The 57,671-nt window shown below is 64.2% G+C and carries 50 protein-coding genes and 1 pseudogene (2 of these 51 running past the window's edge); 27 read left to right on the top strand and 24 right to left on the bottom strand.

The window, feature by feature from the left end:
* Positions 1 to 350 carry the end of a glycoside hydrolase family 5 protein gene (locus tag AC07NY_RS12000; RefSeq protein WP_494584028.1) on the top strand. Its footprint begins 892 nt before the window's first position, so only the last 350 of its 1,242 coding nucleotides appear in the window; the start codon falls outside the window, past its left edge; its stop codon occupies positions 348 to 350.
* Positions 351 to 357: 7 nt separating this feature from the next.
* Positions 358 to 1,443, top strand: a complete 1,086-nt coding sequence (locus tag AC07NY_RS11995; RefSeq protein WP_494584027.1) for an acyltransferase family protein — start codon at positions 358 to 360, stop codon at positions 1,441 to 1,443.
* On the opposite strand, the gene AC07NY_RS11990 is transcribed toward AC07NY_RS11995, so the two are convergent.
* Positions 1,413 to 2,993 carry a glucan biosynthesis protein G gene (locus tag AC07NY_RS11990; protein WP_494584026.1) on the bottom strand — a complete coding sequence of 527 codons (1,581 nt, stop codon included), beginning with the start codon at positions 2,991 to 2,993 and terminating at the stop codon, positions 1,413 to 1,415. The two genes, AC07NY_RS11995 and AC07NY_RS11990, sit on opposite strands and share 31 nt — an antisense overlap.
* 323 nt (positions 2,994 to 3,316) lie before the next feature.
* On the opposite strand from AC07NY_RS11990, the gene bglX reads away from it, so the two are divergent.
* The gene (gene bglX / locus AC07NY_RS11985) at positions 3,317 to 5,713 is read left to right on the top strand and encodes a beta-glucosidase BglX (RefSeq protein ID WP_494584025.1); all 2,397 of its coding nucleotides are present in this window, start codon (positions 3,317 to 3,319) and stop codon (positions 5,711 to 5,713) included.
* A 44-nt stretch (positions 5,714 to 5,757) separates the two neighbouring features.
* On the opposite strand, the gene AC07NY_RS11980 is transcribed toward bglX, so the two are convergent.
* Complete coding sequence (locus AC07NY_RS11980) at positions 5,758 to 6,204, bottom strand: VOC family protein (protein WP_494584024.1); 447 nt, start codon at positions 6,202 to 6,204, stop codon at positions 5,758 to 5,760.
* A 264-nt stretch (positions 6,205 to 6,468) separates the two neighbouring features.
* Here AC07NY_RS11980 and AC07NY_RS11975 point away from each other — a divergent pair, with 264 nt between their 5' ends.
* From AC07NY_RS11975 to AC07NY_RS11940, 8 genes are all read left to right on the top strand, one after another.
* Positions 6,469 to 8,067, top strand: a complete 1,599-nt coding sequence (locus AC07NY_RS11975; RefSeq protein WP_494584023.1) for an acyl-CoA carboxylase subunit beta — start codon at positions 6,469 to 6,471, stop codon at positions 8,065 to 8,067.
* A 5-nt stretch (positions 8,068 to 8,072) separates the two neighbouring features.
* On the top strand, positions 8,073 to 10,067 hold the full coding sequence (locus AC07NY_RS11970) for an acetyl/propionyl/methylcrotonyl-CoA carboxylase subunit alpha (protein ID WP_494584022.1): 1,995 nt from the start codon (positions 8,073 to 8,075) through the stop codon (positions 10,065 to 10,067).
* 91 nt (positions 10,068 to 10,158) lie between these two features.
* Entirely contained in the window at positions 10,159 to 11,079 is a 921-nt protein-coding gene (locus AC07NY_RS11965; RefSeq protein ID WP_494584021.1) for a GntR family transcriptional regulator, read from the top strand.
* Between the two features lie 105 nt (positions 11,080 to 11,184).
* Positions 11,185 to 12,510: an omega-aminotransferase AptA gene (aptA, locus tag AC07NY_RS11960; protein WP_494584020.1), complete on the top strand. Its 1,326-nt coding sequence runs from the start codon at positions 11,185 to 11,187 to the stop codon at positions 12,508 to 12,510.
* 40 nt (positions 12,511 to 12,550) lie between these two features.
* Positions 12,551 to 13,390 (top strand): alpha/beta hydrolase, encoded by an 840-nt coding sequence (locus AC07NY_RS11955; protein WP_494584019.1) that lies wholly within the window; start codon positions 12,551 to 12,553, stop codon positions 13,388 to 13,390.
* Positions 13,391 to 13,460: 70 nt separating this feature from the next.
* A complete protein-coding gene (locus AC07NY_RS11950) occupies positions 13,461 to 15,014 on the top strand; it encodes an ABC transporter substrate-binding protein (RefSeq protein ID WP_494584018.1) in 1,554 nt (517 codons plus the stop codon).
* Positions 15,015 to 15,206: 192 nt separating this feature from the next.
* Positions 15,207 to 16,418, top strand: coding sequence for an MFS transporter (locus AC07NY_RS11945; protein ID WP_494584017.1), 1,212 nt, complete (start codon positions 15,207 to 15,209; stop codon positions 16,416 to 16,418).
* 147 nt (positions 16,419 to 16,565) lie between these two features.
* Positions 16,566 to 17,513: an N-carbamoyl-D-amino-acid hydrolase gene (locus AC07NY_RS11940; protein ID WP_494584016.1), complete on the top strand. Its 948-nt coding sequence runs from the start codon at positions 16,566 to 16,568 to the stop codon at positions 17,511 to 17,513.
* A 19-nt stretch (positions 17,514 to 17,532) separates the two neighbouring features.
* Here AC07NY_RS11940 and AC07NY_RS11935 read toward each other — a convergent pair whose 3' ends face one another.
* The 5 genes from AC07NY_RS11935 to AC07NY_RS11915 all read right to left on the bottom strand — a co-directional run bounded on the left by AC07NY_RS11935 (position 17,533) and on the right by AC07NY_RS11915 (position 21,598).
* On the bottom strand, positions 17,533 to 18,207 hold the full coding sequence (locus AC07NY_RS11935) for an amino acid ABC transporter permease (RefSeq protein WP_492284648.1): 675 nt from the start codon (positions 18,205 to 18,207) through the stop codon (positions 17,533 to 17,535).
* Positions 18,207 to 18,881, bottom strand: a complete 675-nt coding sequence (locus AC07NY_RS11930) for an amino acid ABC transporter permease (protein WP_494584015.1) — start codon at positions 18,879 to 18,881, stop codon at positions 18,207 to 18,209. Before AC07NY_RS11930 ends, AC07NY_RS11935 begins: the two co-directional genes overlap by 1 nt.
* Before the next feature lie 8 nt (positions 18,882 to 18,889).
* Positions 18,890 to 19,657 (bottom strand): amino acid ABC transporter ATP-binding protein, encoded by a 768-nt coding sequence (locus AC07NY_RS11925; RefSeq protein WP_494584014.1) that lies wholly within the window; start codon positions 19,655 to 19,657, stop codon positions 18,890 to 18,892.
* A complete protein-coding gene (locus AC07NY_RS11920; RefSeq protein ID WP_494584013.1) occupies positions 19,654 to 20,529 on the bottom strand; it encodes a substrate-binding periplasmic protein in 876 nt (291 codons plus the stop codon). The genes AC07NY_RS11925 and AC07NY_RS11920 overlap by 4 nt, the downstream gene beginning before the upstream one ends.
* Positions 20,530 to 20,671: 142 nt before the next feature.
* On the bottom strand, positions 20,672 to 21,598 hold the full coding sequence (locus AC07NY_RS11915) for a LysR family transcriptional regulator (RefSeq protein ID WP_494584012.1): 927 nt from the start codon (positions 21,596 to 21,598) through the stop codon (positions 20,672 to 20,674).
* Between the two features lie 114 nt (positions 21,599 to 21,712).
* Here AC07NY_RS11915 and ertC point away from each other — a divergent pair, with 114 nt between their 5' ends.
* From ertC to AC07NY_RS11880, 7 genes are all read left to right on the top strand, one after another.
* Positions 21,713 to 22,810, top strand: coding sequence for a thiohydantoin desulfurase (gene ertC, locus AC07NY_RS11910; RefSeq protein ID WP_494584011.1), 1,098 nt, complete (start codon positions 21,713 to 21,715; stop codon positions 22,808 to 22,810).
* Positions 22,811 to 22,854: 44 nt separating this feature from the next.
* Positions 22,855 to 24,204, top strand: a complete 1,350-nt coding sequence (gene ertD, locus AC07NY_RS11905; protein WP_494584010.1) for a hydantoin-5-propionate amidohydrolase — start codon at positions 22,855 to 22,857, stop codon at positions 24,202 to 24,204.
* Between the two features lie 5 nt (positions 24,205 to 24,209).
* Positions 24,210 to 25,454 (top strand): N-carbamyl-l-glutamate amidohydrolase ErtE, encoded by a 1,245-nt coding sequence (gene ertE / locus AC07NY_RS11900; RefSeq protein ID WP_494584009.1) that lies wholly within the window; start codon positions 24,210 to 24,212, stop codon positions 25,452 to 25,454.
* Between the two features lie 4 nt (positions 25,455 to 25,458).
* Positions 25,459 to 26,121, top strand: coding sequence for a flavin reductase family protein (locus tag AC07NY_RS11895; protein WP_494584008.1), 663 nt, complete (start codon positions 25,459 to 25,461; stop codon positions 26,119 to 26,121).
* The gene (locus AC07NY_RS11890; RefSeq protein ID WP_494584007.1) at positions 26,118 to 26,801 is read left to right on the top strand and encodes an aspartate/glutamate racemase family protein; all 684 of its coding nucleotides are present in this window, start codon (positions 26,118 to 26,120) and stop codon (positions 26,799 to 26,801) included. Before AC07NY_RS11895 ends, AC07NY_RS11890 begins: the two co-directional genes overlap by 4 nt.
* Before the next feature lie 31 nt (positions 26,802 to 26,832).
* Entirely contained in the window at positions 26,833 to 27,162 is a 330-nt protein-coding gene (locus tag AC07NY_RS11885) for an SDR family oxidoreductase (protein ID WP_494584006.1), read from the top strand.
* Between the two features lie 542 nt (positions 27,163 to 27,704).
* Complete coding sequence (locus AC07NY_RS11880; RefSeq protein ID WP_494584005.1) at positions 27,705 to 30,188, top strand: hypothetical protein; 2,484 nt, start codon at positions 27,705 to 27,707, stop codon at positions 30,186 to 30,188.
* A gap of 46 nt (positions 30,189 to 30,234) precedes the next feature.
* On the opposite strand, the gene AC07NY_RS11875 is transcribed toward AC07NY_RS11880, so the two are convergent.
* The 3 genes from AC07NY_RS11875 to AC07NY_RS11865 form a co-directional block, all read right to left on the bottom strand.
* Positions 30,235 to 30,801 (bottom strand): transglutaminase-like cysteine peptidase, encoded by a 567-nt coding sequence (locus tag AC07NY_RS11875; protein WP_494584004.1) that lies wholly within the window; start codon positions 30,799 to 30,801, stop codon positions 30,235 to 30,237.
* A 96-nt stretch (positions 30,802 to 30,897) separates the two neighbouring features.
* Entirely contained in the window at positions 30,898 to 31,125 is a 228-nt protein-coding gene (locus AC07NY_RS11870) for a hypothetical protein (protein WP_494584003.1), read from the bottom strand.
* Positions 31,126 to 31,404: 279 nt separating this feature from the next.
* Positions 31,405 to 32,040, bottom strand: a complete 636-nt coding sequence (locus AC07NY_RS11865) for a thermonuclease family protein (RefSeq protein WP_494584002.1) — start codon at positions 32,038 to 32,040, stop codon at positions 31,405 to 31,407.
* A gap of 165 nt (positions 32,041 to 32,205) precedes the next feature.
* On the opposite strand from AC07NY_RS11865, the gene AC07NY_RS11860 reads away from it, so the two are divergent.
* The 5 genes and pseudogenes from AC07NY_RS11860 to AC07NY_RS11840 all read left to right on the top strand — a co-directional run bounded on the left by AC07NY_RS11860 (position 32,206) and on the right by AC07NY_RS11840 (position 37,349).
* On the top strand, positions 32,206 to 32,562 hold the full coding sequence (locus AC07NY_RS11860) for a hypothetical protein (RefSeq protein ID WP_494584001.1): 357 nt from the start codon (positions 32,206 to 32,208) through the stop codon (positions 32,560 to 32,562).
* Between the two features lie 12 nt (positions 32,563 to 32,574).
* Positions 32,575 to 32,823: pseudogene (locus tag AC07NY_RS11855) on the top strand (Ig-like domain-containing protein); the annotation flags it as partial.
* 63 nt (positions 32,824 to 32,886) lie between these two features.
* Entirely contained in the window at positions 32,887 to 35,004 is a 2,118-nt protein-coding gene (locus AC07NY_RS11850) for a hypothetical protein (RefSeq protein WP_494584696.1), read from the top strand.
* Between the two features lie 156 nt (positions 35,005 to 35,160).
* Positions 35,161 to 35,529, top strand: coding sequence for a hypothetical protein (locus AC07NY_RS11845; RefSeq protein ID WP_494584000.1), 369 nt, complete (start codon positions 35,161 to 35,163; stop codon positions 35,527 to 35,529).
* A 71-nt stretch (positions 35,530 to 35,600) separates the two neighbouring features.
* A complete protein-coding gene (locus tag AC07NY_RS11840; protein WP_494583999.1) occupies positions 35,601 to 37,349 on the top strand; it encodes a type I secretion system permease/ATPase in 1,749 nt (582 codons plus the stop codon).
* Positions 37,350 to 37,380: 31 nt separating this feature from the next.
* Here AC07NY_RS11840 and AC07NY_RS11835 read toward each other — a convergent pair whose 3' ends face one another.
* From AC07NY_RS11835 to AC07NY_RS11825, 3 genes are all read right to left on the bottom strand, one after another.
* The gene (locus tag AC07NY_RS11835; RefSeq protein ID WP_494583998.1) at positions 37,381 to 38,364 is read right to left on the bottom strand and encodes an acyltransferase family protein; all 984 of its coding nucleotides are present in this window, start codon (positions 38,362 to 38,364) and stop codon (positions 37,381 to 37,383) included.
* 152 nt (positions 38,365 to 38,516) lie between these two features.
* A complete protein-coding gene (locus AC07NY_RS11830; RefSeq protein ID WP_494583997.1) occupies positions 38,517 to 39,647 on the bottom strand; it encodes a calcium-binding protein in 1,131 nt (376 codons plus the stop codon).
* A gap of 86 nt (positions 39,648 to 39,733) precedes the next feature.
* Positions 39,734 to 41,122, bottom strand: coding sequence for an O-antigen ligase family protein (locus tag AC07NY_RS11825; RefSeq protein WP_494583996.1), 1,389 nt, complete (start codon positions 41,120 to 41,122; stop codon positions 39,734 to 39,736).
* Positions 41,123 to 41,363: 241 nt separating this feature from the next.
* Between AC07NY_RS11825 and AC07NY_RS11820 the strand changes: the two genes are divergently transcribed.
* Positions 41,364 to 42,065: a metallophosphoesterase gene (locus AC07NY_RS11820; RefSeq protein WP_494583995.1), complete on the top strand. Its 702-nt coding sequence runs from the start codon at positions 41,364 to 41,366 to the stop codon at positions 42,063 to 42,065.
* Here the strand turns inward: AC07NY_RS11820 and AC07NY_RS11815 are convergent.
* The 7 genes from AC07NY_RS11815 to AC07NY_RS11785 all read right to left on the bottom strand — a co-directional run bounded on the left by AC07NY_RS11815 (position 41,972) and on the right by AC07NY_RS11785 (position 49,327).
* Positions 41,972 to 43,315, bottom strand: a complete 1,344-nt coding sequence (locus AC07NY_RS11815) for a hypothetical protein (RefSeq protein WP_494583994.1) — start codon at positions 43,313 to 43,315, stop codon at positions 41,972 to 41,974. The genes AC07NY_RS11820 and AC07NY_RS11815 overlap by 94 nt on opposite strands.
* 122 nt (positions 43,316 to 43,437) lie before the next feature.
* Positions 43,438 to 44,913 carry a hypothetical protein gene (locus AC07NY_RS11810; protein WP_494583993.1) on the bottom strand — a complete coding sequence of 492 codons (1,476 nt, stop codon included), beginning with the start codon at positions 44,911 to 44,913 and terminating at the stop codon, positions 43,438 to 43,440.
* A gap of 214 nt (positions 44,914 to 45,127) precedes the next feature.
* Positions 45,128 to 45,337: a hypothetical protein gene (locus AC07NY_RS11805; protein WP_492284672.1), complete on the bottom strand. Its 210-nt coding sequence runs from the start codon at positions 45,335 to 45,337 to the stop codon at positions 45,128 to 45,130.
* 173 nt (positions 45,338 to 45,510) lie between these two features.
* On the bottom strand, positions 45,511 to 46,281 hold the full coding sequence (locus AC07NY_RS11800) for a class I SAM-dependent methyltransferase (RefSeq protein ID WP_494583992.1): 771 nt from the start codon (positions 46,279 to 46,281) through the stop codon (positions 45,511 to 45,513).
* A gap of 281 nt (positions 46,282 to 46,562) precedes the next feature.
* Positions 46,563 to 47,915: an HlyD family type I secretion periplasmic adaptor subunit gene (locus tag AC07NY_RS11795; RefSeq protein ID WP_494583991.1), complete on the bottom strand. Its 1,353-nt coding sequence runs from the start codon at positions 47,913 to 47,915 to the stop codon at positions 46,563 to 46,565.
* Positions 47,916 to 48,021: 106 nt separating this feature from the next.
* A complete protein-coding gene (locus AC07NY_RS11790; RefSeq protein ID WP_494583990.1) occupies positions 48,022 to 48,693 on the bottom strand; it encodes an acyltransferase in 672 nt (223 codons plus the stop codon).
* Positions 48,694 to 48,793: 100 nt separating this feature from the next.
* On the bottom strand, positions 48,794 to 49,327 hold the full coding sequence (locus AC07NY_RS11785) for a serine O-acetyltransferase (protein ID WP_492284676.1): 534 nt from the start codon (positions 49,325 to 49,327) through the stop codon (positions 48,794 to 48,796).
* A 177-nt stretch (positions 49,328 to 49,504) separates the two neighbouring features.
* Here AC07NY_RS11785 and AC07NY_RS11780 point away from each other — a divergent pair, with 177 nt between their 5' ends.
* The 3 genes from AC07NY_RS11780 to AC07NY_RS11770 all read left to right on the top strand — a co-directional run bounded on the left by AC07NY_RS11780 (position 49,505) and on the right by AC07NY_RS11770 (position 53,111).
* Complete coding sequence (locus tag AC07NY_RS11780; protein ID WP_494583989.1) at positions 49,505 to 50,554, top strand: glycosyltransferase family 4 protein; 1,050 nt, start codon at positions 49,505 to 49,507, stop codon at positions 50,552 to 50,554.
* Between the two features lie 47 nt (positions 50,555 to 50,601).
* Positions 50,602 to 51,855, top strand: coding sequence for a lipopolysaccharide biosynthesis protein (locus AC07NY_RS11775; RefSeq protein WP_494583988.1), 1,254 nt, complete (start codon positions 50,602 to 50,604; stop codon positions 51,853 to 51,855).
* An 86-nt stretch (positions 51,856 to 51,941) separates the two neighbouring features.
* A complete protein-coding gene (locus tag AC07NY_RS11770) occupies positions 51,942 to 53,111 on the top strand; it encodes a glycosyltransferase (RefSeq protein ID WP_492284679.1) in 1,170 nt (389 codons plus the stop codon).
* A gap of 190 nt (positions 53,112 to 53,301) precedes the next feature.
* On the opposite strand, the gene AC07NY_RS11765 is transcribed toward AC07NY_RS11770, so the two are convergent.
* The 4 genes from AC07NY_RS11765 to AC07NY_RS11750 all read right to left on the bottom strand — a co-directional run.
* Positions 53,302 to 54,045, bottom strand: a complete 744-nt coding sequence (locus tag AC07NY_RS11765) for a transglutaminase-like cysteine peptidase (RefSeq protein WP_494583987.1) — start codon at positions 54,043 to 54,045, stop codon at positions 53,302 to 53,304.
* Between the two features lie 208 nt (positions 54,046 to 54,253).
* A complete protein-coding gene (locus tag AC07NY_RS11760; protein ID WP_494583986.1) occupies positions 54,254 to 55,015 on the bottom strand; it encodes a hypothetical protein in 762 nt (253 codons plus the stop codon).
* A gap of 16 nt (positions 55,016 to 55,031) precedes the next feature.
* The gene (locus tag AC07NY_RS11755) at positions 55,032 to 57,242 is read right to left on the bottom strand and encodes a polysaccharide biosynthesis tyrosine autokinase (RefSeq protein ID WP_494583985.1); all 2,211 of its coding nucleotides are present in this window, start codon (positions 57,240 to 57,242) and stop codon (positions 55,032 to 55,034) included.
* Between the two features lie 47 nt (positions 57,243 to 57,289).
* A protein-coding gene (locus AC07NY_RS11750; RefSeq protein ID WP_494583984.1) for a hypothetical protein crosses the window boundary here: on the bottom strand, positions 57,290 to 57,671 show its final stretch. 437 nt of this gene lie beyond the right edge of the window; 382 of the gene's 819 nt are visible here — the last part of the coding sequence; its start codon lies beyond the right edge, outside the window; it ends in the stop codon at positions 57,290 to 57,292.

The following is a 57,671-nucleotide window of genomic DNA, read 5'->3' as shown; positions in this document are numbered from 1 at the left end:
TGGCCGAGGCCCGGAAAGCGAAGCGAACCCTCGCGCGCTACGCCGGGTTCGATCGCTTCGCCCTCGAACGGACCTTCCGGGAGGTGAGTGCCTGGCGCATCGCTCAGCGCCTGCCGGCTCACGCCGTCCTGCTCGGCGAATTTGGTGTGCACACGACGCCCTATCTGAGGACGCCAGAGGGAAACGCCTCTCGCGAAACCTGGCTGCGCGACATGCGCCAGCTCGCCGAGGCCCATGGCTTCGCCTGGGCCGCCTGGACCTATGCGGGAACCGGCGGCTTCGCGCTTGCCGAGAACGAGACCGGACCGGGCTTCGATGCGGCGACGCTCCACGCGCTCGGCCTGCGATGAGGCCGGCATGACGCACCAACGCTATGCCCATCTCGACGGATTGCGAGCGATCGCGGCGCTCGGCGTGATGGTCGAGCACCTGTTCGGCGACCTGATCCGGCAGGCGCCCGCCGCGGCGGGACCGATGAGTGTTGTCGCTCGATCGGTCTCCGAGAGTCTGAGCCTCGGCCGGTTCGGCGTGGCGCTGTTCTTCCTGATCAGCGGTTTCGTCGTGCCTTTCAGCATCTCCGGCGAGACACCGCTCCGGCATTTCGCGATCTCGCGGCTGTTCCGGCTCTATCCCGCGTTCTGGCTGGCGCTCGTCCTGCTTATGCTGACCGGTGGATTGCCCCCCGCGGCGACCGTGCTGGCCAATCTGACCATGGCGCCACCGCTCTTCGGCCAACCCTGGCTCTCGCCGATCTACTGGACCCTGTTCGTCGAACTCGCCTTCTACGCCCTCGCAGCCTTGCTGTTCGCGACGGGACTCCTGCGCCGTATCAGTGCCCTGCTTGGCTTGAGCCTTTGCCTGATCGCCGCCACCGCCCTGCCCATTCAGCTGCGCGTGCAGGGCGTCGTCGAGCTGCCGGTCCAGTATCTCGGCATGCACCTGTCCTTCCTGTTCCTGGGGCTTCTGCTGCGGCTCTGGCTGGTCGAACGGAGGCCAGGCGCAGGCCTTGCGGCACTGGTACTCGGACTTGCGCAGCTGGCGGCCTTGCTGGCGGTGGCGTCATTCTCGCTGGCGCGCGGCGACAATTTCGTCATGGAGGGGCTGACGCCCGTGCTGGGCGCCTACATCGCGGCCCTCGCGGTCTTCCTTGCCGCCATCCGGCTGGAACGGCCGCGCTCCGGCCTGCTCGCCCGTATCGGGCTGATCAGCTACTCGCTGTACCTGTTCCACGGGATCGTGAACGCCGCCGTCTATTGCGCCCTGACCCTGACCGGGGGGATCGGCGATATCGGCACGATGCTGATCTGCGTCGGGCTGACGCTCGCGCTGTCCTGGCTCGTCTATCGATGCGTCGAGCGCCCGATGATCAGGTTCGGGCGCTCGCTATCGGCGCGGCGCGAAGGCCCCGCTGCCTATTCCATCGCCTTGAAGCGGTTGAGATAGGTTTCCTTGTTCGTCGCCGCCTGCGAGGCCGGCAGCCTGAACTTCCAGGTCTCGGTCAGCGTCCGGTCGCCGAGCTTCAGCACCGCCGTGAGATCGGACGAGACCGCCGGGTTCTTGATCTTGATCCGGTAGCTCAGGCGCCAGCCCTGGATGGCGGGGTTGGGCTGCAACTCGGTGCCGACGATCTCGACATTGTCGTTGGCGCCGACCACGGCCGTCGGCCGGGCGTCCTTCGGCAGCTTGCGCAGCGAGGGACCCTTGAAATCGATCAGGAAGGCGAGCGTGCCGTCGCCGGCGCGGATCAGGTTGGACTGGTAGAACTCTCCGCTCGAACGCATCGTCTGCCAGACATGCGAGATGTCGCCCTTCATCAGGGCCGGCTCGTCCATGGTCCAGTGCATCCGGTAATCGAAGCGCATCGGCTCGCCGAAGGGCGGCCTCACATCCGGCACCCAGAGCGTGACGATGTTGTCGTTGGTCTCGTCGGCGGTCGGAATCTCAACGAGGCGGACATTGCCCTTGCCCCAGTCGTTGGTCGGCTCGATCCAGGCGCTCGGGCGCAGGTCGTAGCGGTCCTTCAGGTCCTCGTAGCGCGAGAAGTCACGCCCGCGCTGGAGCAGGCCGAAGCCCTTCGGGTTTTCCGCCGCGATGTCGCTGATCGTGACCATCGACGGGTTGACCAGCGGGCGCCAGATCCATTCGCCATCGCCACGCCGAACGGCAAGCCCGTTGGAATCGTGGATCGCGGGGCGGAAATTCGGCGTCGGCGAGGGCTGCTGCGGGCCGAAGAGGAACATGCTGGTCAGCGGCGCGATGCCGATCGTCGTCGGCGAGGCGTCCCGCCGCAGGAAAATCCGCGACTTGACGCTGAGAACGGCGTCGGCACCCGGCGTCAGCGTGAACTCGTAGGCGCCGGAGGCGCGCACCGAATCCATCAGCGCGTAGAAGGTCAGGTGCTTGTCCTTCGGCTTGGGACGACGCAGCCAGAACTCGCGGAAGGCGGGAAACTCCTCGGCGATCGGCAGCCCGGTATCGATCGCCAGCCCGCGCCCGGACAGGCCGTAGATCTGGTTCTTGCCGATGACGCGGAAATAGCTCGCGCCGAGCACGCTCATGATCTCGTCGAGCTTGCCGGCCTTGTTGATCGGGTAGACCACCCGGAAGCCGGCCCAGCCGAGCTTGCTCGTGGCGTCGCGGTCGAAATGCAGGTCGGCGAAGTCGAAGCGCCCGGAATCGTAGGGGATTTCGTGAGCGGCACCGTCGACGATCTCGCTGATCCTCACCGGCGTGTTGAACTGCATGCCCTGGTGATAGAAGGCGAGCTTGAACGGGGTCTTGTGCTCCATCCAGGCGAAGCGATCGCGCTTCGGCTGCATCTTCTGGTAGTCGGCGAACTGCATCTTGCTGAAGACGTCGGGCAGATTGCTGACCGGCGCGACATAGGGCGCCTCCGCCAGCGCCCTGGCCTTGGCGACCACGTCGTCGAGCCCGAATGTCGGGCGCTGCTGCGCGAAGGCCGACGGGCCGGCGACAGCCGCAGCGGCGAGCATGCCGAGCGCCAGACCGAGACGCGCGAGACCGGACCCGCTCCGGGTCTGTCCGCACCGGTTCAGCAGCCGCATCAGCATGGGTCGGGCTGAAGAGGAAGACCGGGCCATGAGCGGGGCCCCGTCGGCGGAACGGGTCGACAAGTTCACACTAGCTCCTTAAAGGTGGGCGTCGGCGGGACGGAGCGCTCGTCCTCTGTTGACGGCGGCGCGACCCAAGCACAAATGCCCATCATCGCGACGAGGGTCAAGGAATGAGCGCCGTTCTTCCCGAACCGCTCCCGCGCTCCCCGTCACCCCCGACAACCTGAGTGAACGAAATCAGCATGGATCATCAGAAGGCTGCGCCGGTCGTCGAAGGACTGGAGACGGTGTCCCCTGAGGAGGCCGCTGCCGGCCTCTCCCGCCGGCAGGCGCTCGGTGCCATGGCCTCGGCCGCCTTCGTGGCCGGAATGGCGGCGCTTCCCGCCGCAGCCAGGCCGAAACAGGCCCGCACCGCCGATCCGGCTGCCAAGAAGAAGGCCTTCGTCGACAAGCTGATCGCGCAGATGACGGTGGACGAGAAGGTCGGCCAGTTGCGCCTGATCAGCATCGGCCCCGAGATGCCGCATGCGCAGCTCATGGACGAGGTCGCGGCCGGGCGCATCGCCGGCTCGTTCAACACCGTGGTCCGGCGCGACAATCGGCCGCTCCAGGAAGCCGCCGTCAAGCGCTCGCGCCTGAAGATCCCGCTCTTCTTCGCCTATGACGTGGTCCACGGCCATCGCACCACCTTCCCGATCCCGCTCGGCCTGGCGTCGAGCTTCGACATGGCCGTCATCGAGCGGATGGCCCGCGTCTCGGCGGTCGAAGCCTGCAATGACGGCGTCGACATGACCTTCGCGCCGATGGTCGACATCAGCCACGATCCGCGCTGGGGCCGCACCTCCGAGGGCTTCGGCGAGGACCCATTCCTCGTCAGCGAATGCGCGCGGGCGAGCGTCCGCGGCTTCCAGGGCACCTCGCCCGACCAGCCCGACACCATCATGGCCGCGGTCAAGCATTTCGCGCTTTACGGCGCGGTCGAAGGCGGGCGCGACTACAACACTGTCGACATGAGCCTGCTGCGCATGCACCAGGTCTACCTGCCGCCCTATCGCGCGGCGATCGATGCCGGGGCCGGCGGCGTCATGGTCGCGCTCAACTCGATCAACGGCGTGCCGGCGACCTCCAATATCTGGCTGCTGCAGGACCTCCTGCGCAAGCAATGGGGCTTCAAGGGCGTCACCGTCAGCGACCATGGCGCGATCACGGAACTGACGCGCCACGGCGTCGCCCGCGACAACCGCGAGGCTGCCAAGCTCGCCATCCGCGCCGGCATCGACCTCAGCATGGCCGACCAGGTCTATCTCGCGGAAGTGCCCGGCCTGATCGCCTCCGGCGAGATCAAGATGGCCGAGCTCGACGCCTGCGTGCGCGAGGTGCTCGGCGCCAAATACGACATGGGCCTCTTCGCCAACCCGTTCCTGCGCATGGGCAAGCAGGAGGACGATCCGGTCGATGTGCGCTCGAACGACCGCCTGCATCGCGAGCCGGCCCGCGAGATCGCGCGCGAGTCCATCGTGCTGCTGGAGAACCGCAACCAGACCCTGCCGCTGAAGAAGCAGGGCACGATCGCGCTCGTCGGACCGCTGGCCGATTCAGGGCTCGACATTCTCGGCAGCTGGTCGGCGCAGGGCGTCGCGGAGCAGGCCGTCACGGTCAAGGCCGGCATCGAGAAGGCGATCGGCGACAAGGCGAAGCTCTTGATCGCGCGCGGCGCCAACGTGCTCGACGACCAGAAGATCGTCGACTACCTGAACTATCTCAACTGGGACAAGCCCGAGGTCATCCAGGACCCGCGCCCACTCGACGTAATGATCGAGGAGGCCGTCGCGGTCGCCAACCAGTCCGACGTGGTGATCGCCGTCGTCGGCGAGGTGCGCGGCATGTCGCATGAATCGTCGAGCCGCGTCACGATCGAGATGCCGGGCTCGCAGCGCAAGCTGCTGCAGGCACTGAAGGCGACCGGCAAGCCGCTGGTCGTCGTGCTGATGAACGGCCGCCCGCTCGCGATCGGCTGGGAAAAGGACAATGCCGACGCGCTGCTGGAGACCTGGTATGCCGGCACCGAGGGTGGCAACGCCATCGCCGACATCCTGTTCGGCGACCACAACCCCGCCGCCAAGCTGCCGATCAGCTTCCCGCGCTCGGCCGGCCAGATCCCGACTTATTACAACGCGCTGCGGATCGGGCGCCCCTTCACCCCGGGCAAGCCCGGCAACTACACCTCGCAATATTTCGAGGAGGAGCAGGGCGGGCTCTATCCGTTCGGTTTCGGCCTGAGCTTCAGCAGCTTCACCCTGACCGACCTCAAGCTCTCGGCCGCCCGCATCAAGCGCGGCGAGAAGCTGACCGCCGAAGCGACGCTGACCAATACCGGCAGCTTCGCGGGCGCCAACGTCGTGCAGCTCTATATCGCCGACCCCTATGCCTCGATCGCGCGGCCGATCAAGGAGCTGAAGGGCTTCCAGAAGGTGACGCTGAAGCCCGGCGAGAGCCGCGTGGTGCGCTTCGAGATCGGCCCGGACCAGCTGAAGTTCATCAACGGGGACCTGAAGGAGGTGCTCGAGAGCGGTCAGTTCGACGTGCAGCTCGGCCTCGATTCCCGCGACGTGCTGCAGCAGTCCTTCCATCTCGTGTGACCAAGCCGCCCCGCGGGTTCCGCGGGGCGCGCCTGACAGCCTGATCAGCCCTGCGACGGCTTCCAGTCCGCCGCGGGGATGGTGTTGATCATCCAGGGAATGCCGAACTTGTCGGTGAGCGAGCCGAAGCCGGGCGACCAGAAGGTCTCGCCGAACGGCATGCCGGCCCGCCCGCCCTCGGAGAGCTGATCGTACCAGCGCTGGCCTTCAGCCTTGTCATTGGTGTGCAAGGTGACGTCGAAGCCGTTCTTGGGCTTGTCGACATTCGGAGCCCAGGCCGTGTCCATGTCGGCGCCCATCAGGGCCTGGTCGCCAATCTCCAGCCAGCAATGCATCAGCCAGGTCTTGTACTTCTCGTCGGTGATCGGCATGTCGGGCGGCGCGTCGCCATAAGGCATGGCCGCGGTGATCTTGCCGCCGAGGACCTTGGCGTAGAACTCGAACGCTGCCCGGCATTCACCCCGGAAACTCAAGCTGGTCACGATCTTCATGGTCGTCTCCATTGTGACGGGAGCTTCGGCGCCCCTCGAATGGCTTGATATCAATGTATCGACACGCCTGTGTCAGTATGACGAATGCCGGCCACCGCCGAACGTTCCATGCCTCCGTGCACCCTCATCTGAATCCTGCCTGCCGTCACGCCCATCGCGCCACCGCCATCAACACCCCTTGCCTAACTGCCTACCGGCAGGTAGGTAAATGACATTGCTCTACCGGCGGGCCAGCCGCCGGGAGGCCGAGGAGGCGCAGCACGCATGCCGGTCATCGAAAGCAGGGTCGGCTCCGGGGCCGAGCAGCAGCAGAAACGGGCCGCCTACGGGGCGCTGATCCAGACCTTGCGTGTGCGCCATGCGCGCGTGCTGGCCGGCGGCGGCGAGAAGCTCAGGGCGCGCCATCGCGAGCGCGGCAAGATCCCGGTCCGCGAGCGCATCGACCTGCTGGTCGACCCGCTATCGCCCTTCCTCGAACTCTCGCCGCTCGCGGCCTGGGCACTCTATGGCAACGAGGTGCCGGGCGCCGGCATCGTCACCGGCATCGGCGTGGTCGCGGGCACGCCCTGCATGATCATCGCCAATGATGCGACGGTGAAGGGCGGCTCCTTCTTCCACGAGACGGTCAAGAAGCATCTGCGTGCGCAGGAGATTGCCTTCGAGAACCGCTTGCCTTGCGTCTATCTCGTCGATTGCGGCGGCGCCTTCCTGCCTGAGCAGGACCGCGTCTTCCCCGACCGCGACCATTTCGGCGGCGCCTTCCTGCAGCAATGTCGGATGTCGGCGGCCGGTCTGCCGCAGATATCGGCGGTGTTCGGCGGCTGCACGGCGGGCGGGGCCTATATCCCGGCGCTCTCCGACGAGGTCGTGATGGTGCGCGGCACCGGCCGCATCCATCTCGGCGGGCCGCCGATCGTGAAGGCCGCGATCAACGAGATCGTCGATGGCGAGACGCTGGGCGGCGCCGAGATGCATACGCAGGTCTCGGGCGTCAGCGACTATCTCGCCGAAGACGAGTTCGAGGCGATCGCCAAGCTCCGTGACATCGTCGGCGCGCTGAACTGGCCGGCGCCGCCGCGTGTCTCGGCGCGTGCCGTCACGCCGCCGCTCTACGACCCCGCCGAGATCGAAGCCATCGTCGGCACCGACCTGAAGCAGCCTTTCGATGTGCGCGAGGTCATCGCCCGCATGGTCGACGGCAGCGTCTTCGACGCCTTCAAGCCGGATTTCGGCGCGACGCTGGTCACCGGTTTCGCCCATATCCACGGCCAGCCTGTCGGCATCATCGCCAATAACGGCGTGCTGTTCTCCGACAGCGCGCTCAAGGGCGCGCATTTCATCGAGCTCTGCGACCAGCGCCGCATCCCGCTGCTGTTCCTGCAGAACATCACCGGCTTCATGGTCGGGACAGATGCGGAGCGCAACGGCATCGCCAAGCACTCGGCCAAGCTGGTCTATGCCGTCTCGAATGCGCGCGTGCCGCGCTACACCGTCATCATCGGCGGCTCCTACGGCGCCGGGAATTACGGCATGTGCGGGCGGGGCTTCCAGCCGCGCTTCCTCTTCGCATGGCCCAACGCACGCATCGCGACGATGTCGCCGGAGGTGGCCGCGACCGTGGTGACCGAACTCAGGCGCTCCAGCCTGACGCGCGGCAGCGCGAACGAGGCCGATATCGAAAAACTCGATCGCGAGACGCGCCGCCAGTTCGAGGAGCAGAGCACGCCCTATTACGCGACGGCGCGGCTCTGGGACGACGGCATCATCGAGCCGGCCCAGACCCGCGACGTGCTGGGCCTGTGCCTCTCGCTCGCCGCGCGCGAGATCGACCTGCCCGGGCATCGCCCCGTCTACCGGATGTGATCCTGATGATCGGCTCCCTTCTCATCGCCAATCGCGGCGAAATTGCCGTGCGGATCATGCGGACCTGCCGACGCCTCGGCATCCGCACCGTCGCCGTCTTCTCCGATGCCGATCGCGATGCACAGCATGTTGCCTTCGCCGACGAGGCCGTCCGCATCGGCCCCGCCGCCGCGCGCGACAGCTATCTGCGGGCGGAGGCGATCATGGAAGCCGCCGCGCGCAGCGGCACTGATGCCATCCATCCGGGCTACGGCTTCCTCTCCGAGAAGCCCGACCTGCCGCTGCTCTGCCGGCAGGCGGGGCGCATCTTCGTCGGCCCCTCCGCCGAATGCATCACCGCGATGGGCCCGAAGATCGGCTCGAAGCTGATCGCGGAGAAAGCCGGTGTGCCGAGCGTGCCCGGCTATGCCGGCGGCGACCAGTCGAACGCCGCGCTGGCGGATGCGGCGGCGCGGATCGGCTACCCCGTGATGATCAAGGCCTCGGCCGGCGGCGGCGGCAAGGGCATGCGCCGCGTCTTCGCGGCAGAGGAACTGGTGCCGGCGCTGGAGATGGCGCGTGCCGAGGCGCAGGCCGCCTTCGGCGATCCGGCGCTATTGATCGAGAAGCTGGTGATGCGGCCGCGCCATCTTGAGGTGCAGGTGGCCGGCGACAAGCACGGCAATGTCGTGCATCTGTTCGAGCGCGACTGCTCGGTCCAGCGCAACAACCAGAAGGTTCTGGAAGAAGCGCCCGCCCCCAATCTCACGCCAGCGATCCGAACCAAGCTGCTGGAGCGCGGCGTCGCGCTGGCAAAGGCCATCGGCTACGACAATCTCGGCACCGTCGAGTTCATCCTGGAAGATGGCTTCGACGAGCCCTGGTTCCTCGAAATGAACACGCGTTTGCAGGTCGAGCATCCCGTCACCGAGGCGATCACCGGCTACGACCTCGTCGAATGGCAGATCCGGATCGCCGCCGGTGAGCGACTTCCGGCCTTGCAGCCCGATATCCGCGAGAGCGGGCACGCGATCGAAGCCCGCATCACCGCCGAACGCGCTGATCAGGGGTTCCGGCCGGATACCGGACGGATCGAGGGCTATGCCGAGCCGGCTTCGATCCGCGTCGACAGCGGCGTGCGGGCGGGCTCCGAGGTCACGCTGTTCTATGACTCGCTGCTCGCCAAGGCGATCGCGGCCGGGCCGGATCGCGCCACGGCCTGCGCGCGGCTGGTGGCTGGCTTGCGCGACTTCGCCATTCTCGGCCCCGCCACCACCCTGCCCTTCCTGATCGACGCGGTCGAGCATCCGATCTTCGCCGCGGGCAAGGCGACGACGCGCTTCATCGAGGACGCCTTCCCCGATGGCTGGACGGCCACGCGGCCAAGGCAACGGCTGGCGCGCGCCGTCGCCGCCCTGCTCTGGCTGGAGAAGCAGAAAGCGGCGCGTCCAAGCGTCGATGCCTGGAACAGCCTCGCAGGTTTCCGCCTGCTGGCACCGGCCGGCGGCATGGCGACGAGCCGCCTGATCGCCGAGGAAGAGGACGGGACGACGAAGCTGGAGGTTCGATTGCTGCCGGATGGCCGGCGCATCGTTCTCGACTCGGACTGCGAGATCGAACTGGCCCTGCGCGTCGGCGCCGACAGCTTCGAGCTTACGTTCGAGGAAAGACTCCTACGCGGCAGCCACGCCACGACGGACGGGCGCGTCCGTCTGACGCTCGATGGCGAGAGCTTCGCTATCGGGATCGGCAGCGAAGCGCGCCCGGTTGTGGCAGCCGGTGGCGGTGGAGCAGGTTCGGGAGCGATACTTGCTCCGATGCCGGGCGTGGTCGCCGAAGTCCGCGTTGCGCCGGGCGACAGGGTCGAGGCCGGGCAGGTCGTCGTCGTGCTGGAATCGATGAAGCTCTTCACCTCGCTTTTGGCCGGCATCGACGGCGTGGTGGCCGACATCGCTTGCGGGCCCGGCGAGACGGTGCAGGCCGGCAAGAGGCTCGTGCTCATCGAACCGCCCTCCGCCTGACAACCCGCGGAATTGCCCTCGGCTCGCGGCATGGTAAGAAAGGTGTCTTTTTTCACCCCTTAGGACCATCCGCCGTGAGCCTGTTGCCGAGATGACGGACGCCTCCCGTTCCGAAAGGGCTGGCGCCAAGCCCAGCGGGCTGCATCTGTCGCTGGCGCGGCGCATCGCGGCACTCGCCGCCGAGCGGCGCTGGCCCGCCGGCTTCCATCTGCGCGAGATGGAGATCGCGCGAGAATTCGAGGTCTCGCGCACGCCGGTGCGCGCCGCGCTCGGCGTCCTTGCCGGCCAGGGCCTCGTCGAGAACCGCACCAACCAGGGCTTCTTCCTGTCGCGCGACGGCGCCGAACTCGAAACGGCGGAGCGCTCGCTGCCGGCTGCCCTGGAGGAGGACGTGCTGCAGGCGATCCTGCGCGACCGCGAGGCCGGCCGGCTCCCCGAGCAACTGATCGAGACCGACCTGCTCGAAACCTATGGCATCGGCCGCAGCGGCCTGCGCAAGGTCCTGCTCCGGCTCGCCGAAGACGGGCTGGTCAAGCGCCGGCGCGGCCATGGCTGGAGCTTCGTACCCTCGCTCGCCTCGAACCAGGCGCGCGAGGAGAGCTACCGCTTTCGCCTGATCATCGAATGCATGGGCTTGCAGGAACCCGGCTTCCGCGTCGACAAACATCAATTCGCCCGTAGCCGTGCGGCGCATGAAGCCTTCATCGAAGACCTCTACCGTTCGCCCTCGGTCGAGCGCTTCTTCGCGATCAATGCCGGCTTCCATGCCATGCTCGCGGCCTGCTCCGGCAACCGCTTCCTGCTCCAGGCCATGGAGGCGCAGAACGCGCTGCGACGACTGACGGAATATGCCGATTACGGCGAGCTTGATGCCGACGCCCTGCTCAAGTCCTGCCGCGAGCACCTCGCCATTCTGGATGCGCTCGAACAGGGCGACATCAACTGGGCGGTGATCCTGATGCGCCAGCACCTGACCCGGCCCGCGCGCGAAGCGGCCTCTCCCGCGGAATAATGCCCGTAGCCGCGGCGCCCTTCCCTCGGCTTCCGCACGCTCGCTTGACATTGTATTTTTTCTGCAAATAATTCATTTCATCATCACCCAGCAGCGAGACCGACCGTGCCCGCCACCGCCGCCCGCCCCAATGATCTCGATGCGCATTGGATGCCCTTCACCGCGAACCGCCGCTTCAAGAGCGCGCCGCGGCTCTTCGTCGGGGCGGAAGGCAATTACTATCTCTCGTCGGACGGGCGCCGGATCCTCGACGGCATGGCAGGCCTCTGGTGCGTCAATGCCGGCCATGGCCACCCGCGCATCCGCGAGGCGATCAAGGCGCAGGCCGACGGGCTCGACTATGTCTCCTGTTTCCAGATGGGACATCCCGACGCCTTCACGCTGGCGAACCGCATGGTCGGCATGCTGCCTGACGGCCTCGACCACGTCCTGTTCTCGAATTCCGGCTCGGAAGCCGTTGATACCGCGCTGAAGGTCGCGCTCGCCTATCATCGCCAGCGTGGCGAAGGCGGTCGCTACCGCCTGATCGGGCGGGCGCGCGGCTATCACGGCATGGGCTTCGGCGGCCTGTCGGTCGCCGGCATCAGCCGCCATCGCCGCGATTTCGGACCACTGCTGCCCGGCGCCGCGCACCTGCCGCATACGCTCGACCTCGCGCGCAACGCTTTCTCGCGCGGCGAGCCGGAGCATGGCGTCGAACTTGCCGACGATCTGGAGCGGCTCGTCCAGATCCATGACGCCTCGACCATCGCCGCCGTGATCGTCGAGCCCGTCGCCGGCTCGACCGGCGTGCTGCCGCCGCCGAAGGGCTATCTCAAGCGCCTGCGCGAAATCTGCGACAAGCACGGCATCCTCTTGATCTTCGACGAGGTGATCTCCGGCTTCGGGCGGCTCGGCGCCTCCTGCGCGTCGGAAGCCTTCGGCGTCACGCCGGACATGATCACCTGCGCCAAGGGCCTCACCAACGGTGCCGTGCCGATGGGCGCGACCGTCGTCGGCAAGCATATCTACGACGCCTTCATGACCGGGCCGGAATCCGCGATCGAGCTGTTCCACGGCTTCACCTATTCCGGCCACCCGCTGGCCTGCGCCGCCGGGCTCGCGACCTTGCAGGTCTATGAGGAGGAAGGGCTGTTCGAGCGCACCCGCAAGATCGCGGCCCATTGGGAACAGGCGGCGCATGCGCTGAAGGGCGCGCCGCATGTCATCGACATCCGCAATATCGGACTCGTTGCCGCGATCGAGTTCGCGCCGCGCCCCGGCGGCACCGGCCAGCGCAGCGCCGAATGCGCCGAGGCCTGCTACGAGGACGGCGTGCTCGTCCGGGCCGGCGCCGATCTGATCGTGCTGTCGCCGCCGCTGACGATCGAGCCCGACGAGATCGACCGGATCTTCGCCAGCATCCGAAAGGCGCTCGACACCATCGCCTGAGCCATCAGGCCGGCCAGCAGCTCATTGAAGAGAGGGCGGAATGCGCAAGGGGCACGGCGAGACCATCTCCTACTACCTGATGGGCCGCACGGCGATTTCCGCCTGCCGGGCCGACCAGCGCTTCTCCTATTGCTGCTACCTGCCCGAAAGCTACGAAGAGACCGGCACGCGGCGCTATCCGCTCGCCGTTCTCGTCCATGGCAGCCTGCGCGATGCGACGAATCTGCGCGACCAGTTCATCGATTTCGCCGAGGCGAACCAATGCGTGCTGCTGGCGCCGCTCTTCCCCTGCGGGATCGAGGAACCCGGCGACACCCATAACTACAAGCGCATTCTCTACCGCGGCATCCGCTATGACGAGATCCTGCTCTCGATGATCGACGAGGTCGCGGGGCTCTACCGGCTCGAGACCGACAAGCTGCTGATGCACGGCTTCTCGGGCGGCGGCCAGTTCGTGCACCGCTTCTTCTATCTCTACCCGGAACGGCTTTCCGCCGTGTCGATCGGCGCGCCCGGCGTGGTGACGCTGCCCGATCCGGACAAGCCGTGGTGGCGCGGCACCGGCGACATGAAAGCGATCTTCGGGCGCGAACCCGACCTTGCGGCGATGCGCGAGGTCACCGTGCAGATGGTCGTCGGCGGTGACGATATCGAGACCTGGGACGTGACCGTCTCGCCGAAATCCGCGAACTGGATGGAGGGGATCAACGACACCGGCGCGACGCGGGTCGAGCGCCTGCGCTCGCTCGAAGCCGCTTTCGAGAAGCGCGGCATCGCCGTGCGCTTCGATGTCGTGCCTGGCGTCGAGCATATCGGATACCTCGTTCATCCGCCGGTGAAGGATTTCTTCGCTGACGTGCTGCGCCGCAGGCGGGAATAGCGGCGGCGAGACCGACGATTTCTGCGGTGACACCGGAAAGCCGGGCCCGCCCCTTGGGAGGAGCAGGATCATGAAGCTTGGATGGCTTGCGGCTGTCGCCGCATTCGCTTGCCTCACGCCCGTCGCAGCGCAGGAGCCGAAACCCGGCGGCGAATTGCGGGTCGCGATTTCCGGGGACATCACCAGCAGCGAGCCCGGTGTACGCCGCAGCGGCGATGCCGACACGGTGCTGCACCATGTCGTCGAGGCACTGGTCGCCTATCGCGAGGACCTCAGCATCGCGCCGATGCTGGCCGAAAGCTACGCGATGTCGCCGGACGGACGCAGCTACACCTTCAAGCTGCGCGACGGCATCACCTTCCATAACGGCGCGCCGATGACCTCGGCCGACGTCAAATGGAGCTGGGAGCGCATGCTCGCCCCGGCGACGCGCTGGCAGTGCCGCGGCTGGTATGACGGCACGCAGGATATGAAGGTCGAGGCGATCGAGGCGCCCGATCCGAAGACCGTGGTGTTCCGGCTGGCCGCTCCGTCGGCGCTGTTCCTGCACTATGTCGCCAATATCCAGTGCATGACCGCGATCCTGCATCGCGACTCCGTCAACGCCGCGGGCGAATGGGTGAAGCCGGTCGGAACCGGCCCCTTCGCCTTCACGGAATGGCGCAAGAACAGCTTCATCCTGCTCAGTAAATTCGCCGGCTACAAATCCCGCAGCGAACCGACGAGCGGCTATGCCGGAGCGCGGAAAGTCTATGTCGATCAGGTGCGCTGGATGGTCGTGCCCGACGATGCGACGCGGCGCGCCGGATTGCAGGCGCGGCAGATCGACTGGATCATCACCGATGTCGCGGATATCGCCGAACTGCGCGCGGCGAAGGGCATCAAGGTCGCGACGGCGCAAGGGCTGAGCTGGAACGTCCTGCTGATCCAGAACCGCGATCCCCTTCTCGCCGATCCCCGTATCCGCAAGGCGTTGGCCCATGCGATCGACCTGAAGACGCTGGTCGAGAACCGGACGGACGGCTTGGGCAAGCCCAATCCCTCCGCCATCCCGACGACCAGCGGCAGCCACACCGCCGTGCACGACCAGGGCTACAAATACGATCCCGATCTCGCCCGCAAGCTGCTGAAGGAGGCCGGCTATGACGGTCGCCCGATCAAGCTCCAGACCTCGCAGAAGCTGGTCCATCTTTACGACACGGCCATCATCCTGCAAGCGATGCTCAAGCAGGCCGGCTTCAACGTCGAGCTCGACATGCTGGAATGGGCGACGCAGCTCGACCGCTACAGCAAGGGCAATTTCCAGCTCCAGTCCTTCCGCTTCACCGCCCGGTTCGAACCCTCGCTGAACTACAAGACCTTCGTCGGCTCGAAGGACGAGGATGCCGATGTCCAATGGGAGGACAAGCGGGCGGTCGAGCTGCTGCTGGCCTCGGCGACCGAGCTGGACCCCGCCAAAAGACAAGCGATGTTCGACGAGATGCACCAGCGCATGATCGATCAGGCGCCGATCATCAGTCTCTACAACACCCCGCTGGTCGAAGCCTCGACCGACCGCATCGCCGGCGTCGAGCTGACCAATTCCGGCAAGACGCGCGCCTGGGGCGTGTGGGTCGCGAAATAGGAAGGCCGACCGGCCTGCCTTCAACGGGGTTGCGCGGGGAGCGCGCATGCTCCCGACGCAGCCCCGTCAGCCCATCAATCCGTCTCGACCCCATGCGGCCCCTGCCGGATGAACGTTTCCGACGCTGCGGTTCTCACCTGCTCGGCTAGAGAAGCAGAGCAGGTGCGCGGCGACGGGATCGGGGGAACCGCCTTGAAGCTGCCTTTGTGGGGAAGCGCGCTCAGCGCCACTCTCCTCGTCCAGGTCGTGAGTTCGTTTGCCGGCGCCGCCATCCCGCTCCTCGGCCCGGTCCTGACGCTACGCTGGGGCCTCGCGCCTGAAAGCATCGGCTATGTCTCGGCGGTGGTCTCGGTCGGCATCTGCTGGTTCTTGGCCTGCGGCAATCCGATGCTGGAGCATCACGGGCCGGTCCGGGCGCTGCAGATCGGCCTTGCCTTCGTCGCGGCCGGGCTTCTGTTGCTGTCGCAGCCCTTCGCCGTAATCGGCCTTGCCGGCGCGCTGCTGGTCGGACTGGGGCTCGCGCCCAACACGCCTGCCGGCAGCCAGATCTTGATGCGCACGGCGCCGGCCGATCATCGGACGCTCGTCTTCTCGATCAAGCAGGCCGGCGTGCCCCTCGGCGGCGCCATCGCCGGGTTTGCCGTGGCACCGATGGTTCTGGGTTTCGGCTTCACCGGCGCGGTCTGGGCCGTGGTCGCGGTCGTGCTGGTCAGTGCGCTGGCCGTGCAACCATTCCGGAAAAGCCTCGATGCGGAAAAGGGCAAGCAGAACCGGGCCTGGGCGCGGATGTTCCTGTCACCCTCCTCGCTGTCGAGATCGGCGCGGGTGCTGAGCTCGCATGCCTCTTTGCCGATGCTGACGGCGCTTGGCGTCTCCTTCTCGATCACGCAGGCCTGCATCACCGCCTTCACCGCGACCTATATGGTCACGCGGCACGGCCGGACGCTGGCGGAAGCCGGCCATCTTGTCGCGACGCTGCTGGTGGCCAGCACGCTCGCGCGCATCTTCTTCGGCTGGCTGGCGGACCGCATGGGCGGCGGCCTGCACCTGCTTTGCCTGCTGGCGGTGGCAGCGGGCTCCGCCATCGCCCTGCTGATCGGCACGGCCGGGACGAGCCCCTGGCTGATCTATCTCTGCATGGCCCTGGTCGGGGCGACCTCGATGGGCTGGAACGGCGTCCATATGGCGGAGCTGGCACGGGTCTCGCCGCCAGCCCTCATCGGCGACGTGACCTCGGGTGCGAGCCTGTTCGGCTTCGTCGGCTCGATCTGCGGGCCATTGGCCTTCGCGGTGATCGCAAATCGGACGGGCTCCTTCGACTGGCCCTTCCTGATGGTCGCCTGCCAGCTTGCGGTGTCCGGCGCCTTCGCGCTCTGGTATCTCCGGCGGCGCCCGTCGCTCTGACGCCGATCCGGATAACATCAGGTTATGCCTGATCCCGAATAAAGCATGAGAACAATGGAGGCAGGGCCTCTAGAGCTTGTCGGTGGAACAGGCTCCGCTGCCGTTTCCAGAGAGAACCAGATCACAGGCCAGATCAGGACATTGCCGATGCCTCGCCTCATCACCGTCGCCGCCGCACAACTGGGCCCGATCCAGCGAGCCGACAGCCGCAAGCAGGTCGTCGCGCGGATGATCGCTCTGCTGGAGAAGGCGAAGGCGCAGGGCGCGACATTCGTGGTGTTTCCCGAGCTCGCGCTCACCACCTTCTTCCCGCGCTGGTACCATGAGGATCGCGCCGAGGCGGACCAGTGGTTCGAGCGCAGCATGCCCGGGCCGGAAACGCAGGCGCTCTTCGACAAGGCGCGCGAGCTCGGCCTCGCCATGAGCTTCGGTTATGCCGAGCTGACGCCCGAGGGCCGGCATTTCAACAGCTCGATCCTGGTCGATCGCAGCGGCCGGATCGTCGCCAAGTACCGCAAGATCCATCTGCCCGGCCATGTCGAGTTCGACAGCGAGCGGACGCACCAGCATCTTGAGAAACGCTATTTCGAGCCGGGCGATCTCGGCTTCCCGGTCTGGGAATTCGAGGGCGGGCTCTTCGGCATGGCGATCTGCAACGACCGGCGCTGGCCCGAGACCTATCGCGTCATGGGCTTGCAGGGCGTCGAGATGGTCGTGCTCGGCTACAACACGCCGTCAGCCAACTCGCAATCGCCGAACGAGACGGCGGCCGATCGCCTCTTCCACCATCGCCTCTCGGTACAGGCCGGCGCCTACCAGAACTCGACCTGGGTCGTGGCTGTCGCCAAGGCCGGCACGGAGGACGGGCACCACCTCTTCGGCGGCACGCTGATCGCGGCGCCCGATGGCAAGATCGTCGGCGAGCTCACCCATGAAGAGGACGACGTGCTGGTCCATCCCTGCGATCTCGACGAGACCCGCTTCGGCAAGGCGACGATCTTCGACTTCGCCAGGCATCGCCGCGTCGAGCATTACGGCCTGATCACCGAGCGCACCGGCGCCGGCGCGCCGCTCGGCAAGCCCGAGGGCGCCTGAGCGCGCTGGCAAAGCGTCCTCAAGCCGCGGACATGGCCGGGCGATTCTGCAGGCGCGAGACCAGCCGCACGAAGGGCCAGAACATCAGGAAGTAGACGATCGCCACCGCGATCAAGGGTGTCGGATTATAGAGCAGACCCTGGGCGAGCTGGGCCGAACGCAGCAGCTCCTGCAAGGCGACGGCCGAGGCGATCGAGGTCTGCTTCACCAGCTCGACCGTGTTGCTGATCAGGTCCGGCAGCACGTTGCGCGTGCCTTGCGGCACCACGACATGGACCATGCTCTGGTACCAGCTCAGGCCCGTCGAGCGGGCCGCCTCGCGCTGGCCCCTCGGCACGGATTCGATGCCGGCGCGGAAGATCTCGGCGAAATAGCTGGAACCGTTCAGCGTCAGCGCCAGCACGGCGGCGGTGAACTCGTTGAGCTTCAGGCCGAGGAAGGGCAGGCCGAAGAAGATGAAGATCAGCAGCACCAGCGGCGGGATGGCGCGCATCACATCGACATAGGCGATCAGCAGGAAGCGCAACAGCCGGTTCGGCACGTCCTGCGCCATGGCAATAGCCACGCCTGACAGCACCGCGAGCGGCACGGCGACCGCGGCCAGCGCCAGCGTCATCCAGAAGCCTTGCAGCAGCAGCGGCCAGACCTGCTTGAGAACGTCGAGGTTGAAGAAGGTCGTGACGAGATCGTCCATCATGACCTCGGATGCGCATAGGCGCGCTCCAGCCAGCGCGTGAAGCGCACGAAGGGCAGGAACAGCAGAAGGAAGAGCAGCGCGCCGACCGTCAGCGCCGTCGGGTTGGCGACATTGGACTGGATGCTGGAGGTTACGTTGAGCAATTCGGGCACCGCCACGACCGAGCCCAAAGTCGTGCCCTTGCTGATGCCGATCGCGCGATTGGTCAAAGGCGGGATCGAGATGCGCACGACCTGCGGCAGAATGATGTAGGCCAGCGTCTTCGTGAAGGAGAGGCCCGTCGAGCGGCCGGCCTCCCACTGCCCCTTCGGCACGGCGTTGATGCCGGCCCAGAAAATCTCCTCGGCGAAGGCCGAGAGCACGATCGCCAGCGCCAGCACCGTCGCGGTGATCGGCTCCAGCACCAGCCCGAAATAGGGCAGCGCGAAGAAGGCCAGCACGATCAGGACGAGCTGCGGGATCGCGCGGAAGAAATCGATATAGAAGATGATCAGCCAGTTCAGCGGGCGGATGCCGTAGAGCCTGAGGATCGCCAGCGCGAGGCCGAGCGGAATGCCGATCAGGACCGTCAGGATCGACATCTGCACAGTGATCAGGAAGCCGCGCAGGATGTCCGGCCAGAAGGCCGCCATCAGCGAGAAATCGAAGAAGTAGCGGACGATCTGGTCCATCGGCGCCGTCAGCCGTGCGAGCGCATCACGAAGTCGCGGATGCGCTGGTGCTGCGGGTTGACCAGGATTTCCTGCGGCGTGCCCTCGGCCAAGATCGCGCCATGGTCCATGAAGACGACGCGGTCGGCGACATCGCGGGCGAACTTCATCTCATGGGTCACCACGATCATGGTCATGCCCATCTCCTTGGTGCGGACCATGACGTTGAGCACCTCGCCGACGAGCTCGGGATCGAGCGCCGAGGTCGGCTCGTCGAAGAGCATGACCTGCGGCTCCAGCGCCATGGCCCGCGCAATGCCGACGCGCTGCTGCTGGCCGCCCGACAATTCGGCCGGATAGGCATCGGCCTTGTGGGCGAGGCCGACGACCTCGAGATGGCGGCGGGCCTTCTGCTCCGCCTCCTCCTTGCTCAGGCCCAAGACCTTGCGCAGCGCCAGCGAGACATTCCCCAGCGCGGTCTTGTGCGGGTAGAGATGGATGCCCTGGAAGACCATGCCGATGCCCCGGCGCAAGCGGTCGAGATCGACCTTGGGGCCGGTGACCACTTGCCCACCCACACGGATCGTTCCCGCCGTCGGTTCCTCCAGCCGGTTGATGCAGCGCAGGCAGGTGCTCTTGCCCGAGCCGGAGGAGCCGACGATGACGACGGCCTCGCCCTTGCCGACCTTGAGATCGATGCCGCTGAGAACCTCGACCTGGCCGAAGCTCTTGCGCAGCCCCTCGATCAACACGATCGTCTCAGGTGACGCGGCCGCCAGCGCGGGCGCCAAGCTCACTTGCAGGCGGCCTTGTGCGGCGTCGCGTCATAGCCCTCGAATTCCGGCGCGCCGATGCCGGGATAGACCTTGCTGCTGGAGGAATCGGCGGCCGGCTTCACGCCGAACCACTTCTCGTGGATCGTCGCCAGCGTGCCGTCGGTCTTGATGCATTCCAGCGCCGCCTCGACCTTGGCCCGGAAAGCCGCGTCCTCCCTGCGGAAGGCGAGGCCGAAATTGCGGCCGCCATCGAGGACAAAGGCGACTTCCGCCATCGGGGTCTGCGTCGAGACATAGCGGGTGACCGGCGTGTCGGCGACATTGGCGAAGGCGCGCCCGATCATCACCGCCTGCACGGCGTCGGCATTCTTGTTGTAGCGCTGGATCGTATAGCCGTACTTGGCCTCGTTGTCGGTCAGCCACTTGTCGGAGATCGAGCCGTTATTGACGGCGATGGCCTTGCCCTTCAGCTCCTCCAGATTGGCGATCTTGGCGCCCTTCTTGACGAGGAAGCCGAGGCCCGTCGGCATATAGGGCTCGCTGAACAGCATCTGCGCAGCGCGCTCGGTCGTGATGTTGGTCGGCGCCGGAATCATCTCGTAGCGCTTCGAGAACAAGCCGGCGAAGATCGCCGAGAAGTTGGAATCCGTGACCTCGACGCCGGGGCGGCCGAGCTGCTTCGCCAGCGCGACCGACATGTCATAGGTGAAGCCGGTGGTTTCGCCGGCCGGTGTCTTGAAGCAGAACGGCGCGAAGCCGAGATCGCAGGCGACCTTCAGGTTCTCGCCCTGCGGATGGTCGGCATCCTGCGCCATGGCCGGCATGGCGATCAGCGCCGCGAGAACGGCGCCTGCGGCAATGGCACGCGTCAGCTTGATCGAGTCGATCTTCATGATTCCCGCTCCCGTTGTCGTGGTGGTTACGCCGCGATGCCGCACCCCTCTCATGCAACAATCCGGCCATGCCCAAGGGGAGCCTAACAGGGCGGAATCATGCCCAGCCAATCATTTGTTGTCGGGTGCCCATAACCTGATGTTAAGCGCTGTCGTCGTGTTCCCCGCCCTGCCCGGCCGGCGGAGACGGCACCAGCCCCCGCAGGATCTCGACGAAGGCGTTCGCCGTGCGCGAGAGGGGTTCGAAGCGCGGCGTCAGCAGATGAGCGCGCACCCGCGTCTTCGGCGCGAGCGGGCGCGAGACCAGCTCCGGCCAGGTTCGCCCGCGCAGAACGAACTCGTCGACGACGGCGACGCCCGCCCCCGCCCGCACCATGGCGCAGGCGACCGGGGTGAAGCGCACGACCGTGCTGATCTTGAGCGGCGCCGATTTCAGCGCCAGCGCGCGCCCGACAACGTCGCCATAGGGCGTTTGCGGCCCGAAACCGATCAGCGGATAAGGCGCGAGATCGGCCGGGCGGACCACGCGCAGCCGCGCCAGCGGATGGTCACGCGGCATGATGACCATGAGCCGCCCTTCGGCGAGCACCTCCGTGTCGAGCGTCGGCTCGTCGACGGGAATGATCGAAACACCGAGATCGGCACGGCCAGCCACGACCTTGGCGACGACCTCCAGCAGGGTCAGCACCTCGAATTCGACGCGAAGGTCAGGAAAGCGCGCTCGCAACCGGGCGATGGCATCCGGCACCAGCGCCTGCCCGACGCTCGGGCTCGCGACGATCCGCACCGAGCCCGTGCCGCGCTCGCGCAATTCATCGGCGAGTTCATTGACCCTGACCACGCCCTGATGGACCTGATCGACCTCTTGGAACAGGCGGCGCGCTTCCGGCGTCGGCTGCACGCGGCCGCGCACGCGCTCGAACAGGCGCAGCGCCAACCGATCCTCGGTATAGGCGAGCAGGCGGCTGATGGCGGGCTGCGAGACCGAGAGCAGGCGCGCCGCGCCGCTGATCGAGCCCGTGATCATGATCGCCCGGAACACTTCGATCTGCCGGAGATTGAGCCGCATGGGGATAACATCCAATTATGGTCGGCTGCATAATAAGCATGATCCATTTCACGCCTAGCGCTCTAAGCTCGGCTTCGCCGGGACCGACCGGCTGACATGGGACGAGGCCGGCCGATGAGACGCTTCCTGACGATTGGGGATGTCGAGGCCGCCGTCGCCGGCGGGTCGGTCTTCGCGGCAGGCGGAGGCGGCTGGGCCGACCATGGCCGCATGCTCGGCACCGCCGCGGTCAATACCGGCAGGCCCGAGCTCGTCACGATGGACGAGATTCCCGACGACGCGATCATCGCCACCGCCGCCGCGATCGGCGCGCCCGGCGGCACGACCGAGTGGGAGATGTGGGGCATCGACTACGTCAAGGCGGTGCAATTGCTGCAGGAAGCGCTGGGCAAGCCGATCTACGGCCTGATCATCGGCCAGAACGGCATGTCGAGCACACTGAACGCCTGGCTGCCGAGCGCGATTCTCGGCGTGAAGGTCGTCGATGCGGTCGGCGATATCCGCGCCCATCCCACCGGCGACATGGGCTCGATTGGCCTCGCCAACAGCCCGGAAGCGACGATCCAGGTCGCGGTCGGCGGCAACCGCTCCAAGAACCAGTATATCGAGCTGGTGACGCGCGGCGCCACCGCCAAGGTCTCGCCGATCCTGCGCACCGCCTCGGACATGTCGGGCGGCTTCATCGCCTCCTGCCGCAACCCGGTCTCAGCCGCCTATGTCCGCAAGAACGCCGCGCTCGGCGGCATCTCCATGGCTCTGGCGCTGGGCGAGCGTATCCTCGCCGCCAAGCCGAAGGGCGGCAGCGCGGTCATCGACGCGATCTGCGACGAGACCGGCGGCTCGATCATCGCGCGCGGCACCGTCGCCAAGAAGGACGTGCGCTACACCAACGAGGCCTTCGATATCGGCACGATCCAGATCGGCACCGGGGCCGCCGCCCGCGTCATCCATGTCATGAACGAGTACATGGCGGTGACCGACCTCGACGGCGCGCGACATGCCTGCTTCCCGGACGTGATCACCACGCTCGACACTGACGGCCAGCCGGTCAGCGCCGGCCATGTCCGCGAGGGCATGGAGCTTTCCGTGCTGCGCGTGCCCAAGAGCAAGATCCCGCTGAGCTCCAGCGTGACCGACCCCAGCGTCTATCCGATCGTCGAGAAGGCGCTCGGCATGAACTTCACCGACTATGCGCTCGGCCGCGAAGGCTGAGCGCATTCCCCACCTACCCCGCAGGATAAACCGGATACCCCACCATGAGCGATTTCGATCTCGTCCTTCGCGGCAATATCGTGCTGGCCGACCGGATCATCGAGGACGGCTATGTCGCCGTCAGCGGCGGCAAGGTCGGCAAGGTCGGTCAGGGTACGCCGCCCGCGGCCCGCGAGACGCAGGATTTCCGCGGCCAGTGGATCATTCCCGGCGTGATCGACGGACAGGTCCATTCCGGCAGCCAGGCCAATCACGAGGGCATCGGCATGTGCTCGCGGGCCGCTGCGGCCGGCGGCGTCACCGTGATGGTCGACATGCCCTATGACGAGCCGGAGCCCGTCACCAGTGCCAAGCTCTTCAACGAGAAGGTCGCAGTGGTCGAGCGCGACGCCCATGTCGATGTCGCGCTCTACGCCACGATCACCGTCGAGAACGGCCTGCATGCCATTCCGGGCCTCGTCGAGGCCGGCGCCTGCGCCTTCAAGTTCTCGACCTTCGAAGCCAACCCGACGCGCTTTCCCCGCATCGGCGACGACACGCTCTATGAAGCCTTCAAGCTGATCGAGCCCACCGGCCTGCTCTGCGGCGTCCACAACCAGGATCAGGAGATGACCCGGCGCAATATCGCCCGGCTGATCGAGGCCGGCGATACCGGCCCGGACGCCTTCCTGCGCGCCCATCCTCCATTGGTCGAAAACCTCGCCACCGCCCGCATCTACGAGATCGGGGCCGAGACCGGCGCCCGGGCGCACGCCGTCCACGTCTCGACCTCGCGCGGCTTCGAGATCTGCAACATGTACAAGCAGGCCGGCTACAAGGCGACGGCCGAGAGCTGCGTGCAGTATTTCATGCTCAATGCCGAGGAGCACGGCCCGCGCTTCGGCGCCAAGATCAAGCATTACCCGCCGATCCGCCCGAAGGCCGAGAGCGACCTGCTCTGGAGCCATCTCGCCGCCGGCCATTGCGACTTCATCTCGTCGGACCACGTCTCCTGGGGGCTGGAGAAGAAGGGCGATCCGATGATCTTCAAGAACACCTCGGGCGGGCCGGGCATCGAAACCCTGCTGCCGGCGCTCTGGACCGGCTGCGAGGAGCACGGCCTGTCGCCGACCATCGTGGTGAAACAGCTCTGCGAGGGGCCCGCCAAGGCCTTCCTGCTCGCCGACAAGGGCCGGCTCGAAGCGGGCGCCGATGCCGACATCACGGTGCTGGAGCCCGGCCGCTTCATCCATGATCCCAGCAAGAGCCTGTCGGCCGTGAAGTGGAGCTCGATGGAGGGCCGCGAGTTCCGCGTCCGCGTCGCAGCGACCTATGTGCGCGGTCAGCTCGCCTGGGACGGCAAGGTGATCCGCAACAAGGCCGGCGACGGCCGCTTCCTGCGCCCGGCGGCCTGAGCACCATGTCGATCGATCAGGACCGGCTCTGGCGCCGCATCGAGACCCTCTCCGGGATCACCGACCCGGAGCGTCCGTGGACGCGCCGCTCCTTCACCCCGCGCTTCCTCGAAGGGCGCGACTGGCTGGCAGCGGAATTCCGCGAGGCCGGGCTGGAGACTGAGCTCGATGCCGCCGGTAACCTGATCGGCCGGCTTGCCGGCGCCGATCCGAGCCTGAAGCCGATCCTGATCGGCTCGCATTCAGACACGGTGCCCTCCGGCGGGCGCTATGACGGCATTTTGGGCGTGCTCGCCGCGCTGGAAGTCGCGCAGAGCTTCAGCGAGCGCGGCGACCGCCTGCGCCATACGCTGGAGGTGGTGGACTTCCTCGCGGAGGAGCCGAGCGAGTTCGGCCTCTCCTGCATCGGCAGTCGCGCGCTCGCCGGGACGCTCTCCGAGCAGCATCTGGCACTAACCCGCCCCGACGGTATGACGCTGCGCGAAGGCATCTCCTTCGTCGGCGGCCGGCCGGAGGATCTGGCCGCGGTGAAGCGGCCGGCAGATGGCATCGCGGCCTATGTCGAGGTCCATATCGAGCAGGGCCGCGTGCTGGAGAACGAGCGTATCCCGATCGGTATCGTCACCGATATCGTCGGCATCCGCCGCGAGCGCATCATCGTCACCGGCCGGGCCGACCATGCCGGCGCGACGCCGATGCCGCTCCGGGCCGATGCCTTGGTCGGCGCGGCGAAACTCGTCGAGGCCGCCTACAAGCGCGCGCTTGGGACCGCGCGGGACAACCAGCCGCTGGTCGCCACTTTCGGGCGCATCGAGGTCAGCCCCAATGCGGCGAACGCCGTGCCGGGCGAGGCCGTGCTGACGCTGGAGGTCCGCTCGGGGAACGAGGCTGCGGTGAAGGCCTTCGGCGAGGCCCTGGTGCGCGACCTGCGTCCTGCCCTCGAAGACTTGCGTCTCACCATCGCGGTCGACCCGATCAGCCATGTCGCGCCGACGGCCTGCGCGCCAGAGGTTCGCGCGGCCATCGCCAATGCCTCGGCCGCACTCGGGCTCGCCACGCGCGACCTGCCGAGCGGAGCCGGGCATGACGGCGTCCATATCGCCCATATCGGCCCCGTCGGCATGATCTTCGTGCCCTGCCTCGAAGGGCGCAGCCATGCGCCGGAGGAATCGATCACGCCCGACCAGGCCGGCGACGGCGCCCGCGTGCTGGCCGAGACGGTGCGCCTGCTCGACGCGGAACTGGGCTGAAGCGATGGACTGGGCCGCGAGCGACCTCGGGGAGCGCGATCTCTACAAGCTCCTCGTCAACACGGTGCTGCCCCGGCCGATCGCGCTCGTCACCACGGTCGACGGGAAGGGCCGCGCCAATGCCGCGCCCTTCAGCTTCTTCAACGTGTTCAGCCATGCCCCGCCCTTGGTCGTGCTTGGCATCGAGGGGCGCAGCGGCACCGAGCCGCTGAAAGACACGATGCGCAATATCCGCGAGACCGGCGGCTTCGTCGTCAATCTCGTCGACCGGGCCATGGTTTCGGCGATGCAGGTCTGCGCCATCGACTTCCCTTCCGAGATTGATGAGATCGCGGCAGCCGGGCTCGATACCGTGGCGAGCGCCAAGGTCGCGGCGCCGCGGCTCGCTACCTCGCCGGTCCAGCTCGAATGCCGCGAGACGGTGTCGCTCTCGTTTGGCACCAGGCATCGCAATCTCGTCATCGGGGAGATCGTCCATCTCCATATCCGCGACGGCATCGTCGACGAGCGGCTGCATGTCGATATCGACAAGCTTGATCTCGTCGGCCGCCTGCACGGCGCCGACTGGTATGTCGGCCTGGGCGATCGTTTCCAGGAGCCGCGCCAGACATTGGACGGCTGGCGCGAGCGGCCGCGAGCCACCATTCCTGAAGGAGAGATGTCGTGAGCGGCACGATCTACGTCATCAACCCGAACTCGACCGAGCGCGTGACCCGCGAGATCGACGTCGCCGTCGCGCCGCTGCGCATGGCGGGCGGCCCTGCCATCGAATGCCTGACGCTGGCGGACGGGCCACCCGGAATCCAGTCGCAGCGCGATGTCGACGGGCTGATCCCTGCCCTGCTCAAGCGCGCCGCGGGCCTCGAAAACCAGGCGGCGGCCTTCGTCGTCGCCTGCTTCTCCGATCCCGGCATGCATGCCCTGCGCGAGCAGAGCGAAAAACCGGTTCTCGGCATCGCCGAATGCGGGGTGTTGACGGCGCTGACGCTCGGCCAGCGCTTCGGCATCGTCGCCATGCTCAAGAATTCGATCCCGCGCCACCTGCGCTATCTCGGTGCGATGGGCATGATGAGCCGCTTCGCCGGCGACCTGCCGGTCAACCTCACCATCGCCGAGATGGCCGATGACGACCTCACGCTCGGTCGCATGATCGCCGTCGGCAAAACCCTGCGCGACGCGCATCATGCCGACGTGCTGGTGATGGGCTGCGCCGGCATGGCGCGCTTCCGCGAAGCGCTGGAGCAGGAACTGGGCCTGCCCATCGTCGAGCCGACGCAAGCGGCGGTGACGATGGCGCTCGGGCGTGTCAGGCTTGGCTGGGGCGGGCGCCCTATCGACAGATCCTGACATCCGCTATCGCTAATAAGACTGAATAGCATTGGCAATCGATGCCGGCATCCGCGCCACGGTGATCGGCTGGTTGAAGACGCTGACCTCGGAGGTCGCGAGCAGCGGCTTCACGGTCAATGTCGTGCTGCCCGGCCGTATCCACACCGCGCGCGTCGACCAGCTCGACGATGCCGCGGCGACCCGGAACGGTGGCACGCGCGAAGCCGTCGCGGAGACCTCGATGGCGGCGATTCCGGCTGGCCGCTACGGCAAGCCGCAGGAATTCGCCGATCTCCCCACCTTCCTCGCCAGCGAACGGGCGAGCTATGTGACCGGCGCGAAGATCCGCATCGATGGCGGGCTGATCAGGAGGATCTGAAGCATCGGCCCCATTCGAGCCTGCCGCGAAATGGCAGGCCACGCCTCAACGCCATCGAACGGCGGCGCGGCTCAAGCACGCGCGCCAAAGATTGCGGTGAATGCGATCGCTATGGCGTAGACGGCCAGGATGAGCCGCAGGTGGCGATCAACGAATGTCATATCGCAAATAAGGCATTCGGCTGAACGCTCGTCAACGCAACGAGCTGACGGCTTCGCGACCCGCTCTGCCTCGGGGCCGGCTGACCGCGCTCTCGAATCCAGCGGAAAAAGATGATCATTACGGGGACGGTTGCTCTACGCCAGATCAACAAGAAACGCGCAATTTGAGAGAATGATATTTGTCTAGATTTTTACGTCTTTGCATCGCGGAATCGGAATAAATTTCGAGAATAGATCATCGCACAATCACGATCGAGTGCCGCGATGAGTTCAGCTTCCACCGCTTCTTTCGAGACGACATCCAAGACGGTGTTGCATCTGAATTCGACCGAAACCGCCGCGTCCTTCATCGACTCCGTCGGTATCAACATGCATAGCGGCATGTCATCACTTACGCTCCCCTATGCCTACCGGGATGCGGTGCTGGTCGAGAATTCGCTGAAGTACCTGCACATCACCCATATTCGCGACGGCATCGGCGCCGGTTTCGGCAAATCGGGTTACGACTACACCACGACGACGGAAACCTATCTCGCCGAACGCGGCTACAAGTTCGACTTTCCCATCAGCACGCTGGCCCCGTACGAGATCAAGGCGCTGCAAACCTTCGCGTCGCGCTTTCCCGGCGCGCTGGAATCGGTAGAGGGCCCGAACGAGGCCAACTCCTGGGGTGTAGACGGAGTCAAGGCGTTCCAGAAATCGCTGTTCGACTTCGTGCACAGCGATCCGTTGCTGAAGAACGTCAAGGTCATGGATTTCACGCTGGCCTATGCGACGACGCACTACCTCGATGGATACGGCGATCTGTCCTCGATCTCGGACGAGGGCAATGTCCATATCTACGGTACCTATGGCCGCTCGCCCGCCAGCTTCGGAACATGGCTTTCGGTCGCGCAGGCGGCGACGCCAGACCACAAGATGAACGTGACCGAGACCGGGTACAGCACGCTTCCCAGCAATGCCCAGTGGGGCGTCGATGAGGCGACGCAAGCCAAGTATATCCTGAACACCTTGATGGATGCGGCCGAGAACAACGTCTCGATGACGTATCTCTACGAGCTGCTGGACAGGAACGCGCCCAATCCCTCCTCACCCATCCAGGAGCACTACGGGCTGTTCCGGGCCGACGGCACGCCCAAGCCGGCGGCCGATGCGGTCCATAACCTGATGACGATCCTCGAGATGGGCTCCGATGCGAAGGTGGAGCCCGGACAACTCAACGTCACCTTCAACAAGCCCCTGGACAAGGGCGTCCACACGCTGCTGATCCAGAAAAGCGCCGGCACCTACGATCTCGTGCTCTGGGCCGAGCCGAACATCTGGGATCCGAACAAGCAGACGGCCATCCAGGCGCCCAAGATCGCCGTCGACCTGTCCTTCGCGGGCGCCACGACCGCGACGCTCTACGATCCGCTCGTCGGTACAGCTCCCCTGCGCGTTTTCGGCGACCCGCGCGCCAGTTCCGTGATCGAAGTCTCGGACCATCCCGTCATCATCGAGGTGACGCTCGGCCCGATCGTCCATTCGGTCGTCCAGACGCGCACGAACGGCCTCGTCACCAAGGAAGTCTCGACCTATGCACCGAACGTGTCGGAAATCTCCGTCACCAAGACGTTCAATGCGATCGGGCTCCTCACGAGCGAGACCCAGCTTCATGCCGACCGCAGCAAGGACGTCTATCTCTCCGCCATCGTCGGCAAGAGCTACGTCGCCGAGCACGACGTCTACAACGCGGCGGGGACCCTGATCGAAGCTACCCGCACCCATGCCGATGCCAGCCTGGACTATCATTACCGGCTGACCGCAGACGGCACCAAGATCACGGACACCTATGACGCTGCCGGTCTCCAGAAATCCCATGTCGAATTGAGGACCGACGGCTATACCGACACCATCACGTTCAAGGACGGCGTGGTCTCGCGAGACGTCGTGAAATTCGCCGCCGGCGGGACCGAACAGAGCGAAACGAAGGTCTACGCCAATGTCGGCGGAAAGGCCGTCCTGACCCGAGACACGCTCGTTCACGCCGATGGCTCGAAAGACGTGACCTCCCTCAACCTCTCGGGAAGTGCCTACAGCGCCCAGCACGACAGCTATGACGCCAATGGAACGCTCATCCACCAGACGCGTACCTTCGCAGACCATGAACTTCAAACGTTCGATCTCGCCAGCGACGGGACCAAGACGACGGACACTTACGATGCGAGCGGCCAGCAACTGCTCCACACCCAGGTTCGGACGAACGGTGCCTCTGACACGCTGACCTACAAGAACGGCGTGCTCGCCAGCGAGGTCATCAAGTTCGCGCCGGGCGGCACGGAGATTAGCGAAACGAAGCTGCTCGCCGCCATCGCAGGCGTAGCCGTGATGACAAGCGATTCGCAGGTGCACGCCGACGGCACGAAGGATATCTACACCACGCCGGCTGACGCGAGCGCCTCAGGCTATGTCGCGAAGCACACGGCCTATGACGCTGCTGGAAAGGTGCTCTTTACCGACCAGGCGAATCTCGACGGCTCCCATACCCAGACTGCCTGGCAAGGTGGTGTGACGCTCATCTCGACGGCAGGCGTCGCTGACATGTTCCGGAGCCAGGGCAACGATACCTTCGTTTTCGCGGAGGGTTTCGGGCACGATGTCGTATCGGGTTTCCGCTCCGGCTCCGGCTCGAATCACGACGTACTGGTCTTCGATACCGCGCAGGTCCGTGATTTCGCGGACATGCAATCGCATCTGAGCGCCTCAGGCCGTGACACGCTGATCGATCTCGGCGGCGGGGACAGCATCCTGCTCAAGGGCGTGGCGCCAGGCGCGCTGACGATCGACGACTTTCACTTCCTGGATCACGGGACCTTGCTGGCCTGAAGGCGTCAATGCCGCGATGTCCGAGGCGGCCTCGATCCGCACGGGCTCAGGCACCCGAGATATCTTCCCAGATATTCGGATCGGAGCCGGATTGCCGTGTGAGCCAGGTGAAAGCGGTTCGGCGAGGGGGCAGGATGTCGTCGGTGAGATTATCGAGCACGCGCTCGCCGCGATCGGTACGAACGACCAGCAGCAGATGTCCTTCGCCTCCCGGCGTGCGCGCGGTCGCGATGAGCAGCGCCGAGGCCGGAAAGCCGCGCTTGATCAGTTCATGGCGTTTGGTGACGACATAGTCGTTGCAATTGCCTGTCGTCGGATGGATTCGCCAAGGCGCGGTCCAGGTCACCGGCTCGATTCGGCGGTTGATCGCCTTGTTGACGTCCGCGATCGCTCCCTCCGATTGGGTCGTCAACGCGATCACGGCATTCGGACGATCCGCCCTGCATTCGGAGCGGTAATCCATGCAGAAGCGCACGAAATCGAGCGGAGCGAGCGTGCGCTGACCGCGATCGCTTTCCACGGCCAAGCATCCGCCCAGCCCCATGGAGAGGAGCAGGACAGCCTTGGGTCCCAGCGCTGCGTGCATGTTCGTCGGAGACATATGGGCGATCATGCGCCCAATGGTGCAGCGCGTCAAAACGTCATCGCAACCGCTTGTCCGATGAAGGACAGGACAAATGCACCGGGCGCCCGGATTGAAGCCCCGGCCTTATTGCAGTCTGTCGGTCCCGAAGCGCCGCGTTTTCACCTCCGGCTCCGCATCGCCAGCTTCCTGAGCATCGGCTTGCATTTGCCGGCGTCGCCGCAGGCCTGCCAGATAAGCGCCGATCAGATAGCCTGAGTGAAAAGCGAGGAGATGACCCACGAGGACGAGAAACTCGAAAAACTCGAATTTCTGCCGCGCCAGCCAAGTGACGACAACGAGGACAGTTGCCACGATCGGCAACCCGAACGCCAATATGAAATTCGATAAAAATCCGATCGCGAATGCGAATATGAATAGAGCAAATGCAATTATCATCTTTTATGACAGTTTTATTCGACAGAAATCGACCCTATATTGAAAAACGACACCACTCAAACCTGCCATGTGGATAGAATAATGTATTCGATTCTATTTTTATGAAAACTTTATAATACTAATTCGAATCGAGAACCCCTGACAATTGAAAACATCGACAGGGCTGAACCCTAGATGGCGGGCTTCGGACCGCTTCTATTGCGCCGCTGGAGCGACCTTCCACCCGCCGCGCCACAGCCCTGCCTGTCTCTGCCTGGCGTTGTCGGCCTCGATGGCATAGAGCGCCTGCCCCTCGGCGTCGGGGCGTGCCCATCCCTGCGCAACCATGAGCGCCGCCAGATCGCCGCCCTGGCGCCCTTCCCCATCCGATATCTTGCAGGAAGCAGCCAATGCTCCTGCCGGCAGCGCCTTGCGCGGCTGGCATTGCAGCCCGCGGCCCGTAACGGTGTTGTGCAATGCCGCACGCGCCTGCAGGCCGCAGGACCAGCGTCGTCCGTCACCATCGAGGCAGACATCCTCCTGCTTCGGACCCTCGACACCCCAAAGGCGCACGATCTCTTCGCCGCGGCGGAAACTCGTCCCGTCAACCGAGTACATCGGCGGAGGCACGGCGAATGCAGGCCAAGCCGACATGTCGCCCCCCGCCGCCGCGCGCGCTTCCGCCGCGGCGGCTGCCTCCATGCGCGATTCGATCTTGGCGGCACCCGAGGTTTGCGGCTTCCCGTCCGATAACGGCGTGGTGTTCTCGAGCGGCTCCGGCGGAAGGTCCTGCCCCGCCAGGACAAACAGGCCGACGGCCGCGATGGCGGCCAGGCATGCCGGGATCGCCAATGTGAGGTTATGGCGACGCAGCCAGCGGCGCGCGCGGAATATGAGGATGGGAGTTCTCATTCGCTCTCGCTTCGCCAGGCGCCCGGCACCGCCACGACGAACTTATCCCCGCCAGCCTGCATCCCCGTAGTCTCCGGTTTTCCCACCGGAGCAGAGAACCCAACCATGACCGCCTTTCATGAAGAATACCCTTTGATGTCCAACCGCGCCGCGTTGGCTCCCCCTTTTACCGATTGGGTCGAGAACATCGTGCTGGCGGCGGATACGCTCCATCGTGTGGCGATCCCTGCGGGTCGACGCTTCGCCGTGTTCAGTTTCAACAGCGATGTTCGTGTCGGGATCGGCACGTCGACCTCAAGCTTCTCTCTGCCCACTGCTACCACGAATGACGGCTCCGGCTCGGTGCTCAATCCCGGCGCGCGCCGCATTCCCGGCAAGCTCCCCGACGGGATCACGACCCCGACGCATGTCCTTCTGCGCGCCCCGGCCGCTTGCGCCGGCTCCATCGAGTTCTACGAATAAGAAGGGCCAGCCATGACAGCATTTCTGACGGGAAGCGTCTTCTCCGGCAAACGCAGCGCGGCTGCGACGGCTGCGGCGGTTTCGCCGCCCGCGAGTCTCGCTTATTCCAAGACGACACATATCCTCTCCGGCACGTCCGAACCAGGCGTATCGATCACGGTTCGCCGCGATGGCATCGTCGCCGGAACCACCACGGCGAATGGAACTGGCGGATGGTCATTCACCTTTTCAGAAGCGCCGGCGGCGGGCTCCCAGCTTTCGGCATCTCAATCGCGGATCGTCACGAGCGGGAACAGCCCGTCCATTGTCGTGCCGGGTGACGACGTGACGTTGTCGGCCCTCAGCCTGTCCTCATCGTCCTTCGCGGCAGAGGCCGCGTCCGGCACCCTGATCGGGGCAATTTCCGGTCTGACCGCCGGCTCGACCGTGTCGATCGTGCCGGCAGATGCGCGCGTCGCGATCTCGGGAACCAATCTCGTCGTCGGCCCGACGCCCAGCGTTGCGGGCAGTTTCGGCGTGACGTTACGGGAGACGCTGGCCGGCGCGACGAACTCGCCGCGCGACACGGCCGTCTCATTGAGCGTCAACAGCGCCTCGACCGCGTTCCCCAGCTTTACGCCGGCATTCTTCCGCGTTGCGGGGGGAGATTCCAGCAACACCGTCGAGCAACTCGACCAGCATTTCACACCTGCGGATGTCGATCTCGGCGCCGGGAAAATCGTCCTGCCGGACCTTGGTTTCGCGGCATTCTCGACATTCGCGTCGGCGGCCGCGGTCAGGGTCTATTTCTCGTCGACCGGCAGCCTGCCGACACCCTTGCAGGCCGACGCAGCTTACTTCCTGTCGCCCCGTTCAGGCGGCGGCTACGACGTTTATCCCGAGGCGACGCAGGCTCATTGGGCGACAACGCCGACCATGCTCTCCGAGGACACGCCGATGCCGGCGCAAAATTTCGCGCAAGGCGTCAACAGGGTCGTCTTCGCCGATCAAGGCACGGGCACACATCGCCTGGCCACCTTGCCGCTCGCGAAAGAGCTGCCGAACCTGATCGCCGGCAAGCCAGCCTACAAGATCGGCATCGCCTCGACCAACCGCCACCACCGCTTCGAGATCGTCGCCGACAGCCGAGGCGACAAGGCTCTGCAAGGGCGCCTGCTGGTGCGTGATCCGGCCAGCAACAGCTCGTACAATCTGTACGGGTTCGGCCTCGACATGAGCGCGACCGATCAGCGCATCGCGTTTCAGACGGAAACGAGATCCAAGCGGTCGATCGTCCAGTTCGCGGTGCTGCGCTGGGACGAGACCGACACGCGCGGCCTCGCCAAGGTTCCGATCGTTCCGACCGGCGTCAGTGCCTCGACAGGCGTCATCAGCTTCACGACCCACCAGATGACGACCGGCTGGCGCGTCAGGCTGCTCGCCCATGCCAATGGCGGCGCGCTACCGGCAGGGTTTTCGGGAGGAACCACGAATTATTGGGTCCGCGCGGTCACGGCCAATACCATGACGCTCCACGTCTCACAGGCCGATGCCTCCGCCGGTACCAATCCCGTGATACCGTCCGATCAGGGCTCCGTCGGTTTCCTGATCTACGCTCCGGAGCGGCCTGCCGACAGTGAGCGCATGCGCTTCGTGGCCGAATGGCGCGAGCAACAGACCGGCGGCAATGTCTGCACGGTCCGCTCCAACGCCAACCAGTACGGCGACATCACCAACGACGTCGCGGCCGACTTCACGGTCAGCGGCTCGAACAACGGCAGCCTGGGCGGAACGGGGCGATCGAGTTCCGGACTGGTTCCAAGCAATGCCGATATCGCAAGGATGCGCCTCTGGTTTCCCAGCGCCTCGCCGGCACCGACCCGCGCGGATAACGGGCAACCTCTCGCCAGCGGCGAATACTGGATCAGGCGCCGGCCCGGGTCGAGCGTCGCCGTCCTGCTCTACGAGAACCAGGCGACCTGCCAAAGTGATGCTTCGGCAGCGCTTGCCGCCAGCGCCTCCGCCTGCATCAAGTTCTCCGCGGCAGGCTCCGGTTTCTGCCGGATCGAGCAGGCGGGATCCCGGCCCTTCAATGCCGGTATCGAGCGCGGTGCGACGACCTTGCCGCCGAACCGCTGGGGTCCGCCCCTCGGTCAGAAGGGCCTGCTGACCACGGTCATCGACTATGATGACCCGGCGTCCAGCTTCATCCGTTGCCGGCACTACTGGAATGGCACCCTGGTGGCGGATTACGAGTCGAGCAATGGCGCCAAAGGATCGACCAATGCCGTGACAAGCGCAGCGGATAGCGGCCTGACGCTGATGAACTCGCCGCAGCGGCACGTCGCCTTCGAAGGCCTGCTCTACGACCTGACCCTCGGCGCCTCGACAGGAGAGATTTCCGCTTCCGATCTTGCTCCGGTCAACGCCTGGCTCATGACAAAATACGGCATCACATCGTAGCGAGGCGTCGGCTCGACGGGCCAGGGCCCCGGGTGCCGCACAGGCACCCGGTTCGGCGCGAGTTTTACACTCCGTTATGCTGAACGCGCACTCACCATAACCATCAACCATTAGGGAAGGTGGTTCCGATAGGAGGGGCGTATCCAGGAGGACGCCATGCCGCAGATTTGGCTGGACGACGAAGAACTCGCTGATTTCACAGGCTTAGGCGCCGCAGATGCCCGCATCTACGCGATCCAGCAAGGCTGGCCTCGCATGAGAAGCCGCTCCGGCCTCTCCCGCAGCCGGCTGCCGGACGAGCTCACAAAGGATTATCTGCGCATGTTTGCGCAGGCATCGCCCGCGCGAGACACTATGGTGGGCTCCTGGACCGCGCTTCGGGAAACGCTGATGGCACTTGTGCCGGGCAGCGGAAACATGTCGCACCGCACTCGCCGGGAGGTGCCCGGCGAAGAAGCAAGGTCAGGGCATAGTATTGATCCGACGGTTCTGGTATCGGAAACTCGTCAGAGCAAAGTGGCCTGACGACAGATAACCTGGAGCTTGTGGGCCGGGGATTTGCATTTGAGCATCGCGATCATCGGCGGGCGTGACGGTTGACCCAGGGTAACACGGAACTTCGGGCGGCTCTCGCTCCCTATCGCTCGGCATTCATGGGCGTGGCAGCGATGAGCTGCATCGTCAATGTGCTGTATCTGAGCGGCTCGTTCTTCATGCTGGAGGTCTATGACCGCGTGATCCCGAGCCGGAGCGTTCCGACGCTTGTCGGCCTCAGCATCATCCTCGCAGTGCTTTATGTCTTTCAAGGGTCGATCGACATCATTCGTTCGCGCATCATGGTGCGCATCGCGCGGTCGCTTGACCTCGCGATCTCGCCGCGCCTGTTCGAGGCGATGACCTTTCTCTCCATCAACAAGGGGCTGAAGCTCGACGCCAGTCAGCCCAACCGAGATTTCGACAGCATCAAGTCTTTTCTCGTCGGAGGGGGCCCCAGCGCTTTTTTCGACCTGCCCTGGATGCCGGTCTACATTCTGATCTGCTACCTCTTCCACCCGGTTCTGGGTGGAATGGCCGTTATCGGCGCCCTGATCCTGATTGTGCTGACGCGGTTTACCGAGGTTGGCACGCGAGATGCCGCGAAGGAGGCCACTCGGTACGGAACGCAACGCGCTGCGCTGGCGGAAGCTGGCCGGCGGAATGCCGAAGCCATCCGCGCGCTGGGCATGCGCGGAAACATCTCGCGGCGCTGGGAGGCGGCGAACAGCGCTTTCGCCGATGCCAACAACAAGGCGGCCGACGTATCGCTGGGTCTGGGCAGTATTTCCAAGGTCGCGCGCCTGGCGATCCAATCGGCGACGCTGGCGGCCGGCGCCTATCTCGTCATCCAGCAGATCGCCACTCCGGGGGTTATGATCGCTTCCTCGATCCTCATCGCCCGCGCGCTGGCGCCGGTCGAGATGGTCATCGCTCAATGGAAGTCCTTCCGGGCAGCGCGAGACAGCTGGACCCGGCTCAACCTGCTGTTCGATAACCTGCCGCGGAACGAGGTGATGGCGCTTCCGGCCCCATATCGGTCGCTTTCGGCCGACCACATCAGCGTTGTGCCTCCGGGAGGCAGCAGCCTGACTGCCCGCGAGGTCTCGTTCAAGATAGAGGCAGGATCGGCGCTGGGCATTATCGGGCGCAGCGCGTCGGGCAAGTCGTCGCTCGCGCGGGCGCTGGTCGGAATTTGGCCAACCGCCCGGGGAAATGTCCGCCTCGACGGCGCGGCGCTAACGCAATGGCCGCCGGAAAGGCTGGGACAACATATCGGCTATGTGCCGCAAGATGTCGAATTGTTCGCCGGAACCGTGGCCGAGAACATCGCCCGCTTCAACCCGAAATTCGACCCCAATGACGTGATTGCCGCATCGATTGCGGCGGAGGTGCATGAGATGATCCTCATGCTGCCGCAGGGCTATGACACGCAGATCGGCGAGCACGGTTCCTCTCTCTCGGCGGGGCAACGTCAACGCATCGCCTTGGCGCGCGCCTTGTTCTGCGATCCATTCCTCGTCGTGCTGGACGAGCCCAACTCGAATCTCGACGCGGAAGGCGAAGCCGCCCTGACGCGCTCGATTGCAAGGGTTCGCGAGCGCGGGGGCATCGCCGTCGTGATCGCCCATCGTCCCAGTGCCTTGGCAGCCTGCGACTACGTGCTGGTGATGAACGCAGGCCAGATGCAGGCTTTCGGCGACAAGGATCGCGTCCTCAATTCCGTGCTGAGTCGAGTCTCGAACGCCCCCGCCGCAAGCATCGAAGAATCACCGGCTTCGAGGCCTGAACGCCAGCTTCCATCGTCCTGAGCTCGCAGCAGGTCCGGGCCCACCAAACGGCTCAGGCCGCCTTGGCCGGGCGAGCCGGCCAGCCCAGCCATAGTTCGATCCCCAGCCAGGCCGCCACACGATAGGCGACGACGGGCAGCAGCAGCCCCGCACAAAGTCCAATCAACAGATGCAGGGCCGGATCCTGAATCGGCGTGAAGCGCAGCAGGATGATCCGCAGCCCCGACGCGATGATGATATGGGTCACGAAGATCACCATCGAGTAGCGACCGAGCATCTGGACGAAGCGTGCGGCCGGGAAATCGAGCTGCGCGAGCGCGACCAGGAGAACGATGCCCGCGAGCGCGGCAGGCCACAACGCCTCGTAAGGGATGCTCCAGGCCAATCCCAGCACGACGCTGGCGATCATCACAATCGCTGAGCTAGCCCAGATTCCGGGCCTAAGGGCCGTGAGCGGCCAACTGCGCTCGGCTGCCATGACGCCTAGCACGTAGAACAGGAAGCCCCTGGTCGTATCTGGAACGGGCGAAATGTCGTGCGAACCGCCGCGATAGACCTCTCCCGCAACATAGGCGAGCACGGCCAAGGCGAGGAGCACGCGCCGATCCAGCTTTCGGAGAAGCACGAAGAGCAAATGACAGAAGAACAGCGAGTATAAAAACCAGAAAGGTGCGAGTGGCAGCCACAGGATCGAGCCAAGGCGCAGCCAAGGCGAGGACGCATTGTTGGTCATGCCCGCGAAGCCGACAAGCAACAGCCCCTGAACAAGCGACCACAGGAAATAGGGATAAACGACAGTCAGGAACTTCGAGCGCCAGAACGGTCGGACGCCTTTTCTCAGGCTTCGCTCGACAAAGAGGCCCGACAGCAGGAAGAATAGCGGCATATGGAAGGTATAGACCCCATAGTCGAATGACCAGATCGGCGAATCGCCGGGAAACATGCCTGCGTTGGCCAGACCGCGCAGAACATGGCCGAAGACGACCAGCACGATGCCGATGCCCCGCGCTCGATCGACCCAATCGCTGCGATCCATAACTTCTCTCTCGAACAAGCGCGGCTTCTAGACCGTCTGAATTACCCGCACGCGTAAACCGATGCGATAAGGTGATCGGGCGATCAAATCAAAAACAAAGCCCGCGGAGAAAACTCCGCGGGCTCCTAATTCTGGTGATCGACGAGAACGTGTCAGACGGTGACCACGCCCGCGCCGAAGCCGATCAGCTTGATGCTATGGTCCGCATCGATGTTGATGAGCAGATTGGCCCCGCCGTCAACAACTTCGCCGCCACCATGCGAGGCCACGAAAGCCGCCAGCTGCGTATCCGACGTGATTTTCACCAGACCAGTCGCGTCGGAGTTGAAGGAGAGGGCGTCGCCTTCGCCGAAGTTCAGGTCGGTGACGATGTCGTGACCGAAATCGTCCTTGAACAGGAAGGTGTCTGCACCCTCGCCGCCGGTAAGAATGTCACTACCAGCGCCGCCGGCCAGCACGTCGTTGCCGCCGCCGCCGAAGAGAATGTCGTCGCCTTCGCCACCACCGATCTGGTCGTTGCCAGCTCCGCCGACCAGGACGTCATTGCCAATGCCACCGTTGATGTTGGCATTGCCTGAACCGCCGAGCCCGACGTCATTGCCTGCGCCCCCGGTGATCTGGCCAGCCAGCGTGCCGGTGTGCAAAACGTCATCACTGCTGGTACCGGCCGAGTTCGGGCTCCCCGAAGTCTGGGCCTCGTAGTTCAGGAAGGTAATCGAATCGCCGGAGGCAAACTTGAACGTCGCCGCACCGTGGCTATCCACAGTCTTGGTCGCAAGGTTACCAGCAACCAGCGCGTCGAGATCGGCCGTCGAGGTGATCGTGATGTTCTTGGCGTTGCCGACAGCGCCCGCGTAGATGTTCAGCTTGTCGCCTTCAGGGCCACCGAAGGTGAAGTCGGTGATGATGTCGTTGCCGAACCCGGCCTTGAAGTTAAACGTGTCGGAGCCCGAGCCGCCGCTCAGGACATCGTTGCCGACGCCACCATCCAATTGATCATTGCCTTCGCCGCCGATCAGGATGTCATTGCCTTCGCCGCCGCCGAGAACGTCGTTGCCGGCGCCACCGTAGACGACGTCATCGCCGGAACCCGCGTCGATCTTGTCGTTACCGGTCCCACCGAACACGACGTCATCGCCAGCACCCGCGTTCACGGCCGTGGCAGCAGCGCCCTGCACGAAAACCAGATCGTCCTTAGACGTACCGGCAATGCTGCCCGAGCCGTTGAACTCCTTGCCGTTCATCCCATTGAAACCGTTATCGATAGTGCCGACGTCATTCATAACCCAACCCCTTCAGAAAGCAGAAAAACGCATGTAGCCGCATCAGCCGTAGTTGGCAGTATCCTAAAATTTTACGTTTGGTCAAGCTAGTATTTTAACCCATTATTAACAGACAAATTTGCCGCTCTTCTTCGGGGAATCACCAAGGCGATCGGCATCGCCGCGCCCAGGATTACGGCCACAAGCAGCCCGATTCCAGGAATCTGGATGGAAAAATCGAAGATCGAATGACATGCGACCAGCATCAGGACCATGCCGCCGATCAGCGGGATGACCCTGAAGCTGCGCCGCCGCCGATAACCGGCAAAGAATACTCTGCCAATCCATGCGATGAAGATCAGCACGATGCCGGTCAAGACGACCCCGCCGCTGAGCATCATCTCCAGATAAACGCTGTGCAGGTATTCCCACTCGCCATAAATCCCGCAAGCAGGATCTCGCCGTGTCGGATAGAAGGCCTCGAAACCGCCAAGCCCGATGCCGAGCCACGGCCTCTCCAATGCGGCCCGAGCCATCGTTTGATAGACACACCAGCGCCCGCTATTGGCCCCTTGGGCCTCGAAGCGGTCGATCACCTGATCAAGGACCATGATCGCCACGGCGAACAATGCGGCGATGACAAATGCCGTTCGCCCGGCCAACACCAGCGTCAATCGCCGTTCACGCAAGAAGAGATAGCCGTGGAGCGATGCCACCGCGAGCAGCGGCAGCAAAGTGGACACGACTCCCGCGCGAGACCGCGTGAGGGCGAGGCCGATCGCTGCGATCGGAATGACCAACCGCAAGCCCCATTCCGACCATGAGGAACTCGTGACCTGGAACCAGCGGTGAGAATGGCCGGCCCGTCGCAGAGCCATCTCATTCAGCGACAGAACGGTTGCGAGAAGCAGCACGATGCCACAGAAGGTGGCCGCCGTATTGCGATTGACGAAGGTCACCGTGAAACTGTCGCGATAGGCGAGCTTCCGGAAAAACAGCAACGTGTCCGGCATGATCATGAACTGGACGAGCGCCAGCCCCACGATCAACCCTCCCACCAGCACGCCGCGCCGCATGAACCGCGCTGCGGCGACCTCGCTCTGATGCAGGAGCATGCTGGCGGACATCGCCGCCAGCGGCACGATGATCGCCAGACAGGTTGAGATCGTGGCAGAAGGATTTGCCGAGATCGCGCGAAGATGCCCATCGCCAAGCAGCGGCTCGGAGAACATTGGGTGGAGCAGCCCAGCTGGCGGCCAAGGAAGGATCTGAACTGCGGCGAAACCAAGCACGGCGAGAATTGCCCAGTTGATCGTGGCATGGCAGCGCGCCAGCCAGTCCGGGACCGGGATCAGCAGATTCGCGCCAAGCCAGATTGCGAAAACCGCAAAACCAATTAAGGCGAACAATAAGCGATCGACCGCGCCGAGCCCGATCACCGCGAGCCCGAGTACGAGATAGAGCGCCGATCGCAAGACGAGTTCGGCCGACGGCAAGGTCCGCCTGCGGCGTCTGCTCCTGCGGCCCTGCGCTTGCGCCTCTCCCGTTACCGTCTTCATCCCGTCCGACGCTTCGACAAAGCCTTATGTCCCGTTCGGTACCCGGCAGGCGCCTGACGATCTAATGTCGTCTTAACGAAGAATGAGCAAGTCTAGGCATATGCAAACTTCCCTTCCTATCGTAGCGGGCCCCAGCCCATCCGGCGCGTCGTTGCCTTCAGGCGTCCGCGTCTACGCGATGGGCGACATCCACGGACGAGCCGACCTGCTCAAGGCGCAACTGCTCGCGATCGGCGCTGATATCAGGGACCATCCCATCGCCACGCCGCTCCTGGTCTGCCTCGGCGACTATGTCGACCGCGGCCCCGCTTCGGCAGAGGTCATCGAACTCCTGCTGCGGGCCGGGCGGTTCATGGCGATGATCTGCCTCGCGGGCAATCACGAGCTCTATCTGCTGCGCTTTCTTCGGGATGCGAGCTTCGGCCCCCGCTGGCTCGGCATAGGCGGGCGGCAGACATTATCCTCCTACGGCATCACGCCACCCCTGCATGCTTCTCGTCATACGCTTGCGGAGACGTCGCAGACACTGCGCGACACCATGCCACCCAGCCATCTGCGCTTTCTCGCCAATCTGGGTACGAGCGTCAGCCTCGGCGACTATGTCTTTGTCCATGCCGGGGTCGAGCCCGGCAAGCCGATTGTCGAACACGATGCGAATACCCTCACGACCATCCGCGAGCCGTTCCTGACGACGCCCAGCGGCTTCGGGCGCGTGGTCGTGCATGGCCACAGCCCAGTTTCGACACCAGAAGTCGGGCCTGACCGGATCAACCTCGATACCGGAGCCTACGCGACCGGCCTGCTCACCTGCATCGTGCTGGAGGCGTCGATGTTTCGTTTCCTGCGCCCGGACGCCGGCAGCGCCCTGGCCGCCGGCTGATGCATCGCGAATTGCAGACCGGCCACAAGCTGATTGTAGAACATGTAAGTGAAGATGAAGAGGAAGCCCCAGAGCCCGAACATGCCTACCATGCGGTTTTCCGGCAAAGGCGAGCGAAGCGTCCGCCAGATATTTGCCATCAGCAAAAAGGCGAAGCACGTGAGATAGAAATAACCGATGTAACCATATCGCAGTTTGAACAAAGCCCAACCGAAATGGGCGTGACTGTAGTTTTCTGGTACACGCCCACCCGAAAATTCGACTTGATAAATGCCTCCCGCGCCTAAGCCGAACATATGAGCATTGAGCCCGCGGCGATCCATCTCCTCTGCTATGGCCTCGACCTCAGCCGTGCGCTCGCCCAGAGAGCCTTCGCCGGCCGCGCTGGCGCTCGTCGAGTTCTCGGCCATCTGCAGAGTACCGCGAATGCGGATCATTAACGGGCTGTCCTCCGGCACGATCATCGGAAAGCTCACCGCCGTCAGCATCACGACCATGATCGACGTGTAGATGGCGATGCCGCTGCGGAACACCTTCGGAGCAACGAAGATGCCGAAGGCGAGCATGAAGGCCAGAAGCGTCGTTCGCGTCAGATTTGGCGCGATCGGCACCAGGATCATGCCGAGGATGATCACGTCGAGCGCGGCGATCCGCCGCTTGATCATCATCGTCACCAGCAAGACCGCGAGACAGATCGGGGTCCCTGCCGATCCGCCGAGACTAACGATCGAGGGCCTACCCATCGCAACGGCCAGCGTGCCTGCGAGCACCATGATGAGGCTATAGCCGCGGATCGCGATCGTCAGCCGCTTCAGGCTGAACCCGTCGAAAGCGTCCACACGCGACAGAAGAATGATATTGAGAGCGACGACCATGACCGGGATGCTGTCGGTGATGATCTTCGCCGGCGCGTTACCCCAGGCCACTCCCCCCAGCAGCCCGTGCAGGAACATAATGAGGAAGAGAAAGGCGGCCATGTGGTTGCCGCTTTTGACATAACGCACGCGCGCGAATGACCGCAGCTGAAGCAGATACTCGATCAGCATCACGCCGTAGAAGACCCACTGCTTCGGCTGGGTCAAAAAATACCAGTACATGCCCGCGCCGAGTTCCAGCACCACGCGACAGAACAAATCCGGCAAGAGCAGATAATAGACCAGCCGTTCGAACAGCGGAATATGCGGGATACGTAGCGTCCGGCCACGGGTGGTCGGGAAAGGCTTCGGAGCCATGGTCGAGATTGGCGTCATGGGCTTTGGCGGGCTCCGGATGAGGCGATGGCGGTCCGACGCGATTATCGCTGGCGTGATGTAGAGCATCTCACGGGAAGACGATAACCTCTTCTAACTCATCAGCCTGCTGCGAACCCCGGTCAGCGCACGGGGATCTCGATCCATTGCGGACGAGACGTCGCCTCGACCGAGACGACGCTCGCACTGCCATCAGCTTTCAACGTCATGCCTTGCGGCTTCCGCTCGTCGGCGAAAAAGAGCCGGCCAGTCGCGCTCTTAACTCCCTCGATGCGCAGGCTGGCGCTCGCGCGTCCGCCCTGGACGCCGTCGAGCCCGGTGGACCAAAAGACGATGACCTCGGCGCCGTCGCTCTTGCGCCTCCAGGATTTCGTCTTGATGGGCGCACCCGGCGCGCTGACGTCGATCTGGCGCTTCGAAGCCTCGAAAGCATCGGTCTGGCCGAAATAGGCATTGAGAGCCTTCATCGCCTGGAAGGCCGGCTTGCGGCGCGTCAGGTCGAAACCGACAAGGCCATAGCGATGCTCGCCCTTGTCATCCTTCTCGCCGTCGTCCTTGAGGTCGTACCAGTGGGCCGAACGCAGCGGAACCCCACGCAAACGCACGTCCTGGAAGATCATGAAGCTGCGGGCGAGATAGTCGGCCTGGGTCGCTTCGTCCACATGGGCTCGCCCCGCGGTTGCTGTATTCCAGCCGAATTCCGTGAAGAACAGGTCGAGTTTCTTGCCTGACTTGTTCCAGTTTTCGATCTGCTTCCAAAAGGCATGCAATGCCATTTCGCGCTGATCGGGATCGGTGGCCGGAGCACCCCGCCAATGCGGATCGGCCTCGGGCGGCGAGTCGACATTATAGGGGTGGACGGCGATGCTGTCGCAGAAATCGAGCAGACCGTGATCCACGGCACGCTTCAGCCAGCCGATGCCGGGGCCCCACCATAGGCTTGAAATCGCACCGCCGACGATCCGGACGTCCGGCCGCTTCGCTTTGATCGCCTGGGCAAGCGGCCGGTAGACATCCACATATTGCTCCGGCGTGCCCTTCCAGAAATGGGTCAGGTTAGCCTCATTGTGCAGTTGCACCGCAATCACGGAGGGGTGAGCCGCGACGAGTTCCGCGACCCACGCAAACATTTCCGTGTTTTTTTCGACTTCGCGTGGTGTCTTGGGCGGCTGCCCTAGAACGGCCAACACGACCTTTACGCCCGAAGCGTCATAGGCCGCGAGCCACTGGCCGACGAGGCGACGGTTTTCCTCGACCATCCTGACAGTCGCGGGGTCGGTCTTCCCACCGGTTATGAGCGCCCTCGGCGAAGCCTCAAGCGAATAGATCGCCTCGTGAACGGTCTTGACCCCGAGCTCCTTCACCAGCGGGAGCGTGAGATCAATCCGCCAATAGGGCCCATATTGAGGATAGAAGCGGCTGTGATGGAGAAAATGCCCGGTCACCGCGATTAGATCCTGTGCGGAAGCCGGCTGTGGGAGCGAACCATACAGCCCGCTCATCGCGCCGATGAGGCAGGCCGTGCGCCAATACGACAAAGGCCAGCTGCTGCGGTCGCTCGCGCGCGTCGTGCGCCTTGCAAGAATCTTTGTCAGCACGCCGTCCCCTCTCTACCTGCTACGGCTTGGTTGCCGCCCCGAGTCCGAGTGATTTCGTCCAACCTGATTTTCGGAAGCACAAAGGCTCGGCCTATGCGCAGGAAGTCAGCACGCTCTCATGTCGAATCTCTGACCGTGCCGGCGGAGGAAGAAATTATTGACAGCGCGCCACCGCCAAGATCCGAAAACACACGAAAGGCGGCGGCGTTTCCGCTCATATCACCATTGGGATGTCGCGGATCAGAACCGGTGAAACGCCGCGCCCGTCGTGCAGGTTCTTGGCTACCATTTCGATCCAAGGCCGCGAGGCCTCGAAGGCCGATATCATCTCGTCGGGATCACGGAGAGGCTCAAGGACGTCGCCGCTAAGCGCTTCCGCCGTCACGAATACCACCAGCGGCTCAGCTTCGGCAGGGTCGAGCATCTCGAAACAGATGCCGCTCGGAGCGGCGAGAACCCGGCCAACACAGTACGCAACCATTCCGATAACCTTGTGCCGGATTCCATTCCCCGCGTGAGGGATACCCTACCGCATCGTCATCGCAAAGTGTCCGGAGGGTCACGATCTCCTCAAAATCGTCACACGCAGGCCAAGCCTCACCGGAAGCGACGGTGACGGGCGGCATTCACGGCAGACGAAGCCGAGCGACGCGACGCGACGAGGCTTAGCTCAACCCTCGCGCCTAGCTGAGAACTCATCGGCAAGACGGCTTCGGAGACCTGCTCCTTGTAACAGACGAAGATCTTGTCACCGCGAACAAGCCCATGCCGGGATACGTAAGGTTCGCGCGCCGTGAATTCCTCCACCAGGAAGCCCGCATCGGCGAGCCGGAGGCGAATATCGGAACCATAGAAGCGAACGTGATCCGACTGGCCAAAATAAAGGCTTCGCTTGGCAGCAGAGGTAGCCGCCTCGTCCTCGTAGGTATCGTCCCAGCCTTCCACGACCGGCGTCATCAGAAGTGCCACACCTCCCGGCCGCAGGATGCGATGGATCTCCCGCATAGCCTTGCGGTCGTCGACATGCTCGAGGACGTGAGAGCAAACCACGATATCATGAGATGCCGGAGCGAGGTCGATGGCCTCGATGTTCAGAACCCTGCGCGCCCTTCGCTCGGAGAGGTCGGCGCTATCGTAGGAGCGCGCCATCTGGCTCAGCTGATGCCCAAGTTCGGGCTCCGGCGCGAAATGCAGCAGGTCCGACTGAGCAACCAGGGCGGCATTCTCGTCGATCCAGAGCTTCAGCAGACGGTGACGCTCCAGGCTGCCGCAAGAGGGACAATGCGCATCGAAACGCGGCGGCTGGCCAAAGGCCATGAAACGGCCGTGGTAGCCGCACACATTGCAGTGCCGCGGATGCATGCCCATGAGACGCGGAATTGTCGCCGCGACATATGCTGCATGCCGCGCAAGCCTGTAGGCTACGCGCCCTGCTCTCCACGCCATGGATTGCCCCGAATCACCTCTGCCGCCGCGATCACTGTGCCGACAGGATTAAATCCTTGTCCAGCGCCTTGGCGCGCGTGAAGCCTTTCAGGAAACTCCGTCAGATCTGCCTTGATGGCAATATCCGCAAAAGCGCATCTCCAGGAACAGAGAGGCTATTCGCTCCACTCATCCACAGCCTGTTACCGCGAACGGGCTCGACGTCATTTCTCTCGAAAGGCACGAGCCATCTGGTCGCTGACCGGCTTGAGCAAATACGATAACATGCTGCGCTGCTGCGTCTGGATGAAGGCCTCGACCGGCATGCCGGGAACGAGCTTGGCCGTGCCGAGCTTATCGATTTCCTTTTGCTCGAGCGCGATCCGTACGCTGAAGAAGCTCGCCCCGGTCCGCTTATCGGTCTCCGCATCCGCCGAGACACGGTGGACCACGGCATCGATCTCGGGCGTCGTGCGTGCGCTGAAGGACGGGAATCGCAGTGTGCTGGCCTGCCCGACATGCACCTGATCGATATCGGTGGGCGAGACCCGGACATCCACCGCCAACGCATCCTGGTTCGGGACGATCATCATCACCGGCTCGTTGGGAGGGAGGACCTCTCCCTTTACATGCACCTGCAGCTGATGGACAATACCGCTCTGGGGAGCGCGAAGATCGGTCTTGCGCAGCTGATCGTCAGCCGCGATCCGCCTTTCGCGCAATTCGGAGCTTCTCGCCTGAATCTCGCGCAGCTCCTTGGCGACCTCGCTGCGGAGATCCTGATCGATCTGCAAAATCTGGAGCTCGGTTTCGCTGACCCTGCCGCCGGCGGCGGCCAGAGCCGAAATGAGGCGCCCGCCTTCACCGCTGGTGCGGACAGAATCGCGCTCGATGGCCGTCACACGCGAAATAGGCACCAAATTCTTGCGCCAGAGTTCGCGAACGCTCTCGATCTCCTTGCCCATCAAAACCACCTCCTGCTTGTTGGCGGCGATCTGGGCGTTCAACCCCTCCATCTCCTTGTGGAGCTGGGATATGCGCTCTCTCAGCTGGGCGCGCTGGCCTTTGCGTGCCTCGTCCCTCAGGTCGAAGACGCGCTGTTCGCTGGTGATGAGCTTGTCGACCCGCGGCTCCGCCTTGGCCTGCTCGCGCAGCTCCGCCGGGAACGATATCGTCGCACGACCGTCGCGCTCAGCCTCCAGACGCGCCTGGCGGGCCATCATCTCATCGAGATTACTTTGGATGACGCCGAGATTCGAGCGCAGCACGACGTCGTCGAGACGCAGAAGAAGATCGCCCGCTTCGACCCGTGCACCCTCCTTGACCAGAAGCTCACCGACCGTGCCGCCGCTCTGGTGCTGGATCTTCTTCACCTCGGATTCGATGACGACCTGGCCACCGCCGATGACCGCTCCAGAAATCTGCGTGCCGTAGGCAAGCCCGCCGAGCCCAAAAACCAGGGCCAGCACGATGGCGACGCCGCCGCGCAGATAGCCGCGGATCGAAGCCATGGCCTCGCGCGACGAGACAGGCAGCTCGGGCGGGTTCGCCTCTTTCACAACGATATCCCGCGCCATCGCCTCCACCATATTCCACGCAACCCATCGAGCATAGCACGGATGGAGACGATCCGTCAGAAAGAGAACCGAAAAGAGATAACGCCGGGCACGAGCCCTGATATTGTCAGGGCACGTAACCTGTCTTGCGCTCGAAATAGGCGCAATCCGCGTCCAGTGCCCGCACCCGCTCTGCGGGGACCCCGGAATAGATGCCGTGCGTCTCCTCGAACGCCCGGTGCAAGGTCGAATTGGCGGCAAGCACGCTGAAATCCGGCAAGACCGCGCCCTTCAGCACCACCGACGCGGCGCCGACGAAGCAATACTGCCCGATGCGCACCGGAGCGGATACCTGCCGGCTCCGCTTGATGCTGATCGCGTGGGTCAGGATATGCGTTCCGGCGCCCGCGATCGTCGTGAAACGGCCGATCTCGATCCGGTTGCAGCAGTCGATCATGTGATGACCGGTGATGGACGCATGCTCGCCGAGAATGATTTCCGGGCTGCGACCGGTCTCGTCGCCGAAATGCTTCGCGTTCCGGCTGCCGATGCCGCTGATGTGGTTGCGGTTGCCGATCTTCGACATAGCCCGCATTTCCAGCCGGTCGAACGACTTGATGAGGTTGAGATGCCCGATCCGCGCCCCCTCCTCCAGAACGAGTTCGTCGAGCAGCACCAACGAAAAGCCGATTCGCGCCGTCGGCGCGATGCGATAGCCGAACAGTCGATTCAGCAGCCGGCGCCTGACGCTCCAGGGCAACACGAACAGCAACATGCTACCGAGAATCTTCAGGCGCATCGAAAACTTCCGCAGCTATAATCGATCGGACCGATGCCCTGTACCGTCCAGCTGGATTTTACGCAAAGAGAGGCCTGCCTTCTCCCTGCCTTCAGGGCACCTAAGATCGCGATTTCAGAACACGCGCCGGAACACCGGCAACCACCGAGCCGGCAGGCACATCACGGGTCACGACGGCGTTGGCTGCCACCACCGCATTGGCACCAACCGTCACAGACCCGAGGACGACGGCTCCCGCATAAAGGACCACCCCATCCTCGATGGTCGGATAAAGCTCGGACGGCACGGTGGATGAATCGGGCGCGCGCGAAAGACCGAGCGTCACATTCTGATAGATTGTAACGCCTTTACCGATTCGTACGCCTTCGCCCAGAACGATGCCTACCGGATGGGGCAGCTTGAGCCCGCCGCCGATCCTGACACCTGCCGAGATGTAGCATCCTGTCAGTAGCACCGAGACGCGCCAGAGCAGCATCGCGAGAAGGCGCCCCAGAGGCCCCCAACGCCGCAGCCGAACGACCGCTCGATGCAAAGCTACAGTGAAGAAGCCAGGACTATAAATCAGACCAATGAGGAAGCCAATCGACGTGCGGCGACCGGTGTTTACCCAGAGGTCGTCAAAAAGCGGGCTCATCACGGCCTAAACCAAATTGTAGCAATGGCGCGTTAATGCCACTATTGCACTGCAACAGCAATGCATCATTCCGATGAACTTGATTGTAATCGCTTGCAGCAACGTATCATGCCCCCAACGCCCGTCCTATTTCTCGCACCGGTCCCCAATTTTAAAGGCGGAGCTGAGCGGTCGCTCATGGATTTGATGGCCAATCCAAGCGTCCGGCCTTATCTGGCGGTGCCGGCAGAGGGGCCACTCAGCCGCAAAGCTTCCGAATTGGGCATCCCTTTCGACGTCGTCGATTTCGGTTCAGTCAGCACGATCCGGCGCCCCTTCCGTTTGCGGGACGGCTTTGCGGCCGGTGCCGACTTCTGGCGCGCCGCGCGACGCCTGAAGGAGCTTGCAGCCGATCGCGGCGTGGCGCTCGTGCACAGCAACGGCCTCAAAGCCCATGCCATCGCCATCGCGGCGCGCCGCCTTGGCGGCAAGCCGGCGGTGATCCACATCCGCGACATCGCCAACACCGCGGTCGAAAGGATGACATGGCGAGCCTTCCAGATGGCTTCGGATCGAGCCATCCTGGTTTCCCGCGCGTGCTGGCCGCACCAGGCACTGCCGGCCAATACGCATGTCGTCTATAACGGCTTCGATGTGCCGGACGAACGCTCGCCGGTCCGAACGGACGGCAGCATCGCAATCGGCTTCGCCGGGCGCATCCATCCTGCCAAAGGCCTGCATATCCTCATCGACGCGCTCGCTATCGCCCGGCGCCAACAACCGCAACTAAGGGTGATCGTCCGCGGGACTTTCGCTGAGGAAACGCCTGGCTACGAAGGCGAAATCCGCGACCAGATCGCGAGCCGGGGCCAGGCCGAGGCGGTTTCCTTCGAAGGCTTCGTCTCCGAGCCTGCCCAGGTCTATCGCGACATCGACATCATGTGCGTTCCGTCGACCACGCCCGACCCCCTGCCTCGCTCGGTGATGGAAGCGATGGGGCGGGGCCTGCCGGTTGTGGCGACGCGTTCCGGTGGCATTCCGGAGATGATCGTCGACGGCGAGAGCGGGTTCATCGTCGATGACGCGGAGATGCTGGCGAATGCGCTGGTCAAACTCGCCGGCGATCCGCTCTTGCGCGGCCGCATCGGGGACCACGCGCGCGAACGATGTCTCGAAATGTTTACGCTTTCGACGCTATATCGGGAGACGTCCCGCATATACGGGCTCGTGGCGGGTAGCCGGGCGTGAGCGCTTTTTCCACCGACATGAAGCCCTCTCACGGGAGCACTGCTGCAGTGTCTGTCCGCAGGGTTGGAATCGACGCCCTCTATGTGGTGATCTCCACCGCTGCGATGGCGCTGCTGCAATGGCTGATCATGGCCGCGATCGCGCGGATCGATGGGCCAGCAGCTCTCGGATACTATACCCTCGCACAGGCCTTCGCGACGCCGGCAGGCTATCTCGCGTGGCTCGCAATGCGGCAACAGTTGCTGGTTTCCCGCGAGGACGGCGCGTCGCCGGCCGATTTCATGGCCCTGCGGATCGCCCTCCCGCTGCTGCTCTTTGCGGCAATCCTGTCCTTCATCGATTTCTATTACGCCTCCGCCGGCCTCCTCGCGATCAGCTTCGGCGTTTTCGCGATCAAGTATGCCGAGGGCTTTTTCGACCTCGTCTACGGCTGGCTTCAGCAGGCAGGCCAGACGCGCCTCGTCGCCATGACGTCGCTGTCGCGCTGCGCGGTCTCTTTCGCTGCCTTCGCCGCGATTTACCTCTGGGCTCGCAACCTGCCGCTCGCCCTGACGGCTATCGCGGCGATCTGGCTCGTGCTGTTCGTCGCGCAGCGTCGGCGGCTCTGGTCCTTGGTCGGGCTTCGCGAGCTCGGCGACATGTCGCCGAAGCGTCTGATGAAGCTTGCACGTATCAGCGTGCATCTTGCTCCGCTCGCAGTCTCGCTCGCGGTGATGTCCTTCACGGTCAATGCCCCGCGCTTTTTGCTCGAACATCTCTTCGGCGCGGAGGAACTCGGCCATTTCGCCGCCTCCTATCATTTTCTCGCATTGGGGTCGGTCGTCGTCGGTTCCCTCGGCCATTCGCTGCTTCCCGGCCTGTCGAAGGCCGTCAAGGAGGGCCGCCAGCGCAGCTTCTGGAAGCAGCTGCTCTTTCCGGCCCTGCTGATGCAGCTTCTGGCTGCCCTGGGCGTCGGACTTGCCTGGATGTTCGGCTCGCAGATACTGGGCCTGGTCTATGGCCAACGCTTCGCCGGATATGGCATGCTGCTGGTCTGGGCTGCGGCGGTCGCCGGCCCGTTCTATGGCGCGGCGCTCCTGACAAACGGCCTGCACGCTGCCCAGATGAAGCGTTCGCTTCTCGGCACCCAGCTCGTCGGCTTCGCGGTGCTCGTCACTGCCACCCTCTTGTTGGCGCCGCGCATGGGACTACCGGGCGGCTTCGCCGGCATCCTGCTGGGCGCGCTGGCCCAAGCCTTGGCGAGCGCCGTGCAACTGATGCGCTTCTGGCGCGCTCACCCGGGCGCAACGCCCCTGCCCTAACTGCGGCACTCCGCCGCACCCGAACGATGCTAGCTTTGGCCGCTCAGATGCATGAAGACCCCAGCGGACGACAGGAGAGCTGAAGAGTGAAAACCGCGATCGCCCATGACTGGCTTCCGGTCTATAGCGGTGCCGAACAGGTCCTGACCCAGATGATGAAGGTCGTGGGACCTTCGGACCTCTACACGCTCTACGAGTTCCTTTCCGAAGCGGATCGGAAGAAGCTTGGAGCGTCACGGATCATCACGAGCTACCTTGATCGGCTGCCCTTCAAGAAACAGATCTACAGGCACACTTTCCCACTCTGTCCGGGGGCAATGGAGAGCTTTGACCTGTCGGATTACGACCTGATCCTCTCCTCTTCGGCAGCATTCGCGAAGGGGGTGATCGTCCATCCGCATCAGCGGCATGTTGCCTATATCCATACCCCACCGCGCTACGCCTGGGACCAGACGTTCGAATATCTGTCGCGCTCGTCCCTCTCCAAGCCGCCGATCGGCATTCTCTTGCGCAGCAGCCTGCATCGCCTGCGGATCTGGGACGCCCGTACCGCGCATGGCGCGGATACGCTGCTGGCGAATTCGACCGTCGTCAGGCGGCGCATCGAGCAGATCTACGGCCGGGACTCGATCGTGGTGCACCCGCCCGTGGATGTCAGCCGGTTCCCGATTTGCGAGGACAAGGACGATTATTTCGTCGTCGCCTCCCGTCTCGTTCCCTACAAGCGGATCGACCTTGTCGTCGACGCTTTCAAGCAGTTGCCGGACAAGCGCCTCATCGTCGTCGGCGACGGACCGGAGATGAGCAAGCTCCGCGCGATTGCGGGCCCCAACGTAACCTTCAAGGGCCATGTTCCGCGCAACGACCTGGTCGAAACCATCCGCCGGGCGCGTGCCTTCATTTTCGCCGCCTATGAGGATTTCGGCATCGTGATGGCAGAGGCACAAGCCGCCGGCACACCCGTGATCGCCTATCACCGTGGCGGCGCGGAGGATATCGTGACCCCGCTCGGGAAGCCGAAGCCGACCGGAATGTTGTTCAAGCGTCAGGACAGCGATGCGATCGTCGAAGCCATTCGCCATTTCGTCGACCGCGCCGCCGACATCCATCCCGCAGACTGCCATGAAAAGGCGCTGAGCTTCTCGAACGAAGCGTTTCAGCGGCGCCTGCACCGTGTGATCGACCTCACGATGGATAAGTCCTTCACGCGTGACACGATCGGCCGTTTGGTCGCTCAACTCGCCAACGCTGCCTGAAGCGTCGGCGAACTGAGCAGATTTCATTCAGCACCGAGCCTCAAACTCGCGCGGCCTATAGTTTCGGCCCGAAATGTGGATTGCGGTTTTCGGGAAAAAGCCGATGCAGGATCACATATCTGAAACATCGGACTGAATACGACATTCAGTCCGATGTTCCGCTCCGGCTCGCGGAGAGCTGCCTGCACTCTCAATAGGCCAAGATCGTCCCGCGGATTTCTGCAACCTGATAGCTGCTATCAGGCAGTCTCAGGTCCGACAAAATGACGGGAGCGGGAAGTGCGGGCCGTGGCTGCTCCAGGCGCAGAGCAGGCTTCGGCTGGGGCGCCTGGGCAATGAGTTGCGGACGATCGACCTCGACCCAGTAGAGCGGGCTCCGGGCAGACTGCATTTTCTCCCACCGGTAGTTGCTTTCCGCCGTATGCAGGATCTGCGAGCGCAGATTGTCGAGGATGAAATCCCCGCGATCGGTCCTCACGACCAAGACGAGATGCGCCTCGCCGCGCGGCGTCCAAACCGCGGCGAAAAGGAGCGCCCCCTGCGGCCAACCCAGAGCAATCAACTCATGCCGCTTCTGCACGGCGTAATCGTCGCAATCCCCAGCCGACACATTCAGTGACCAGATATCCTGTCCGGGAGCATCAGCCTTCGGCGATATCCGGCGGTTGACCGAAAGATTGACCGATTGCATCTGCTCCTGACGCTCAGTTGTCAGAGCCATCGGCTCGGCGGCCGAGGCCGAGCAATCGGAAGCATATTGCATACAAAATCGAATAAACCCCATCGGGGCCAGAGTGTAGCCTCGCTCAACAAGCGGTGACGCGGCGACCACGCGATCGATGCTCAACGAAGATACCTTAACCGGCTTTGCCTCAGCTGTCATAGACGCGCAAAGAACCGCCAGCGGGATCGCAAATTTCGAGATCAGGCTCATATTCAAGCTCCTCATGGAGCCATTCATACGAGACTGAATTTGAGATCACGTGGAGGAATGTAGTCGAATACTTTCAGACAGATTCAACGACTATTAACCTCACTATCCGCCCGGCGCGATGCCCCAAAATACATGGAAACCCGAAGCGGCGAGGCCGAGCGGCTCGTTTGCAACCGCCTGCCGGCCGCGTCGCGTGCTCCAAGCGATGCTATCGTGGGTAACGCCGCGGCGGTGGCGCCGGAGGCGGCAGGCTTTCGGCGTCTGGCCTCGTCCCGGTCGCGACGATGGCGCGATAGACCTGCGCATAGCGAGCTGGCGAGAGCGCCTTCAGCCGGGCTTCCAGCAACGTCCTGCCATCGGGCGAGGTAGCGGCATAGACTGCCGCAATATCCTGCGGAAAGGCCTCGCTCATGAATACCGCGAGTTCGTTCTCGAACTGCGTCGCAATGCCTTCGACGCCGGACGCCGAGAGGCGCGCCGCAAAGGGAATGCGCGCCCGCATGATCCAGAGATCGGCAGGCGCGGACAGATAGGAGGCCTGCAAAGCCCGCACCACATCTGGAGTCGGCCCGCTGCGCTGGACCTCGACCATAGCAAGCCGCAACCAGCCATTGCCGTCCAAGGGTGAGCATCGCAGCAAATCGCGCAGCGCGACCGCGGCATCGTCCAAGGCATCGTCGAAGCGCCCGAACTGGTCTGCTTCGACCGCCGCATCAACGGTCGCCAGTCGCATCGTGGCGAGTGCGCGCGCGGCTGAGAGGTTGCACAGGCCTGCCGGGCGGGGCAGTTGCGGATCGGCGATGGCCCCGCGTCCGGGAATACGACTGAAACGCGAGCCCGATTCGAGCCGCTGAGCATCCTGCATCAACGGCCAAGCACGGACATATTCAACTAAGCCATAGCCGGTCGCCGCAAGCCCGGCGACAGCAACGACGCAGGCGAAGGCTCTGCCGACGAGAAGAGATCCCACAAACGATCAGCCGATCTCAATAGGACGAGTAGGTATAGAAATTGCGCTTGTCGGAGATGTAATTCCCGATCCGGTCCGGATCGGCCTTATTCAGGATTGCCCCGATGCATTTCGCATGAACACTTGGGTTGTGATCGAGCATATTGCGTACGCTCTCGCGCGGCGTATCTCCCCACTCCGCCACAAGCAGGAAATTTGGAATGATCGGCTCGATGGCGCGCGCATCGACCAACGCGCCAAGCGGCGGCAGATCGATGATAATGTAGTCGAATTGCGAGGCAGCGGCCTCGACCAATCGTTTCATGCCCTCAGATCGCAGGATTTCGCTCGAATGCGCCACGCGCAGATCGGGCGGCGAGGCAAGCAGCCAGACCTTCAACCCACCAAGCTGTTTCAGCGCTGAGCTGAGGGGCTCCTTGCCCTGGACCACCTCTGCCAAACCGATTGTCGCATCTTTGGCCAGTTCACGCGAAAGCCCGCAGCGGCGAAGATCTCCGTCGATCAGCAACGTGCGTGCGCCCGTGCTGCCCAAGAGCATGGCGAGGTTCACAGAAATCGTGGTCTTGCCTTCGCCGCTATGGGACGACACCAGGCCGAGGATCTTGGCGCCGGAGCCCGGCTGCTCGAAATCGAGCGTGACCTTGATCGTCCGCATCGTATCGGCAAGCCGCGAGAGCGGCTCCGTAATCGACGCAATCATGTAAGGGCTGATCATCGCCAGAGGCGACTTCTGATCTGGCTTGGGAGCCGAACTCGTCGACATCAGCGGAACGATGCCGAGGAACTCGACACCGAGCTCCGAGCGAATCTGATCGCCGGTGCGGAAAGCGATGTCGCGATACTCCCGGATCATCCCGATACCGATGCCACTGGCAAGGCCGGCCACGAGGCTGAAGGCGAGCACAAGCATCGTCCGAGGCTGGCTCGCCGAGCTCGGCTTGGTCGCCCGCGTGATCACGCGGGCTTCGGTTACCGGATAGGTCTGCTGCTGGATCAATTCCTGATTGCGCTGCAGGAAGGTCTGATAGAGTCCGCGATAGCTCTCAGCTTCGCGCTCCTTCTCGCGCAACGTGACCAGCGTCATGTTGTCCGCGGCATTGGCTCCGATCAGCTTGTCGAGGCTCTCCTGAAGCGATTGCTCGCGCTCACGGCTGGTCTGCAGCTCGCTCTTGACGCTTTCGGCGATGCGACCGAGTTCGGCGAAGACCTGGTCCTCGTAGTCACGCAACTCCTTGCGCGCAGAGATGACCTGGATGTGATTGGTTCCCAGCCGATCGACCAATTCCGAGAGGCGTTTGGACGCGGTCAGGTAACGCGTCCGCAGATCGTTGATGACGGGGCTCGTCAGAGCCTCCGGCACGGCAGCGTTCATCTGCCGGCCTGCGATGATCGACTGGATCTGTGCGAAACGTGCCTCGGCCAGTGCACGTTGCGAGCGGGCGAGGCTGAGCTGCGTGTTAAGCTCGGACAACGCCTGATCGTTAATCAGCCGGCCTCCGGCCAAAATCAGATTGTTCTTCTCGCGGAACTGCTGCACCGCACGGTCGCTCTCAAGCGATTTTTCGCGCAACTCGGCAATGCGGTCCTGCAGCCACGCGCTCGCACGGCGGGTCGCGTCGTATTTCGAATCGAGCTGCTCAATCAGATATCCATCGGCGATCGCATTGGTTATCGTCACCGCCTTGGCGGGATCACGCGAAAGAAAGTCGACTGAGAGAATAAAGGTCTTGTTCAGCCGCTGGACATTGAGTCGCTGCAAGATCTTGTCGGACACCTTGCGTCGCAGCTCGGCCTGCGCGGCCTCGATGTCACTGCTACTGCGCGGCAACAACCACCCGAACAGGCTCGAGAACAGCGAGACATCCGCGTACTCTGGATCTTCCAACAGCTTGAGCTTGTCGATCACGCCGTCGATGACGCGTTGCGACTTGAGAACCTCCACCTGACTGTCGATCGCGCTGTTCGCGAGCACGATCTGCGTATCCTCCGGCTTGTTCGCTCCGAAGTTACGGCCGTCGATCAGAATATCGGCTGATCCGGTATAGAGCTTCGTAGCCGTGGCCAGATAGATCGCCGCCAGCAACACGCAGATGACGATGGCTCCGATGATGACTTTAGCCTGGCGCCGCGCACCCGCCAAAATCCCGTCGAGGTCGATCGTCGTGCCCTCGGCGTCATCGCGAGCGGAACCGGCGCCATCGCTGCGATGATGGATTTGCTGAAGCATGATATCCGATGGTCCTTCGCTGGACGGCTTGTCGGGCGCGGCTTGAACTACCGGACGGGGCTGACCGAGCCACCTCCCAGGGTAATGTTAATCACCACCGAACTGCCGCCGGCACCGAATGTGCTGACGGTCGCATTATTGCGCAAACGCGAAAGGCTCACGCCTCCACTGCTCGCCACGCCACCACCGGCGCCGGAGGTGTCACCACCGCCCGGCGATCCGCCGATACCGCCGGCAGCCGCAGCTCCACCGGCTGCCGCGCCACCGATCGCCGCTGTGGCCACATCACCGGAACTGGACACGAAGGCGGTCGTGAGCGGCGCCAAGCCGGCCCGGATGATCAACTGCTGGATGATCTGGGCGACATCAGGGCGCTGCCTCACACAGGCCCTGGCCGCTTGCGCCAGCCCGGCGCCGATAGCCGCCGTT

Source organism: Allobosea sp. GW821-FHT09G06, assembly GCF_059416005.1.
This window is presented reverse-complemented; position numbering and strand designations above follow the sequence as displayed.

Coding starts and splice junctions, on each gene's coding strand:
- AC07NY_RS11995 (WP_494584027.1), top strand. CDS start 358: ATGACGCACCAACGCTATGCCCATCTCGACGGATTGCGAGCGATCGCG.
- AC07NY_RS11990 (WP_494584026.1), bottom strand. CDS start 2,993: ATGCTCGCCGCTGCGGCTGTCGCCGGCCCGTCGGCCTTCGCGCAGCAG.
- bglX (WP_494584025.1), top strand. CDS start 3,317: ATGGATCATCAGAAGGCTGCGCCGGTCGTCGAAGGACTGGAGACGGTG.
- AC07NY_RS11980 (WP_494584024.1), bottom strand. CDS start 6,204: ATGAAGATCGTGACCAGCTTGAGTTTCCGGGGTGAATGCCGGGCAGCG.
- AC07NY_RS11975 (WP_494584023.1), top strand. CDS start 6,469: ATGCCGGTCATCGAAAGCAGGGTCGGCTCCGGGGCCGAGCAGCAGCAG.
- AC07NY_RS11970 (WP_494584022.1), top strand. CDS start 8,073: ATGATCGGCTCCCTTCTCATCGCCAATCGCGGCGAAATTGCCGTGCGG.
- AC07NY_RS11965 (WP_494584021.1), top strand. CDS start 10,159: ATGACGGACGCCTCCCGTTCCGAAAGGGCTGGCGCCAAGCCCAGCGGG.
- AC07NY_RS11955 (WP_494584019.1), top strand. CDS start 12,551: ATGCGCAAGGGGCACGGCGAGACCATCTCCTACTACCTGATGGGCCGC.
- AC07NY_RS11950 (WP_494584018.1), top strand. CDS start 13,461: ATGAAGCTTGGATGGCTTGCGGCTGTCGCCGCATTCGCTTGCCTCACG.
- AC07NY_RS11940 (WP_494584016.1), top strand. CDS start 16,566: ATGCCTCGCCTCATCACCGTCGCCGCCGCACAACTGGGCCCGATCCAG.
- AC07NY_RS11935 (WP_492284648.1), bottom strand. CDS start 18,207: ATGGACGATCTCGTCACGACCTTCTTCAACCTCGACGTTCTCAAGCAG.
- AC07NY_RS11930 (WP_494584015.1), bottom strand. CDS start 18,881: ATGGACCAGATCGTCCGCTACTTCTTCGATTTCTCGCTGATGGCGGCC.
- AC07NY_RS11920 (WP_494584013.1), bottom strand. CDS start 20,529: ATGAAGATCGACTCGATCAAGCTGACGCGTGCCATTGCCGCAGGCGCC.
- AC07NY_RS11915 (WP_494584012.1), bottom strand. CDS start 21,598: ATGCGGCTCAATCTCCGGCAGATCGAAGTGTTCCGGGCGATCATGATC.
- ertC (WP_494584011.1), top strand. CDS start 21,713: ATGAGACGCTTCCTGACGATTGGGGATGTCGAGGCCGCCGTCGCCGGC.
- ertD (WP_494584010.1), top strand. CDS start 22,855: ATGAGCGATTTCGATCTCGTCCTTCGCGGCAATATCGTGCTGGCCGAC.
- ertE (WP_494584009.1), top strand. CDS start 24,210: ATGTCGATCGATCAGGACCGGCTCTGGCGCCGCATCGAGACCCTCTCC.
- AC07NY_RS11895 (WP_494584008.1), top strand. CDS start 25,459: ATGGACTGGGCCGCGAGCGACCTCGGGGAGCGCGATCTCTACAAGCTC.
- AC07NY_RS11880 (WP_494584005.1), top strand. CDS start 27,705: ATGTCATCACTTACGCTCCCCTATGCCTACCGGGATGCGGTGCTGGTC.
- AC07NY_RS11875 (WP_494584004.1), bottom strand. CDS start 30,801: ATGATCGCCCATATGTCTCCGACGAACATGCACGCAGCGCTGGGACCC.
- AC07NY_RS11860 (WP_494584001.1), top strand. CDS start 32,206: ATGACCGCCTTTCATGAAGAATACCCTTTGATGTCCAACCGCGCCGCG.
- AC07NY_RS11845 (WP_494584000.1), top strand. CDS start 35,161: ATGCCGCAGATTTGGCTGGACGACGAAGAACTCGCTGATTTCACAGGC.
- AC07NY_RS11835 (WP_494583998.1), bottom strand. CDS start 38,364: ATGGATCGCAGCGATTGGGTCGATCGAGCGCGGGGCATCGGCATCGTG.
- AC07NY_RS11830 (WP_494583997.1), bottom strand. CDS start 39,647: ATGAATGACGTCGGCACTATCGATAACGGTTTCAATGGGATGAACGGC.
- AC07NY_RS11820 (WP_494583995.1), top strand. CDS start 41,364: ATGGGCGACATCCACGGACGAGCCGACCTGCTCAAGGCGCAACTGCTC.
- AC07NY_RS11815 (WP_494583994.1), bottom strand. CDS start 43,315: ATGACGCCAATCTCGACCATGGCTCCGAAGCCTTTCCCGACCACCCGT.
- AC07NY_RS11805 (WP_492284672.1), bottom strand. CDS start 45,337: ATGCTCGACCCTGCCGAAGCTGAGCCGCTGGTGGTATTCGTGACGGCG.
- AC07NY_RS11800 (WP_494583992.1), bottom strand. CDS start 46,281: ATGGGCATGCATCCGCGGCACTGCAATGTGTGCGGCTACCACGGCCGT.
- AC07NY_RS11795 (WP_494583991.1), bottom strand. CDS start 47,915: ATGGCGCGGGATATCGTTGTGAAAGAGGCGAACCCGCCCGAGCTGCCT.
- AC07NY_RS11790 (WP_494583990.1), bottom strand. CDS start 48,693: ATGCGCCTGAAGATTCTCGGTAGCATGTTGCTGTTCGTGTTGCCCTGG.
- AC07NY_RS11785 (WP_492284676.1), bottom strand. CDS start 49,327: ATGAGCCCGCTTTTTGACGACCTCTGGGTAAACACCGGTCGCCGCACG.
- AC07NY_RS11780 (WP_494583989.1), top strand. CDS start 49,505: ATGGATTTGATGGCCAATCCAAGCGTCCGGCCTTATCTGGCGGTGCCG.
- AC07NY_RS11765 (WP_494583987.1), bottom strand. CDS start 54,045: ATGAGCCTGATCTCGAAATTTGCGATCCCGCTGGCGGTTCTTTGCGCG.
- AC07NY_RS11755 (WP_494583985.1), bottom strand. CDS start 57,242: ATGCTTCAGCAAATCCATCATCGCAGCGATGGCGCCGGTTCCGCTCGC.